The organism is Hymenobacter piscis (assembly GCF_018760735.1).
In the GTDB taxonomy this organism is placed as follows: domain Bacteria; phylum Bacteroidota; class Bacteroidia; order Cytophagales; family Hymenobacteraceae; genus Hymenobacter; species Hymenobacter piscis.
The window spans coordinates 1-57671 of the sequence record NZ_JAHHZN010000019.1 but is presented as its reverse complement, the minus strand read 5'-3'; the positions used below and the strand labels follow the sequence as shown (position 1 = coordinate 57671).

45 protein-coding genes and 2 pseudogenes (1 of these 47 running past the window's edge) are annotated in these 57671 nt (G+C 60.7%); 25 read left to right on the top strand and 22 right to left on the bottom strand.

Features of this window, described 5'->3' with window-relative positions; all coding sequences use genetic code 11:
• The 3 genes in view from thiD to KLP40_RS21670 are tightly spaced (each overlapping or abutting the next) and all read left to right on the top strand, a layout consistent with a single transcriptional unit that may run on beyond the window.
• Nucleotides 1-78, top strand: the 3' end of a protein-coding gene (gene thiD, locus KLP40_RS16885) for a bifunctional hydroxymethylpyrimidine kinase/phosphomethylpyrimidine kinase (protein ID WP_215595000.1). It extends 762 nt beyond the left edge of the window; 78 of the gene's 840 nt are visible here — the last part of the coding sequence; its start codon lies off the left edge, out of view; its stop codon occupies nucleotides 76-78.
• The gene (gene tenA / locus KLP40_RS16880) at nucleotides 62-730 is read left to right on the top strand and encodes a thiaminase II (RefSeq protein WP_215594999.1); all 669 of its coding nucleotides are present in this window, start codon (nucleotides 62-64) and stop codon (nucleotides 728-730) included. Before thiD ends, tenA begins: the two co-directional genes overlap by 17 nt.
• Complete coding sequence (locus tag KLP40_RS21670) at nucleotides 720-977, top strand: GrpB family protein (RefSeq protein WP_215594998.1); 258 nt, start codon at nucleotides 720-722, stop codon at nucleotides 975-977. Before tenA ends, KLP40_RS21670 begins: the two co-directional genes overlap by 11 nt.
• 43 nt (nucleotides 978-1020) lie before the next feature.
• Here the strand turns inward: KLP40_RS21670 and KLP40_RS21290 are convergent, their stop codons facing one another.
• Both KLP40_RS21290 and KLP40_RS21285 read right to left on the bottom strand, forming a co-directional pair.
• Nucleotides 1021-1395: a HipA domain-containing protein gene (locus tag KLP40_RS21290; protein WP_317196786.1), complete on the bottom strand. Its 375-nt coding sequence runs from the start codon at nucleotides 1393-1395 to the stop codon at nucleotides 1021-1023.
• Nucleotides 1396-1401: 6 nt separating this feature from the next.
• Nucleotides 1402-1518 carry a HipA domain-containing protein gene (locus KLP40_RS21285; protein ID WP_246558952.1) on the bottom strand — a complete coding sequence of 39 codons (117 nt, stop codon included), beginning with the start codon at nucleotides 1516-1518 and terminating at the stop codon, nucleotides 1402-1404.
• On the opposite strand from KLP40_RS21285, the gene KLP40_RS16865 reads away from it, so the two are divergent.
• From KLP40_RS16865 to KLP40_RS16810, 12 genes are all read left to right on the top strand, one after another.
• A complete protein-coding gene (locus KLP40_RS16865) occupies nucleotides 1517-1759 on the top strand; it encodes a hypothetical protein (protein WP_215595025.1) in 243 nt (80 codons plus the stop codon). The two genes, KLP40_RS21285 and KLP40_RS16865, sit on opposite strands and share 2 nt — an antisense overlap.
• 560 nt (nucleotides 1760-2319) lie before the next feature.
• The gene (locus KLP40_RS16860) at nucleotides 2320-5463 is read left to right on the top strand and encodes a SusC/RagA family TonB-linked outer membrane protein (protein ID WP_215594997.1); all 3144 of its coding nucleotides are present in this window, start codon (nucleotides 2320-2322) and stop codon (nucleotides 5461-5463) included.
• Nucleotides 5464-5508: 45 nt separating this feature from the next.
• The gene (locus KLP40_RS16855; protein ID WP_215594996.1) at nucleotides 5509-7023 is read left to right on the top strand and encodes a RagB/SusD family nutrient uptake outer membrane protein; all 1515 of its coding nucleotides are present in this window, start codon (nucleotides 5509-5511) and stop codon (nucleotides 7021-7023) included.
• A 79-nt stretch (nucleotides 7024-7102) separates the two neighbouring features.
• Nucleotides 7103-8179, top strand: a complete 1077-nt coding sequence (locus KLP40_RS16850) for a glycoside hydrolase family 43 protein (RefSeq protein ID WP_215594995.1) — start codon at nucleotides 7103-7105, stop codon at nucleotides 8177-8179.
• Between the two features lie 44 nt (nucleotides 8180-8223).
• Nucleotides 8224-9921: a family 43 glycosylhydrolase gene (locus KLP40_RS16845; RefSeq protein ID WP_215594994.1), complete on the top strand. Its 1698-nt coding sequence runs from the start codon at nucleotides 8224-8226 to the stop codon at nucleotides 9919-9921.
• A 246-nt stretch (nucleotides 9922-10167) separates the two neighbouring features.
• A complete protein-coding gene (locus tag KLP40_RS16840; RefSeq protein WP_246558951.1) occupies nucleotides 10168-11364 on the top strand; it encodes an aldose epimerase family protein in 1197 nt (398 codons plus the stop codon).
• Nucleotides 11365-11451: 87 nt separating this feature from the next.
• The gene (locus KLP40_RS16835; protein WP_215594993.1) at nucleotides 11452-13170 is read left to right on the top strand and encodes a ribulokinase; all 1719 of its coding nucleotides are present in this window, start codon (nucleotides 11452-11454) and stop codon (nucleotides 13168-13170) included.
• The gene (locus KLP40_RS16830; protein WP_215594992.1) at nucleotides 13167-13868 is read left to right on the top strand and encodes an L-ribulose-5-phosphate 4-epimerase; all 702 of its coding nucleotides are present in this window, start codon (nucleotides 13167-13169) and stop codon (nucleotides 13866-13868) included. The genes KLP40_RS16835 and KLP40_RS16830 overlap by 4 nt, the downstream gene beginning before the upstream one ends.
• A 70-nt stretch (nucleotides 13869-13938) precedes the next feature.
• Nucleotides 13939-15429 (top strand): L-arabinose isomerase, encoded by a 1491-nt coding sequence (araA, locus tag KLP40_RS16825; protein WP_215594991.1) that lies wholly within the window; start codon nucleotides 13939-13941, stop codon nucleotides 15427-15429.
• Nucleotides 15430-15567: 138 nt separating this feature from the next.
• Nucleotides 15568-17268 (top strand): sodium:solute symporter family transporter, encoded by a 1701-nt coding sequence (locus KLP40_RS16820; protein WP_215594990.1) that lies wholly within the window; start codon nucleotides 15568-15570, stop codon nucleotides 17266-17268.
• A 168-nt stretch (nucleotides 17269-17436) separates the two neighbouring features.
• A complete protein-coding gene (locus tag KLP40_RS16815) occupies nucleotides 17437-19191 on the top strand; it encodes a family 43 glycosylhydrolase (protein WP_215594989.1) in 1755 nt (584 codons plus the stop codon).
• 160 nt (nucleotides 19192-19351) lie between these two features.
• Nucleotides 19352-21409: a glycoside hydrolase family 127 protein gene (locus KLP40_RS16810; protein ID WP_215594988.1), complete on the top strand. Its 2058-nt coding sequence runs from the start codon at nucleotides 19352-19354 to the stop codon at nucleotides 21407-21409.
• Between the two features lie 10 nt (nucleotides 21410-21419).
• Here KLP40_RS16810 and KLP40_RS16805 read toward each other — a convergent pair whose 3' ends face one another.
• Nucleotides 21420-21884: an HAD family hydrolase gene (locus KLP40_RS16805; protein WP_215594987.1), complete on the bottom strand. Its 465-nt coding sequence runs from the start codon at nucleotides 21882-21884 to the stop codon at nucleotides 21420-21422.
• A 136-nt stretch (nucleotides 21885-22020) separates the two neighbouring features.
• Complete coding sequence (locus tag KLP40_RS16800) at nucleotides 22021-22344, bottom strand: hypothetical protein (RefSeq protein ID WP_215594986.1); 324 nt, start codon at nucleotides 22342-22344, stop codon at nucleotides 22021-22023.
• Nucleotides 22345-22508: 164 nt separating this feature from the next.
• On the opposite strand from KLP40_RS16800, the gene KLP40_RS16795 reads away from it, so the two are divergent.
• Nucleotides 22509-22991 carry a hypothetical protein gene (locus KLP40_RS16795; RefSeq protein WP_215594985.1) on the top strand — a complete coding sequence of 161 codons (483 nt, stop codon included), beginning with the start codon at nucleotides 22509-22511 and terminating at the stop codon, nucleotides 22989-22991.
• Between the two features lie 161 nt (nucleotides 22992-23152).
• Nucleotides 23153-23602, top strand: coding sequence for a helix-turn-helix domain-containing protein (locus KLP40_RS16790; protein WP_215594984.1), 450 nt, complete (start codon nucleotides 23153-23155; stop codon nucleotides 23600-23602).
• A 429-nt stretch (nucleotides 23603-24031) separates the two neighbouring features.
• Here the strand turns inward: KLP40_RS16790 and KLP40_RS16785 are convergent, their stop codons facing one another.
• The 6 genes from KLP40_RS16785 to KLP40_RS16760 form a co-directional block, all read right to left on the bottom strand.
• Nucleotides 24032-25168 (bottom strand): MFS transporter, encoded by a 1137-nt coding sequence (locus tag KLP40_RS16785; protein ID WP_262898961.1) that lies wholly within the window; start codon nucleotides 25166-25168, stop codon nucleotides 24032-24034.
• Nucleotides 25169-25267: 99 nt separating this feature from the next.
• A complete protein-coding gene (locus tag KLP40_RS16780) occupies nucleotides 25268-25732 on the bottom strand; it encodes a hypothetical protein (protein WP_215594982.1) in 465 nt (154 codons plus the stop codon).
• 47 nt (nucleotides 25733-25779) lie between these two features.
• A complete protein-coding gene (tkt, locus tag KLP40_RS16775; RefSeq protein ID WP_317196785.1) occupies nucleotides 25780-27831 on the bottom strand; it encodes a transketolase in 2052 nt (683 codons plus the stop codon).
• Between the two features lie 204 nt (nucleotides 27832-28035).
• On the bottom strand, nucleotides 28036-29025 hold the full coding sequence (locus KLP40_RS16770) for an arabinan endo-1,5-alpha-L-arabinosidase (RefSeq protein ID WP_215594980.1): 990 nt from the start codon (nucleotides 29023-29025) through the stop codon (nucleotides 28036-28038).
• Nucleotides 29026-29079: 54 nt separating this feature from the next.
• Nucleotides 29080-30084: a glycoside hydrolase family 43 protein gene (locus KLP40_RS16765; protein WP_215594979.1), complete on the bottom strand. Its 1005-nt coding sequence runs from the start codon at nucleotides 30082-30084 to the stop codon at nucleotides 29080-29082.
• Nucleotides 30085-30087: 3 nt separating this feature from the next.
• Nucleotides 30088-32172, bottom strand: coding sequence for an alpha-L-arabinofuranosidase C-terminal domain-containing protein (locus KLP40_RS16760; RefSeq protein WP_215594978.1), 2085 nt, complete (start codon nucleotides 32170-32172; stop codon nucleotides 30088-30090).
• Between the two features lie 389 nt (nucleotides 32173-32561).
• Between KLP40_RS16760 and KLP40_RS16755 the strand changes: the two genes are divergently transcribed.
• The 8 genes and pseudogenes from KLP40_RS16755 (at nucleotide 32562) to KLP40_RS16720 (ending at nucleotide 39508) form a co-directional block, all read left to right on the top strand.
• Nucleotides 32562-33665, top strand: a complete 1104-nt coding sequence (locus KLP40_RS16755; protein WP_215594977.1) for a LacI family DNA-binding transcriptional regulator — start codon at nucleotides 32562-32564, stop codon at nucleotides 33663-33665.
• Between the two features lie 140 nt (nucleotides 33666-33805).
• Nucleotides 33806-34922, top strand: a pseudogene (locus KLP40_RS16750) (IS3 family transposase).
• A 243-nt stretch (nucleotides 34923-35165) separates the two neighbouring features.
• Complete coding sequence (locus KLP40_RS16745) at nucleotides 35166-36128, top strand: site-specific integrase (protein ID WP_215594976.1); 963 nt, start codon at nucleotides 35166-35168, stop codon at nucleotides 36126-36128.
• Between the two features lie 157 nt (nucleotides 36129-36285).
• Nucleotides 36286-36876 (top strand): hypothetical protein, encoded by a 591-nt coding sequence (locus KLP40_RS16740; RefSeq protein ID WP_215594975.1) that lies wholly within the window; start codon nucleotides 36286-36288, stop codon nucleotides 36874-36876.
• A gap of 139 nt (nucleotides 36877-37015) precedes the next feature.
• The gene (locus tag KLP40_RS16735; RefSeq protein ID WP_215594974.1) at nucleotides 37016-37918 is read left to right on the top strand and encodes an RES family NAD+ phosphorylase; all 903 of its coding nucleotides are present in this window, start codon (nucleotides 37016-37018) and stop codon (nucleotides 37916-37918) included.
• A gap of 11 nt (nucleotides 37919-37929) precedes the next feature.
• Nucleotides 37930-38325 carry a M14 family metallopeptidase gene (locus KLP40_RS16730; protein WP_215594973.1) on the top strand — a complete coding sequence of 132 codons (396 nt, stop codon included), beginning with the start codon at nucleotides 37930-37932 and terminating at the stop codon, nucleotides 38323-38325.
• Between the two features lie 169 nt (nucleotides 38326-38494).
• Nucleotides 38495-38917, top strand: coding sequence for a hypothetical protein (locus KLP40_RS16725; RefSeq protein WP_215594972.1), 423 nt, complete (start codon nucleotides 38495-38497; stop codon nucleotides 38915-38917).
• 252 nt (nucleotides 38918-39169) lie between these two features.
• Nucleotides 39170-39508 carry a glycoside hydrolase family 78 protein gene (locus KLP40_RS16720; protein ID WP_215594971.1) on the top strand — a complete coding sequence of 113 codons (339 nt, stop codon included), beginning with the start codon at nucleotides 39170-39172 and terminating at the stop codon, nucleotides 39506-39508.
• 87 nt (nucleotides 39509-39595) lie between these two features.
• On the opposite strand, the gene KLP40_RS16715 is transcribed toward KLP40_RS16720, so the two are convergent.
• The 12 genes and pseudogenes from KLP40_RS16715 to KLP40_RS16660 all read right to left on the bottom strand — a co-directional run.
• Complete coding sequence (locus tag KLP40_RS16715) at nucleotides 39596-40747, bottom strand: cysteine desulfurase family protein (RefSeq protein ID WP_215594970.1); 1152 nt, start codon at nucleotides 40745-40747, stop codon at nucleotides 39596-39598.
• Nucleotides 40748-40756: 9 nt separating this feature from the next.
• Entirely contained in the window at nucleotides 40757-42199 is a 1443-nt protein-coding gene (brxL, locus tag KLP40_RS16710) for a BREX system Lon protease-like protein BrxL (protein WP_215594969.1), read from the bottom strand.
• Between the two features lie 24 nt (nucleotides 42200-42223).
• Nucleotides 42224-44467 carry a hypothetical protein gene (locus KLP40_RS16705; RefSeq protein WP_215594968.1) on the bottom strand — a complete coding sequence of 748 codons (2244 nt, stop codon included), beginning with the start codon at nucleotides 44465-44467 and terminating at the stop codon, nucleotides 42224-42226.
• 66 nt (nucleotides 44468-44533) lie between these two features.
• On the bottom strand, nucleotides 44534-48865 hold the full coding sequence (locus KLP40_RS16700; protein WP_215594967.1) for a hypothetical protein: 4332 nt from the start codon (nucleotides 48863-48865) through the stop codon (nucleotides 44534-44536).
• A 53-nt stretch (nucleotides 48866-48918) separates the two neighbouring features.
• Complete coding sequence (locus KLP40_RS16695) at nucleotides 48919-49410, bottom strand: hypothetical protein (protein WP_215594966.1); 492 nt, start codon at nucleotides 49408-49410, stop codon at nucleotides 48919-48921.
• A gap of 20 nt (nucleotides 49411-49430) precedes the next feature.
• Entirely contained in the window at nucleotides 49431-50246 is an 816-nt protein-coding gene (locus KLP40_RS16690) for a DUF4007 family protein (RefSeq protein ID WP_215594965.1), read from the bottom strand.
• Between the two features lie 6 nt (nucleotides 50247-50252).
• The gene (locus KLP40_RS16685; RefSeq protein ID WP_215594964.1) at nucleotides 50253-51083 is read right to left on the bottom strand and encodes a phosphoadenosine phosphosulfate reductase family protein; all 831 of its coding nucleotides are present in this window, start codon (nucleotides 51081-51083) and stop codon (nucleotides 50253-50255) included.
• Between the two features lie 11 nt (nucleotides 51084-51094).
• Nucleotides 51095-54454: a hypothetical protein gene (locus KLP40_RS16680; RefSeq protein ID WP_215594963.1), complete on the bottom strand. Its 3360-nt coding sequence runs from the start codon at nucleotides 54452-54454 to the stop codon at nucleotides 51095-51097.
• A gap of 5 nt (nucleotides 54455-54459) precedes the next feature.
• The gene (locus KLP40_RS16675) at nucleotides 54460-55458 is read right to left on the bottom strand and encodes a DUF4007 family protein (protein WP_215594962.1); all 999 of its coding nucleotides are present in this window, start codon (nucleotides 55456-55458) and stop codon (nucleotides 54460-54462) included.
• 177 nt (nucleotides 55459-55635) lie between these two features.
• Complete coding sequence (locus KLP40_RS16670) at nucleotides 55636-56496, bottom strand: DUF3037 domain-containing protein (protein WP_215594961.1); 861 nt, start codon at nucleotides 56494-56496, stop codon at nucleotides 55636-55638.
• Nucleotides 56493-57311 carry a HipA family kinase gene (locus KLP40_RS16665; protein ID WP_215594960.1) on the bottom strand — a complete coding sequence of 273 codons (819 nt, stop codon included), beginning with the start codon at nucleotides 57309-57311 and terminating at the stop codon, nucleotides 56493-56495. The genes KLP40_RS16670 and KLP40_RS16665 overlap by 4 nt, the downstream gene beginning before the upstream one ends.
• A 152-nt stretch (nucleotides 57312-57463) precedes the next feature.
• A pseudogene (locus KLP40_RS16660) lies at nucleotides 57464-57671 on the bottom strand (IS5/IS1182 family transposase); the annotation flags it as partial.

Here is a 57671-nt window from a genome sequence, read left to right as displayed (position 1 = left end):
CGCACCGGCCAGGGCAACGGCCCGCTTAACCATTTCTTCGCTCCCCTTCCCCTGCTTGCCCGTGAACTGGTCAACTGACGCCTGGGCCGCCGCCGCCCCCATTTACCAACAGATTCTGCAGCTGCCCTTTATTGAGGAGCTATGCGCCGGCACCCTGGACCGGGGCCGGTTTCAGTTCTACCTGGCGCAGGACTCGCACTACCTGGCCCACTTCGGCCGCACGCTGGCCCTGCTGGGCGCCCGGGCCCCGCTGCTGGACGATGCGCTGGCCTTCGTGCGCTTCGCCGAAGGAGCCGTGGTCGTCGAAAATGCCCTCCACCAGTCCTACTTCCGCACCTATGGCGTGACGACCACGGGCCAGGCAGAGCCCGCCTGCCATCATTACCTGCATTTTCTGCGGAGCACAGCCGCTCTGGAAGCCGTGGAAACGGGCATGGCCGCAGTGCTGCCCTGCTTCTGGATTTACCAGGAAGTGGGCCGCCATATTTACCGCACCCAGCACCACCCGGCCAATCCCTACCAGCAGTGGATCGATACGTACGCCGGGGAGGAGTTCGGGCGGCTCGTTACCAGCGCCATTGCCATCTGCGACCGGGCCGCGGCCCAGGCCACAGCTGCTCAGCGGGCCGCCATGACTTCGGCCTTTGTAACGGCCAGCCGGCTGGAATGGCAGTTCTGGGAGGCCGCCTACCGGGGCCGGACGTGGTCGGGAGATACGGGTGGCGCCTGAATGCCGGCCAGCATTCAAAAAGAAGACCCAGCAGGGCATCCGGAGCCATCACGTCCATATATATAACGCGGGGGCCGACCACATCGAGCGCCACCTCGCCTTTCGGGATTTCCTCCTGGCGCATCCTGCCGCTGCCGCCGAGTACTCGGCCTTAAAGCAGCAGGCCCCGGCCAGCCGCCCGCTTACCCGGCAAGCCTACCAAGACCGTAAGGAGCCCTTGATCGCGTCGCCATCCAAGCCACGGTAATTCGCTGGTACCGCCTCCATCACTGGTAAGGGCCACCCGGCTCCTATCCCAGGTCCAGTTGCGCAAACCGCTGCGCCAGCAGGGCGTGGAACTGCTCCTGCAGGTCCGCGGGCAGAAAGCTCCGGGCAATGAACGACTCCCAGGCCGGCCGGGCCCGGGCCAGGCGCGTGAGCATGCCCGTAATCACCTTGTCGTCATTGCCGGCCCGCCCGGCGGCCTGCCGAAAGTCCGCCTGCCGCAGCCGCTTCTTTCTGCCGTTGAGCGTGAGGGCCAGCGCCTCGGTATCGGCGGGGTTCACCAGAGCCATGGCCACCAGGGCGTAGGCCGGGGCCAAGCCGTAGCCCAGGCCGGGCGTCTGCAGCAGGGAGAAATTTTTCAGGTGCATGTCGGCGTTGCCGGTCAGGAAGCTGAAGAGCACCAGCTCTTAGTAGTTGACCGCGTCCAGGCCAGGGTTAGCCGAGTAGCGCAGAATGGGCTTGGCTACCTGCTCGTGGGAGCCGTCGTACTTGTTTTCCGTCAGGCACTCGGTGAGTTGGCACATGTCCCCCACGCCGTTATTGTATGCCACGCGCCTCATTCAGCAGGGCACCCCTATCAACGAACAAGTGGATTGGGGCCTGCACAACCCCGAGCCGGCGGAAGAACATGCCTGTTTGGAAGACCCCGAGATTGAAGAGTACGGCAACTGGCACCTGGGCATCGCCATGAGCAAAGACGAAAAGACCAAGAGCCGCTACAAATTCGGAGAGCATCACAAAGTGTGGAGTAACCGCATCTTATGACTAGCTCAAGGGGAAAACGGAGCGAAGCGCGGCTTCTCTAAAAACCCGCTGCCCCACACTTTTTATGCTCTCATTACTATAGCCATGTGATAAGAGGTCGAAAGGTCAGAAACAGGAGTAGGAGGGAGGGCAAAAGGTATGGCTGGCCCCGCGCTTTATCAGGCGGCGGCCGTAGCGGGAACTCCGACCGCAGTGAAGCATGCTCGCAACGCCCCCCGGTGGCCCAGCTTGGCTGACTGAGCCGAAAGGCCCGCTTTTGCGCCCGCCTTCGCGCGGTTGACTGGCGGCGTAAGCAGCTTCGGCAGAGGGTAGTGAGGCAGTGGACACTAACCCGGCAGACAAATATTTATTTGGTATTAAGCACAATTTTAGCAACCTTACCCTCCGTTTCCTGCCAGCCTTCGGGCTAAAGCCGGAATCCGGCACGCCTTGCAGGGTTACGCCACCAAACGCTCCCGGGATAAGCCCTTTTTTTTTGAATTATTACACAATCGTTTGTGTGTTTAAATTAACACACAAACGATTGTGTAAACCCCACTAATTCCCACACATCCTGACTTATGAAAAAGTCTGTACCCAAAATGCCCCGGCTGACCCTGCCGGCGCTGTTTTGTTGCCTGCCCCTGCAGGCGGCCCTGGCTCACTCCTCGGCGGTGTCCACCACCACCCGCCCCAGTTTCGAACGACTGGCCGACATTACCATTTCCGGTCGGGTGCTGGATGCCAAAGGGGAAGCCCTGCCCGGCGTAACGGTGGTAGCCAAAGGCACCTCAATCGGAACTTCCACTACTTCCGATGGCACTTTTCTGCTGAACGTGCCGGAGGGCAGTACGTTGGTTTTCAGCTACGTGGGCTACGTGCGCCAGGAGGCCGTGGTGCTGGCGGCCACAACGGCGTTGCGCATTACGCTGCTTGAAGATACCAACGCACTGAGTGAGGTAATGGTGGTGGGCTACCTGCAACAGGATCGTCAGAACCTGACCAGCGCCGTGAGCAGTATAGATACCCAGGAGGCCACCAAAGTGCCGGTGCCCACGGTGGTACAGGCCATTCAGGGCCGGGTGGCGGGCGTGCAGATCGAAGGCGCGGGTAACCCCGGGGCCGTGCCGAATATCGTCATTCGAGGCGTCGGGACGACCGGATCGGGAAGCAATCCGCTGTATGTGATTGACGGGCTCTGGTCGGACAACATCCGTAACCTGAGTCCCACCGATATTGAGTCGGCCACGGTGCTTAAGGATGCTTCCTCGACGGCCGTATACGGTTCCCGCGGGGCCAACGGCGTAATTCTGATTACTACCAAGCGCGGGCAGGCGGGCGAGCCGAAAATCAGCTTCAACGGCTACAAGGGCGTGGAAAGCGTATACCGCACCTTCGATCTGACCAACCACAGCGAATGGGCCGACCGGGCCGCGGTGGCCTACCGCAACGCCGACCTCGACCCGACCGTGCGCATGCCGGGCGCGGTGAAGGGCACGGCCGCCTACTCCGACGCCATCGATACCGACTGGCAGAAGGAGTTTTTTCAGACCGGCAAAATTGAAGACTACAACCTGACCTTCTCGGGGGGCAGCAACAGCGGCAAAAGCGCCACCAACTTCCTGATTTCGGGGGGGTACTTCCGCCAGGACGGTATCGTGAAGGGCCCTTCGTTTGAGCGCTACAACGTGCGCCTGAACTCGGGCATGACCCGGGGGCGTCTCAAAATCGGGCAGAGTGCTCTGCTGACCCATATCAATACCACACTCCTTAATGAGGTGCCGTTTGTGGATGTGCTGGCGGAGCTGCCGGGTATTCCGGTGTACGACCCTAACAACTTCGGGGGCTACGGCTACGGCAGCGCCAACCTGTTCAACTACTCGGTGAACCCCATCGGGGCCCAGCAGATTCTGAACCGCACCCAGAAAAACAACCTCTTGCAGGGCAATGTCACGGGGGAGTTTCGCCTGTTCGATTTCCTGTCCTACCGCCTCAACCTGGGCATTGAGGCGCAGGACTATAACGACAAGAACGCGCGGCGGGAAGGCTATATCCGCCTAGGCGAATCGAGCCCTAACACCACCTACCTGTTTGAGAACCGGGGCAATTCGGTGTTTACGCTGGTGGAAAACACGCTCAACCTGACCAAGCAGCTCGGCGACCACAACATCACTGCGGTGCTGGGCTACTCCGAGCAGCAAACCCACGTGAGTAACGCTACGGCCAACGCCACGGGTTACTCGTCGGTGCCGCGGTACTTTTTTGTGCTGAGTCAGGGAACGAACACGGCCACGCCACCCACCGTGGGCGGGGGCCTCGATAACTACACCAAGCGTTCCTATTTCAGCCAGGTTAACTACGACTTCCGCAACCGCTACCTGATTACCGGAAGTTTCCGGCGCGACGGTTCCTCGCGCTTCGATGCCTCGCGGCGCTACGCCAACTTCGGGGCCGGCTCGGTGGGCTGGCGCATCAGCGAGGAAGATTTCTTCAAGAATGCGCTGCCGATGGTGAACAGCCTCAAGCTGCGGGCCAGCTACGGCGTAAACGGCAACGACCTGCTGCCGGGCTCCTACCTGTACCAGCCCGTCATCAATCCCACCATTTTCTACCCCCTGGGTGGCGGCCAGGTGTTGCAGCCGGGCGCTATCCAGACGGGCCTGGAAAGCAGGGATATCCGCTGGGAGTCGCGTTATACCACCAACTTTGGCCTCGACCTGGCCGTGCTCGACAGCCGCGTGACCCTGTCGGCCGACTACTACATTTCGACCACCAAGGATGCGCTGGTGAGTCCGCCGCTGCCGGGCTACCTGGGCACGGCCGGCTTCGCGCAGCCCTTCACCAACCTGGGCGAGATTCAGAACAAGGGGCTGGAACTGGCCCTGGGCTATCACACCGGCAAATCGGCCTTCACCTTCGGGGCCGACCTGACGCTGACCACCACGCGCAATGAGGTGCGCAAGCTCTCCGACATCCAGCCCGTCATTCCGGGCGACTTCGGGGCCACCCGCACCGAGGTGGGCCAGCCCATCAGCCGGCTCTACGTGCTGAACATGATCGGCATTTTCCAGAGCGATGCTGAAATTCAGAACTACAGAAGTGCCGATGGCAAGGTGATTCAGCCCCTGGCCAAGCCCGGCGACGTGAAGTTCGAGGACGTAAACGGGGACGGCGCCATTACCTACTCCGGCGACCGGAAGTACGTGGGCAGCCCCTTCCCCACGCTGCAGGGCGGCCTGAACCTGACGGCCACCTACAAAGGATTCGACCTGAGCGTATTCTGGCAGGGCGTTACGGGCAACGACGTGCTGAACGTGACCCGCACGGCCGTGGATGGCCTGAACGGCGACACCAACTTCCGCCGCGACCTGCAACCCTGGACGCCCGATAACCCTTCGACGACCACGCCGCGGCTGGTGTACGGCGGGGGTGCCGAGGCCGTGAAAAACTTCGAAGTCGCCAGCACCCGCTGGGTGGAAGACGGCAGCTACCTGCGCCTGAAAAATGTGCAGCTGGGCTACACCCTGCCGGCCGGCCTGCTCAGCAAAGTGCAGGGCCTGGGCACGGTGCGTGTGTACGTGACTGGCCGCAACCTGGTCACGTTCACCAAATACACCGGCTTCGATCCGGAAACGCCCGGCGTGGGCGTGTTCGGCCGGGGCATTGATAACGGCACCTACCCCAACGTGCGCACCATCACGGGCGGGCTGCAAGTGAATTTCTAGCGCTTTCACCGCCGCCGTACCTCCTCCTCTTTCGACGCAATTCCCATGACTATTTCCCGATTTTCCCGCGCCGCCCTGGCCTCCCTGCTGCTACTGAGCACCGGCTGCGATAAGGACCTGCTGGACCAGGTGAACCCCAACGTGCCGAGCAGCAACCAGTTCTGGAAAACCCAGGATGACGCCAACCGCGGCGTGCTGGCTGTGTACTCGAGCCAGCAGATTTTCTCGACCTACAGCCTCTACTGGCACTTTGCCACCACCGGCCGCACCGACGAATCGTTCACCAGTACGCCCGACCCGGGCCTGAACCAGTACCTGGTGTTCCGGCAGGTGAGCACTACCGATGGGCGCTCGGCCTTTATGTGGAACGACCTGTACCGCATGGTGTACCGGGCCAACCAGGTGCTGGCCAACGTGCCGGGCATCAGCATGGACGAAACACTGAAAAAGCAGATTCTGGCCGAGGCCCTGTTCCTGCGCTCCTCATGCTACTACGACCTGGGCCTGCTATTCGGCAACATTCCGCTGGTGCTGGAGCAGGCCGATGCCAATACCCGCGCCCCGCAGGCGACCCAGGAGCAGGTATACGCCCAGATTATCAGCGACCTGGAAAAGGCCAAGGTCGACCTGCCGCTTTCCTACGATGCCGCCAACAAGGGCCGCGCCACCCGTGGGGCCGCCACGGCTCTCATGGGCAAGGCGTACATGCAGCTGCGTAAGTGGTCCGACGCCTCGGCTCAGTTTGCCGAAGTCATCAGCTCGGGCCAGTATTCCTTGGTGGCCAACTACGCCGATAACTTCACCGAGTCTAATGAGAACAACAGCGAATCCATTTACGAAATCCAGTTTTCGGGCGTAAACAAAACCTTCGGGCAGGACTTCGTGGGCGCCGCCGAGGGTAACGAGCGGGCGCAGTTTTTCGGCCCTCCCGGCGTGGGCTTTACCGACGTGGAAGTTCGCCGCTGGCTGTTCGAGGAGTTCGATGACAAAACCCTGGCCGGCGACGTGGACCCGCGCCGCGACGCCACCTTGTTCAGCGCCGTGGGCACGCCGGTGCTCTACGGCAAAAACTTCGTGGGCGTAGGGCCCAACAGCCTCAACATCAACCCCAGCCGCCTGCTGTGGCGCAAGTACCAGAACGACCGGACGCGCAACTTCGAGGACTTTTTCTCCGGCATCAATATTCGCCTGATTCGCTACGCCGATGTGCTGCTGATGCAGGCCGAGGCCCTCAACGAGCAGGGCCAGACGGCCGCCGCCGTGCCCCTCATCAACCAGGTGCGGGCCCGCGTGCAGCTCACGCCCCTGGCCACCGGCCTGAGTCAGGATGCCCTGCGCGCCCAGCTGCGCCACGAGCGGATTACGGAGCTGGCCGGGGAAGGCAGCCGCTGGGGCGACCTGGTCCGCTACGGCCTCTTCGACTCGCCCGCCGGTCTGAACGAGCTCAAAGCCCGCGACGCGGACTTCAACAACTTTGTAGCGCCCCGCAACAAGCTGCTGCCCATTCCGCAGACCGACATCGACATTGACCGGCGCCTGGTGCAGAATCCCGGCTACTAAGCCGCCCGCCGAAAAGCCCGGAAGTCAGGTCGCCTGATTTTCGGGCTTTAGTGCTTCTCCCGCGAAAATTTCCCTGCTGATGAACCTCGTTTCCCGTTTGCTCTACCCGATCCTAATCGGGGTGCTGACGCTGGGCGGCGCGGCCTGCCAGAAAACCCGGCCCGCGCCCTTCATTCCGCCGGTGCTGACGCCCACCCCCACGGCCCCCACCTTCCAGAACCCGCTGCTCAGCTCCGGGCCCGACCCGTGGGTGTACCAGAAGGACGGGTTTTACTACTACATGCACACGCTCAACGACCGGCTGAGCATCTGGAAAACGGCGAAAATGTCGGAGCTGAACGTGGCCGCCAGTCAGGTTGTCTGGAAGGCGCCGGCCAGCGGCAACGCCGCGGGCAACCTCTGGGCCCCGGAGCTGTACTTTCTGGATGGCAAATGGTATATCTACTACTCGGCCGGGCCGGCGGGCCCCAACCTGGGCCTGCAGCGGACCTGGGTGCTGGAAAACGCCAGCGCCGACCCCACCACCGGCACCTGGGTGGATAAAGGCCGCATCTTCAGCCCCACGGCCGATTTCTGGGCCATCGACGGGACGGTCCTGGAGCAGAACAACCGGCGCTACTTCATCTGGTCGGGCCACAACGGGCAGGATGCCATTCAGAGGCTCTACATCTCCGAGATGAGCAACCCCTGGACCCTGGCCGGGCCGCGGGTGGAGCTCTCGCACCCCGAGTTCAGCTGGGAGCTGGTGGGCCCGCCCTACGTAAACGAGGGCCCGGAAATTCTGAAGCACGGCAACAAAACCTTCCTGGTGTACTCGGCCAGCTTCTGCGGCACCGACCAGTACTCGCTGGGCATGCTCACGGCCGGCAGCACCGCCGACCCCATGCTGCCCGCGTCCTGGACGAAATCGACCCAGCCGGTATTCTCGCCCAGCCCGGCCAACCGGGCCTACGCCACCGGCCACAACTCCTTTTTCACCTCCCGCGATGGGCAGGAAAACTGGCTGCTGTACCACGCCAACTCCAACCCCAACGAAGGCTGCGTAGAGCGGCGCAACCCGCGCATGCAGCAATTCAGCTGGAACACCGATGGAACTCCCAACTTTGGGGTGCCGGTGGCCATTAACACGCCTCTCGCCAAACCCGGCGGGGAATAAACCCTACTGCCCCTCCGGGAGGGTCCACCCGAATTTCTACTCTGATGATGACGTATTTCCCCGAGCTTATTCGTCGCCCCGGCCGGGTTATCGGCCGGTTGCTGCTGGTGTTGGTGCTGCTGGGCGGCCTGACGCCCCGGGCCCACGCTCTCCAGGGCGTGCTGGGCGCCCACGACCCGTCTACTATCGTGAAGGATGGTAACAAGTACTGGGTATTTACCACCGGCCAGGGCGTCGGCAGCCTGTATTCCACTGATTTGATCAACTGGCAGCCGGGGCCGCGGCCAGTGTTCGTCAACAACGGCTACCCCGCCTGGATTAACCCCAAAGTGCCCGGGTTCCAGGGGAATTTCTGGGCTCCGGAGTGTGTATTTATGAACGGCAAGTACTACCTGTACTACTCCTGCTCCACGTTCGGCTCCAACGTATCGGCCATTGGGCTGGCCACCAACGTCACCCTCGACCCGAGCAGCCCCAACTACAACTGGGTGGATGAGGGTGAGGTTATTTCGACCAACAGCGGCAGCAACGTGAACGCCATCGACCCGGCCATTTTCCGGGATACCAATGATGAAGTGTGGCTTAGTTACGGGTCGTTTTTCGGCGGCATCCGCATCACCCAGTTGAGCGCCACCACCGGTAAGGTGCTCAACGCCGGTAACCAGGCGGCCGTCGTCAGCAACGACCCCGAGGCCGCCTACCTGACCAAGCATGGGGGATATTACTATATGTTTTTCAACCGCGGGTCCTGCTGCCGCGGCGTCAACAGCACCTACTACATCATGGTGGGCCGCTCTACTTCGCCCACCGGTCCGTACCTGGATCAGAACGGCGTGAGCCTCAACAACGGGGGCGGTACACTGGTACTCAACGTGTCGGGCCGCTACGTGGGGCCCGGCCACGCGGGCACTTACGAGGAAAACGGCACCACTTACTTCTCGCACCACTACTACGACGGCGACGACAACGGCGCGCCGAAGCTGGGCCTGACCCGCCTCACCTGGGATGCCGCCGCCTGGCCCGTGGTCAGCCGCGACTGGGTGACGTCCGGGCGCTATGAAATCCGGAATCAGAACAGCAAGCTGGTGTGGGAAGCCCGGGGCTGCACTGGCGCGGCGGGCCAGGCCATTGCCCAGGCCACGCCCACCGGCCTCGACTGCCAGCGCTGGGACTTTGCCGCCCTCGGCGACGGCGAATACCGCCTAACCAGCGCCGTGGGCGGCCTCACCGCCTCGGTGGCCGGCTGCTCCCCCGACAACGGCGCCCTGCTCCAGCTCGACCCCTACGTGCGGCTGAACTGCCAGCGCTTCGTCGTCGACCGGGCCAACGATGGCACTTTGGTGCTGGCATCGTCGTTTGGCAACCGGGTGGTGGATGTGCCCGTCGCCTCCACCGCGCCGGGCCGGCAGCTTGGCCTGTTCGATTACAACGGCTGCCCCTGTCAGCGGTGGGTGCTGGGCGGCAACGCGGTGCTGGCCGCCTCGGCCGCCCGGCCGCTGGCCGGCGTGCGGGTGTACCCGGTGCCGGCCAGCCGCAGCGGATTCACGGTGGAGCTCGGGGCATTGCCAACGGCCGGGGCCACCCGGGTGGAGGTGTATGATTTGCGGGGCCGGCGCGTGTACCAGGGCCAATTTCCGGCGCGGCCGGTGCTCACGGTAGAAGTCGCCCTGCTGCCGGGGGTATATCTGGTGCGGGTGCAGCGGCCGGAGGGAGTATTTACACAAAAAATCAGTGTGATCTAAAGGGTCAGGAGCCGTAGGAGAGAGGTTTTCTGGTCCTTCTCCGACGCTTTTTTGCGCGCATGAAACACAAACGATTGTGTAAATTGAAAAGCTTTTTTTACTTTCGACACCGCGTAGTCGTCTTTGCGCAGGGCCCCGCCCCGCCCTCCGCCGCGCCTGCAAACCCAACGCTGAAGTGCGTACTTACGCCCGCAAACGGGGCTGCGCCCTCCAGCTTCTTCCGCCCAATTCCCCCAATCCCGGTTCATGACAGATTTCTCCCGCCCCCGATTCTGGTTCCGGAATGCGGCCGGCCTGGCCGGCTGGCTGCTGCTGGTAGGCTGCAACTCCCCATCTTCCTCCGCTGACCAGACGCCCGGCGCTGTCGCCTCCATGACTGACTCCACCCAAACCATGCCCGCCGCTTCATTCGGCCAGACTTCTGACGGCGCCGCCGTTCAGCTCCATACCCTCGCCAATGCCCACGGCCTGAAGGCCACCATCAGCACCTACGGCGGCACGCTCACCAGCCTGCTCGTGCCCGATAAAACCGGCCAGCTCGGCGACGTAGTACTGGGCTTCGATAACGTGAGCGGCTACCAGAGCCCGGAGTTCCGGAAGGCCAATCCCTACTTCGGAGCTTTGATTGGGCGCTACGGCAACCGCATTGCCAAGGGTCGGTTCAGCCTCGAGGGGCAGGAGTACAAGCTGGCCCAGAACAACGGGCCCAACTCCCTGCACGGCGGTAAAATGGGCTTTGATAAAGTGCTGTGGGAGGCCGTGCCCGGCACTTCGGCCGAAGGCCAGACCCTCACGATGACCTACCTGAGCAAAGACGGGGAGGAAGGCTACCCCGGCAACCTGCAAGTGACGGTGGTGTACACGCTCACGGCCGATGACGCCCTTAAAATCGACTACTCCGCTACCACCGACCAGGCCACGCCCGTCAATCTCACCAACCACGCCTACTTTAATCTGGCCCTGGGGCAGCAGCCCGACGTGCTGGCCCACGTGGTAACCATTCCGGCCGAGCGCTACACCGTGGTGGACGACGGCCTGATTCCGACCGGGGAGCTGCGCCCGGTGCAGGGAACGCCCTTCGATTTCCGCGGGCCCCACGCCATCGGAGAGCGGATTGCCCAGGTGCCCGGCGGCTACGACCACAACTGGGTGCTCAACAACGAAACCGGCTCCCACCTGGCCGCCACCGTGTTTGAGCCCACCTCGGGCCGCACCCTGGAAGTAACCACCACCGAGCCCGGCGTGCAGTTCTACACCGGCAACTTCCTCGACGGCACCCTGACGGGCAAAAGCGGCGTCCGCTACGGTAAGCACGCCGGTTTCTGCCTCGAAACCCAGCACTTTCCCGACTCACCCAACCAGGCCAACTTCCCGAGCACAGTGCTCCGGCCCGGCCAGACCCTGCACTCCACGACGACCTACCGCTTTGGCGTGCGCAGGTAGGGGAGAAGCGCAACGGCTTTGGTCGGCCGCGCCGCTGCTACTGACCGGCCATCGGCGGCCGTTGTTCCCATTTTAAGTCCTTATCCCGTGGAAAATCATACCCCCTCTGACGCCTACGTTATCGGCATCGACTACGGCTCCGACTCCGTGCGGGCCGTGCTGGTCAGTGCCCATACCGGCCAGGAAGTAGCCCAGGCGGTGCACCCGTACGCCCGCTGGAAAACGAAGCGCTACTGCAACGCCGCCCGCAACCAGTTCCGCCAGCACCCCCTCGACCACATCGAGGGCCTGGAAGCCACCGTGCGCCGGGTGGCCCAGCATGTGCCAGCCGCCCAGATTAAGGGTCTGGCCGTGGACACCACTGGCTCGACGCCCGGGCCCGTGAACGAGCAGGGCGTGGCCCTGGCCCTACTGCCCGAGTTTGCCGAGAACCCGAACGCCATGTTCGTGCTCTGGAAGGACCACACGGCCCTGGCCGAGGCCGCCGAAATCAACCATAAGGCCCGCACCTGGGGCGGCGAGGACTACACCCGCTTTTCGGGCGGCATCTACTCCTCGGAGTGGTTCTGGGCCAAGATTATGCACGTGGTGCGCGAGGACGAGGCCGTGGCCCGCGCCGCCTACTCCTGGATGGAGCACTGCGACTGGCTCACGCTGCTGCTCACCGGCGGCGAGTTGAAAACCTGCAAGCGCAGCCGCTGTGCTGCCGGCCACAAGGCCATGTGGCACGAAAGCTGGGGCGGCCTGCCTTCCGAGGAGTTCCTGACCCTGCTGGAGCCCCGGCTGGGCGGCCTGCGCGAGCGGCTGTTCGAGCAAACCTACACCGCCGACGAAGTAGCCGGCCACCTCTCCGAGGAGTGGGCCCAACGCTTGGGCCTGACCACCGACACGGTGGTAGCCGTGGGCTCCTTCGATGCCCACGCCGGGGCCGTGGCGGGCGAAATCGAGGCCTACTCGATGGTAAAGGTGATGGGCACCAGCACCTGCGACATTGTGGTGGCACCCATGCACGAAGTAGGAGGGAAGCTGGTGCCCGGCATCTGCGGGCAGGTAGATGGCTCCGTAATTCCCGGTATGCTGGGTCTGGAAGCCGGCCAATCGGCCGTGGGCGATTTGCTGGCCTGGTTCCGGGGCGTGCTGGAGTGGCCGCTGCGCACCTTGCTGCCGCAGTCGGCCCTGCTGACGCCGGAACAGCAGCAGGCGCTGCGCGAGGAGCTGAGCGACAAGATGATGGCCGAGCTGAACCGGGCCGCCGCCGCCGTGCATCCCGACGACTCGCAGGTGCTGGCCCTGGACTGGGTGAACGGCCGCCGCACCCCCGACGCCAACCAGGCCCTGAAAGGTGCCCTCATGAACCTCACGATGGGCACCGACGCCCCGCAGATTTTCCGGGCCCTGGTGGAGTCCATCTGCTACGGCTCGCGCCTGATTGTGGAGCGCTTCGAGCAGGAAGGCATTCCCATCCAGCAGGTTATCGGGCTGGGCGGGGTGGCCAAGAAATCGGGCTTCCTGATGCAGACCCTGGCCGACGTGCTCAACCGTCCCATCAAAGTGGCTGAATCGGACCAGGCGCCGGCCCTGGGCTCGGCTATGTACGCAGCCGTGGCCGCCGGTATTCACCCCAGCGTGGAGGCGGCCCAGCGGGCCATGGGTAACGGCTTCGCCCAAACCTACCAGCCCAACCCGGCCCGCGTGGCCGACTACCAGCGCCGCTACGAGCAGTACCAGACCTTCGGGCAGTTTGTGGAGCAGGCCACCGCTCCGGTTGAAGTAGAATCCGAACCCGAAACCGCCGCCCACGCATGAGCCAGTACCAGGAGTTGAAACAGGCCTGCTACGAGGCCAATATGCAGCTGCCGGCCCTGGGGCTGGTACTCTTCACCTTCGGCAACGCCAGCGTGGTGGACCGGGCGCGGGGGGTGTTTGCCATCAAGCCCAGCGGCATACCCTACGCCACGCTCCGGCCCGAGGACATGGTGGTGGTGGACTTTCAGAATAACGTGGTAGAAGGAGAGAAGCGGCCGTCGTCGGATACCAAAACCCACGCCGTACTCTACGGCCACTGGGAGCATATCGGCGGCATTGTGCACACGCACAGCACCTACGCCACGGCCTGGGCCCAGGCCCAGCTGGATATCCCCATTCTGGGCACCACCCACGCCGACCACCTCACGGTGGACATTCCCTGCGCTCCGCCCATGGACGACCAGATGATTGCCGGCGACTACGAGCACCAGACCGGCTGGCAAATCATCCACGAGTTTGAGCGCCGCGGGCTCTCGCCCCAGGAAGTGCAGATGGTACTGCTCAGCAACCACGCGCCCTTCACCTGGGGCAAAACCGTGGAAAAAGCCGTGTACCACAGCGCCGTGCTGGAAGAAGTAGCCCGCATGGCCTATCTCAGCTGTACCCTCCGCCCCGACGTGCCCCGTCTGAAAGAAGCCCTGGTTCAGAAGCACTACGAGCGCAAGCACGGTGCGCATTCCTACTACGGCCAGAGCTAGTTTTCTTTCTTCTTGCCTCTTAACACAATCGATTAACTAAAACCACCCCGGTTTCATTCGCCTTTCACCCATGCTCGACATTTCCCACTACGAAGCCTGGTTTATCACCGGCAGCCAGCACCTCTACGGCCCCGAAACTCTGGAGGAAGTAGCCCGGCACTCCCAGCAGATTGCCGAAGCCCTCGGCTCGGCGCTGCCCATTAAGGTGGTATACAAGCCCGTGCTGACGGGACCAGCCGAAATATACCAGCTGATCCAGGAAGCCAATACCACCCCCAACTGCGTGGGCCTGATTGCCTGGATGCACACCTTCTCGCCGGCCAAAATGTGGATCAACGGCCTGAAGATTCTGCAGAAGCCGCTGGCCCACCTGCACACCCAGTTCAACCGCGACATTCCCTGGGCCGACATCGACATGGACTTCATGAACACCAACCAATCGGCGCACGGCGACCGGGAGTTTGGCTTCATCACGTCGCGCATGCGGGTGAAGCGCAAGGTGGTGGTGGGCCACTGGCAGAGTGCCGACGCCCAGGAGCGCCTCCGCATCTGGGCCCGCGCGGCCTGCGCCTGGGCCGACTGGCAGGGCGGCCGCATCGTGCGCTTCGGCGACAACATGCGCTACGTGGCCGTAACCGAGGGCGACAAGGTGCAGGCCGAGCTGCAGTTTGGCTACGAGGTGAACACCTACGGCATTGGCGATTTGGTAGCCGTGATTAATGAGGTGACCGAGGAGCAGGTAAATGCCCTGCTGGCCACCTACGAGCAGGAATACGAGCTGGCCGACTCGCTGCGGGACGGCGGCAGCCAGCGCGAAGGCCTGCGCGACGCGGCCCGCATAGAGGCCGGCATGCGCCGGTTTCTGCAGGACAAAAAGGCCATCGGCTTCACCGATACCTTCGAGGATTTGCACGGCATGGTGCAGCTGCCCGGCATTGCTACCCAACGCCTGATGGCCGAGGGCTACGGCTTTGGGGGGGAAGGCGACTGGAAAACGGCGGCCCTGGTGCGCGCCCTGAAGGTGATGGGCGCGGGCCTGCCCGGCGGCAACTCCTTCATGGAAGACTACACCTACCACTTCCAGCCCGGCAACGAGCTGGTGCTGGGCTCCCACATGCTGGAAATCTGCCCCACTATTTCCGAGGGCAACGTGAAGGTGGAAGTGCACCCGCTAGGCATTGGTGGTAAAGCCGACCCGGCCCGCCTGGTGTTCAACTGCCCCGCCGGCCCGGCCCTCAACGCCACCATCGTGGACCTGGGGCACCGCTTCCGCCTGATTGTGAATGAGGTGGAAGCCGTGGCACCCGAGCACGACCTGCCCAAGCTGCCCGTAGCCCGCGTGCTCTGGAAGGTGAAGCCCGACCTGAAAACCGGCGTTGCGGCCTGGATTCTGGCCGGTGGCGCCCACCACACCGGCTACAGCCAGAACCTCACGGCCGAGTACCTCGAAGACTTCGCCGAAATGGCCGGCATCGAGTACCTCATCATCGACGATGAAACCCGCCTGCGCACCTTCAAAAACGAGCTGCGCTACAACGAAGTGGCCTTCGGCAGCCGGTAGGTTTTTAGTTGTCAGGGAAAAAGAACTATCAATCCGCCCCCTGACTTGGTGGTAATTCTTTTTCCATAGCCAATGCCAACCGGCAACTAGCACCTCATCATCTCCCACCATTCCCACCAAACTCTCCCACCGATTCTGATGCGTAATAACCTTACTACGCTGGACCTACTGGTCTTTTTTGTGTACTTAATCGGGGTATCGGCCTACGGTTTTTACATCTATAAGAGCAAGCAGAAAGCCGAACAAAGCACTAAAGACTACTTCCTGGCCGAGGGTTCTCTCACCTGGTGGGCCATTGGGGCGAGTATGATTGCCTCCAACATCTCGGCCGAGCAGTTCATCGGCATGTCGGGCTCGGGCTTTAAGGTGGGCGTGGCCGTGGCCGCCTACGAGTGGGTGGCGGCCGTGGTGCTGATTCTGGTGGCCGTGTTCTTTATGCCGGTGTACCTAAAAAACAAAATCTTCACGATGCCGCAGTTTCTGGAGCAGCGCTACAACGCCACGCTGAGCCTGATTATGAGCATTTTCTGGCTCTTCCTGTACGTGCTGGTCAACCTGACCTCCATCCTGTACCTGGGGGCGCTGGCCCTGAGCAACCTCGTCGGCGGCGACAGTTTCCACACCATCATCATTCTGCTGGCCCTGTTTGCCCTGCTGATTTCCATTGGCGGCATGAAGGTGGTCGGCTACACCGACGTGGTGCAGGTAGTGGTGCTGGTAGTGGGCGGCCTCGTGACGACCTACATTGCCCTGAGCCTGGTGAGTGAGAAGTTCGGCCTCGGGGGCGGGGCTATTTCGGGTTTCAACGCCCTCATGGACAAGGCACCCGACCACTTCCACATGATTTTTGCCAAGCCCACGGCCGGCACGCCCCAGCCCCAGGTGGATAATTACCTGGCTCTGCCCGGCATTGCCATGTACTTGGCCGGCCAGTGGATTGTGAACCTCAACTACTGGGGCTGCAACCAGTACATCACCCAGCGCGCCCTCGGCGCCGATTTGCCCACCGCCCGCACCGGCATCCTGTTCGCCGGTTTGCTCAAGCTGATGATGCCCGTGATTGTAATGCTGCCCGGCATTGCGGCTTACGTGCTCTACCAAAACGGCAGCCTCCAGGCCGAAATGTCGAGCACCGGCGCCTTCAACTCCGATAATGCGTACTCGGCCATTCTCACCTTCCTGCCCAACGGCCTCAAGGGCCTGAGCATGGCGGCCCTCACGGCGGCCATCGTGGCCTCGCTGGCAGGCAAGGTGAACTCGATTTCGACCATTTTTACCCTCGATATCTACAAGCGCTACCTGGCGCCCGAGGCTTCGGAGAAGAAGCAGGTGTGGGTGGGCCGGCTGACCATTCTGGCCGCCATTGTGCTGAGCGTGGGCTTTACCTGGCAGGATTTGCTGGGCATCGGAGGCGAAGGTGGCTTCCAGTTCATTCAAAAGTACACGGGCTTCATTTCGCCTGGCATTCTGGCGGTGTTCCTGCTGGGCATGTTCTGGAAGCGCACCACGGCCACAGCTGGCATCGTGGGCATTCTAGCAGGCTTTGCGCTGTCGGTGTTCTTCAACAATTATGCCCCCGAAACGCTGGGCCACGAAACGCTGCTTTACACGGCTTTCCCCAATGGCCGGGGCACGTTCGAAATCCCCTTTCTGATCTGCATGGGCCTCTCTTTCGCCATCACCATGCTGCTGATGATTGGCACCAGCCTGGCCGGACCGGTGGTGAATGCCCGCGCCATCCAGCTCAATGCCTCCATGTTCCGTGTCAGCCGCCAGACGATGGCGCTCATTGCCATCATTATGCTGCTGCTGATGGCGCTGTACGTGAAGTTCTGGTAACCGCCTGCCTTTGCTGTTCTTTTTGAGCTATTACTGAAAGCAAGTTGCCGCGCCCACCGCCCACGCGGTGGCTGCCAGTGCCAAACCGGGGGCGTGAAGCTTTTTCACGTCCCCGGTTCAATTTTCCGAATACCCGTTCCGTGTTTTCCATCCCTAATTTCCACAACCTTGAACACTACCTTGCTCCCCGCGCCGCGCCCTGACCGGGCCGGCCGCCCCGTCCTCTTCCGCGCCCTGCGCCTGCTGACCCTGCTAGCAGGGTTACTGAGTGCTGTCCCGGCCGCCTTCGCCCTCCAGGGCAACGACAACTGTCACGATCCGTCGAGCATTGTGAAAGACGGCAACCGATATTGGGTGTTCACCACCGGCATCGGTATCTACGGCATGTATTCCGACGACCTTGTGACGTGGCAGTCGGGCACCCGGCCGGTGTTCAACCGCAACGAGTATCCGAGCTGGATTAGCGGCAAGGTGCCGGGCTTCTCGGGCGACTTCTGGGCCCCGGAGTGCGTGTACCGCAACGGCAAGTTCTATCTTTACTACTCCGTTTCCACGTTCGGCTCGCGGGTATCCACCATTGGGCTGGCCACCAACGTCACCCTCGACCCCACCAGCCCCAACTACCGCTGGGTGGACCAGGGCGAAATCGTATCGACCACCAACAGCAGCGCCATCAACGCCATCGACCCGGCCGTGACTACCGATGCCAGCGGCGGGCTCTGGATGAGCTATGGCTCGTTTTCCAAGGGCATCGGCCTGCTGAAGCTCGATGGCAGCACCGGCAAACGCTCGGGCAGCAGCTTCTACTGGCTGGCTGGCAACCTGGCCGCCGACGGCGTGACGCGCAATAACAGCGGCAGCGAGGCGCCCTACATCGTGCGCAACGGCAGCTATTACTACCTGTTCATCAACAAGGGTGCCTGCTGCCAGGGCGCCAGTAGCACCTACTATATTCAGGTGGGCCGCGCCACCAGCATCACCGGCCCCTATTACGACCGCAACGGGGTGGACCTGAACCGCAACGGCGGCACCACGCTGCTGGCCACCAGCGGCAACTACGTGGGGCCGGGCCACGTGGGCCTGTTTCAGGAGGGCGGGGCCAACTACCTCACCCACCACTACTACGACCGCAACCAGAACGGCCGCGCCCGCCTGAGTGTGGGCAACTTGGGCTGGGACGGGGCCGCCTGGCCCTTCATCACCCGCGACTGGGTGGCCGCCGGCCGCTACACCCTGCGCAACCTAAGCAACGGCCTGGTCTGGGATTCCTGGGGCTGCACCGGGGCTCAGAACCAGGCCATTGCCCAGGGCACCGCTGCCGGCCTCAACTGCCAGCAATGGAACCTAACGCCGGTGGGCAACGGGGAATATAAGATTACCTCGGCCGTAGGGGCGGGCCTGGCGGCCGATGTGTTGGGCAATAACCCCAACAACGGCGCGAAACTAAACCTCTATCCCTACAGCGGAGCGGCCAACCAGCGCTTCAAAGTGGAGCGGGCCAGCGGCGGCAGCTACGTGCTGGCTTCCATGAATGGCAACCGCGTGGTGGAAGTGCCCGCCTGCTCCGGCACAGCCGGCGTGCAACTGGCCCTCTACGACTACCTCGGCAACAACTGCCAGAAGTGGACCATTGCCCCGGCTACCGCCGCCCGCGTGCTGGCCGCACAGGCCCCCAAAGCCGCCCTGTTCAACGCCTTTCCAAACCCCGTCACCCAGGGTCGCTTCGTGGTGGCGCTGGCCGCTGAGCTGACCACCGGCCCCGTCCGGCTTACTCTCACCGACGGGCAGGGCCGGGTGGTGTACACTGCCACCAGCACTGGCCGCTCCACGCTGCCCGTGCAGGCAAACCTGCGCGCCGGCCTCTACTTGCTGCACGTGCAGGGCGCCCAAGGTAGCTACTCCCAGAAACTGGTGGTGCAGTAAGGCACAACGTGCGGCCAGCTTCCATACCGGATGCTGGCAACCAACTGCCGGTTGGGACCCGATGCTGGACGCCCCGGTGCCGCCCGTCACGTACACTGCCCCGTGCTCACCCCCGACCGTCGGTCGGCCACTTTTCTTGTTGCTTTAGCGCATTATTGCCATGAAAAAGATACTGCTTCCCCTGGGCTTTGCGGCCCTGCTGCACCTGGCCGGGCCCGCCCGGGGCCAGGCCCTGCCCCGCTCCGATTACCCCATCCGGGCCGTGTCGTTTACGCGGGTGCAGCTGGCCGATAACTTCTGGCTGCCGCGCCTCAAAACCAACACCGAAGTGACCATTCCGGCCTCATTTCAGCGGTGCGAAGCCACCAATCGGGTCAAAAACTTTGAGATGGCGGCGGCCCGCACGGGGAAATTCGCCACCATCTTCCCCTTTGACGACACCGACATCTACAAAACGATTGAGGGAGCCTCGTATTCGCTCCGGCTTTACCCCGACGAGCAGCTGGACCAGTACCTGGACGCGCTCATTGCCAAGGTGGCCGCCGCCCAGGAACCCGACGGCTACCTTTACACGGCCCGGACCATCGACCCCGCGCATCCGCACGCCTGGGCCGGACCGGAGCGCTGGGTAAAGGAGCGCGAGCTGAGCCACGAGCTCTACAACGCCGGCCACCTCTACGAGGCCGCCGTGGCCCATTACGAGGCCACCGGCAAGCGCAGCCTGCTCACTATCGCCCTCCAAAACGCCGACTTGGTGTGCGCCGTGTTCGGCCCCGGCAAGCGCAACGTAGCGCCCGGCCACGAAATCGTGGAGATGGGCCTCGTGAAGCTCTACCGCGTGACCGGCGAAGCCAAGTACCTGACTACGGCCAAGTTCTTTCTCGACCAGCGCGGCCAGTACGACGGCTACGACCCCCAAAGTCCGGACCCCTGGCGCAACGGCTCCTACTGGCAGGACGATAAGCCCGTGGTGGCCCAGCGCGAAGCCGAGGGCCACGCCGTGCGCGCCGAGTACCTCTACTCGGCTATGGCCGACGTGGCTGCCCTCACCGGCAACCAGGCCCTGCTGCTGGCCGTGGACAGCATCTGGCAGAACATGGTGAGCCGGAAAATGTACGTGACGGGCGGCACCGGCGCGGTACCAGGCGGGGAACGATTCGGGGCCAATTACGAGCTGCCCAACACCACGGCCTACAACGAAACCTGCGCCGCCGTGGCCAACGTGTACTGGAACCAGCGCATGTTTCAGCTCCACGGCGACGCCAAATACGTGGACGTGCTGGAGAAAGTGCTCTACAACGGGTTGATTTCGGGCGTGGGTCTCGATGGAAAATCATTCTTCTACTCCAACGCCATGCAGATCAGAAGCAGCACGAGCTTCCCCCAGACCGAGCCCCAGCGCGCCGGCTGGTTCGACTGCTCGTGCTGCCCCACCAACCTGGCCCGCCTGATGCCCTCCTTGCCCGGCTACGTATACGCCCAGAACGGCCGCGACGTGTACGCCAATCTGTTCATCAGCGGCACCACCAACCTGATGGTGAATCGCACGGCCGTACGCATCATCCAGCAAAACAACTATCCCTGGGAAGGCCAGCTGAAATTCACCGTCAGCCCGGCTTCTCCCACCGATTTCAACCTGCTGGTGCGCCTGCCGGGTTGGGCGCAGGATGAGGCTATACCCTCCGATCTATACCGCTTCGCCGCGCCAGCCCAGGCAAACATCAGCGTAAGCATCAACAGCCGGCCCGTCAGCTACGTTACCCGCCGCGGCTACGCCGTGCTCAGTCGCAAGTGGCGCCCGGGCGATGTGGTAGAAGTGCTGCTGCCGATGGAAGTGCGCCAGGTAGTAGCCAGCTCCCAGGTGCCGGCCGACCAGGGCAAAATAGCCCTGCAACGCGGTCCGCTCGTGTACTGCGCCGAGTGGAAGGACAACGGCGGCAAAGCCAGCAACCTCATCGTGCCGGCCGTTACCACCTTCGCGGCCCGCTGGCAGCCCGATATGCTCAACGGCATCATGCAACTCACTGCCCCCGTGCCCGCCGTGCAGATCGATGCCGCCAATTATAGCATCAGCACCACCCGCCAGACGCTCACGGCCATTCCGTACTATGCCTGGGCCAACCGCGGTAAGGGCGAAATGACCGTCTGGTTTCCCCAGCACCTCACCGACGTGGAGCTGATTTCCCGGCGTCCGGCGGAGGTAACGGTGGGCAAATAAGGGGGTGCCGTTAGAAGGCCGCTGGCAGCAGGGTGGTCATGAATGGGGCGGTGAAGTCTGGGGCACAGTGCAGCACGTTGGGCAAGTCGGCAAATTCGAGGGCGATGTGGGGGTGGTGAGCACCACGGCCGACATACCCGCGTTGCGGGCGGCTTCCACGCCCTTGGGCACGTCCTCGAATGAGGCAATCGGAGGCGGGGATGCCCAGTTGGGCAGCGGCTTTCAGGAACGTTTCGGGGTGGGGCTTGCTTCGCGTCACGTCATCGGCCGAGATGACCACCGGGAAGTAGGGGCGCAGGTTGAGGTTGTTGAGCACAAAATCAATATTGAACGGAATGGCCGCCGAGCCAATGCCCATCGGTACGCCGCGCTGGTGGCCCCGGGGCAGGAAATTGGCCAGGCCTGGCAGCAGCTGCAGGTGGGGTCGGAAGGCATCCTGGTAGCGCTGATCCTTCTGCACGGCCAGCGCACCCATCTCGGCGGCCGTAAACCGGTCGGCCTTTTTACAGCAGCGGGGGGGGGAAAAATTACGTTAAGCCTTCCCCAGCCTTTTGCATACGTAGCTGCAAGTCACTACCTACCCAAATCACCGTTTTCCTGAACTAGGGTCTTTACAGGTAGCCTATAATTTCCGTGATGGCAGGGTCCTTCAAAACGGCAAAATCAGCTCCCGACCCGAGGGTTAACGTGCTCAGCCGCACCTGGTGCGCCTCCAGGCGGGCCAGGTTTTTCACCAGCTCAGGTAACCCCTCATAAAACGCGCCGGTCTCCTGCGCCTGTTCCAGTCGGAAGCGGTAGAGCCCGTGGATATAAGCCCTTGCTTCGAGCCCGGAAGTGAAGGAATGCGGGTGTTGAGTAACGAGCGAGAGCCCCGCGCTTGCCAACGGATGCGGGGTCTGTTCCAAGAGCTGTAGCACCGATTCTTTCGCTGTCATTCAAGTAAAGTACGGACCCTGTTGCGCGCCGCCAACGCTGCCTAAATAACGCTCTGAACATAGCGCATTTAGCTTTCGACCGTTTCGCTGAACGAGTAGCCTGTTCAACCTGAGTGGGAGCGTAAGGAACAGGTCACCATTCAGCTCCCGTGTACCTTAGTAAGATGAAGCTTCTCTGTGCTGCCCTATTCTTCTCAGCTAGTTACTGGATGCAAGTCCAAGGGAAGGGAGCTGCTCCCAAGCCTCAACGTGTTACCCAGCTATGTGTGCGCGAAACGATATACTTGGGCCAGCACCGTCAGTACATCATCACCTCCGATTCGATCAAGGTTCATGTAGCAGATCTATTGGTGGAGGGCTGTGCTGATACAGCTTTTGCCCGACGAATAAGTTCACAGGAGCGTGATTGGCTCCTTTCTTCAATGGATAAGACTTATCTGTCGGCTATCCGCCCTACCTATAACCGCCCCTCAAGCATAGGGCATCATGCTGAGTATGACGTCAGTCTTGTAAAAGGCCGCCATACGAAGGCAACTAAAGTTGGTAACGCAAAGGTCGGGTTCTTCTTCTCCTTCTGTGTGCGGCTCAATAGCTTGCTTCCACCTGCCTATCACATAGCATATCCAAAAACGAACTTCAAACACTAGCCTTGTCCCTGGATTTCATGTATTTGGAAACCCTTCTTCGCCCGAACAGGCCTCGTTTACCTTCCGCCCTCTTCATAGATGTATCATTTACTAATTGACCGGTTTGGGAAATCTTTATTTCGTTTATTTCGATTAGCGTTGTGAACGCTAATCGACCTGTTATGGAAGCTATTCTCGAGAAACCATCCCTACGGGACCAAAAAGTGGCGGGGGCCTCGCTCGCCCCTTTTGCCCAAGCCATCAAGAAGAGGCGGTCGGAAGCAGTCACCATTCGGTTGCAGGAAAGTGAGGTAGCCATTGCCATCCCCCGCAAGGCGTTAGAATTACTGGAGTTTATCCTCTCCAGTATGGCCCAGGGCAAGGCCTTGTCGTTGATTCCCTCCGATTCGGAACTCAGCACCCAGCAAGCGGCCGATATGCTCAACGTCTCCCGCCCCCACCTGGTCAAGCTCATGGAACACGGCGCCCTGCCGTTTAAAAAAGTGGGGAGCCACCGCCGGATTCAACTGGCTGACTTGCTCGCCTACGAAGCCCGCCAAGCGGCCCATCAGGCCCAGCACCTGCACTTCCTGGCCCAACAAGCCCAAGAGCTTAACCTGGGCTACGAATGATTCATTCGGCCCGGTTCGTTGCCGTCTTGGACGCCTGTGTGCTCTATCCTGCGCCGATCCGGGACTTGCTGCTGCACTTGGCCGCGGCGCACCTCTACACGCCGAAGTGGACGTCGACCATATCGTGAATCAACGTACCGTTCAAATAGAAAATAAATGTCTTCATAGGTTCAGTTTAAAGTGTTGATTCGCCATTCTTGACGCTCACGCCTCTGTTGGGTAAAAGCGGGCACGAGCGGAGGGGTAGCGAGCGGAGGGTTAGCAAGTAGTAACAAGCAAAACGTTATTCCGAGCTGACCGAGGACTCTCGCGGGCTGCCGTTGTCAACATAATCCTGCTGTGACGTTATCATGGCAACATCAGCCCGCGGGATTCCTCGGCCCTTGGCTTGAGGCACCACATGCGCGGAATGATGTTTCTCTCTAAGCTCTAAACCCGTTGCAGTCGAGCCACCGGGTCGGGAAGGGCAGCCAGCAGGCCGATGAGCGCGCCCACGCCTGCCACCACGGCCAGGGCCTGGCGCAGGCTGAACGCCTGCGCCAGCAGCCCAATCAGGGGCGGACCCAGCAGAAAGCCGGTGAAGCCGATGGTAGACACCAGCGCCAGGGCCGGGCCGGGGGCCACGCTGCCCACCCGCCCCGCCGCGCTGTACGACAGAGGTACCACCGAGGCGATACCAAAGCCCACCAGCAGAAATCCCACCAGAGCCGGCCCCAGGTAGGGTAGCGCCACCGCCAGCGCCAGCCCCCCGCTAATGAGGGCGCTGCTGAGCTGCAACACCCGCTTGGGCCCGAAGCGGTAGGTGAGGGCATCGGCCAGAAACCGGCCCAGGGCCATGGTGCTCATGCAGGCCACGTAGCCGCTGGTAACCAGGGCCGGGCTGGGCTGAATCACGCGCTGGAAGTAAATGCCGGCCCAGTCGAACATGGCTCCCTCGCAGAGCATACCGCAGAAGGCAATGAGCCCGATGCGGAGTAGAACAGGGTCGGGGCGGCGCAGGCGCCGGCCGCCGGCTTCGCGACCCGTGTCGTGGCGTAGGGTATAGCGGTGGGCTACCGCGGCTACCAGCAGGCCCAGGCCCATTACCAGCATAAAATGGGGCAGCGGGGCCACCCGCCGGCTAATGAGCAGGGTGGCCAGCAATCCGCTCAGAAATCCTGCCAGGCTCCATAGCCCGTGAAACGAGCCCATGATGGGCTTGCCGTAGTGCGTCTGCGCGCCCAGGGCCTGGGTGTTCACAGCAATATTGACGAGGTTGCTGGCAAAGCCGAACAAGGCCAGGGCGGGCGCCAGGGTCCAGAATTGCCCGGCCAGGCCCAGCAGCGGCAGACTCAGCGAGTACAGCCCGGCGCCCAGCAGCACCACATGCCGGCTGCCCCAGCGCTGCACCAGCCAGCCGGCCAGGGGCAGGGCCACTAGGCAGCCCACCGGCACAGCCAGCAGCAGCCGACCCAACTGCCCTTCATTCAGCCCCAGCTTCAGACTGATATCGGGAATGCGCGCGGCCCAGCTGGCAAAGCACATGCCCGCCAAAAAAAACAGGGCACTGATAGCCCTGCGGCTCATCTGAATCGGACTCGGCATAGGAAAACAACCGGCCCGGCCGTGCGTACGACCGGGCCGGTTTCAGAAGTGGAAAAGAGGGAAAAGGGAAGATGGCGCAGTCTAAGCCAGGGCTTCCTGGCGTTTCTGTTCCAGCACGGCCAGCAGCTTACCGAAGGGCTCGGTGAATTTCTGCTCGCCTTCGCGCTTCAGCTGGTCGGTGAGGGATTCCAGATCGAGGTCCAGCTCGGGCAGACTGCTCAGGACATCCACGGCCACAGGCTCGGCGAAGCAGCCCCCGGGCCAGCGCAGGTTGGGCACCCGGATCTTTTGCAGGGCCCGCACCACATCCAGCCGCAGCCGGCCCTGCCGGGGCACGTTCAGGGCCGAATCAACCCAGAAACCGTCGTAGATGCAGCGGCCCAGGTGCTCGGCAAAGTGCCCGTAGATGTGCTTGCTGACCACCACGGCCGGCGTGGCGGCGGGCCGCATGGTTACGGCCACGGGCGTTTGGGCGCGGGCACCGAAGCCCGGCAGAAGCAGGCCGGCCGCCAGCCACAGGGGAGCAGACCACAAAGCACGTTTCATCAGCACACGGGGAAAAGGGTGGGGGGGAGAAGGAAAGCGGGGAGAGGCTAAGATACCAGCTGCTGGGGCTCGTCGGCGGCGGGCCGGCCGGCCAGCACCCAGCGGGCCTGCTGCACCACGTTTTCCACTGAGAAGCCGAACAGGGCCAGCACCTGCTCACCCGGCCCCGACTCGCCGAAGCGGTTCAGGCCGATGACGGTGCCCTCGTCGGTGACGTACTTGTGCCAGCCCAGGGGCGAGCCGGCCTCGATGGAAACGCGCTTACGCACGGCCGGCAGCAGCACCTGCTGCTGGTAGGCCCTGGGCTGGCGCTCGAACAACTCCCAGCTGGGCATACTCACCACCCGGGTGGGCACGCCCCCGGCCTGCAGCACTTCCTGAGCCTGCAGGGCCAGGGTCACTTCCGAGCCGGTAGCCAGCAGCATCAGCGCGGGCGCGCCGCCTTCGGCCTCGCTCAGAATGTAGGCGCCTCGGGCCACGCCTTCCCGGGCCGGGCCGAAGCGGCGCTGGTCGAGCACGGGCAGCTTCTGGCGGGAGAGGATGAGCACCACCGGCGACTTGGGCGTGGTCAGGGCCAGGCGCCAGGCTTCCACGGTTTCGTTGGCGTCGGCGGGGCGCAGCACGATAATATTGGGAATGGTGCGCAGGGCGGCCACCTGCTCCACCGGCTGGTGGGTGGGGCCGTCCTCGCCCAGCCCGATACTGTCGTGGGTGAATACGAACGTGGCCCGCGACTCGGCCAGGGCCGTGAGCCGGATGGCTCCGCGCATGTAGTCGGAGAAGGTGAGGAAGGTGCCGCCGTAGGGCAGCACGCCGCCGTGGTGGGCCATGCCATTCAGGGCCCCGCCCATGGCGTGCTCGCGCACCCCGAACCAGATGTTGGGGTGCGCGTAGCTGCCGGGCTGGAAGCTCACGCTGCCGCTGGTGGGCATGTCGTTGGAGCTGGCCAGGTCGGCGGAGCCCCCGAACAGGAAGGGCACGCGCTGCTTGAGCGCGGTGAACGCCTGGCCGGAGGCCTGGCGGGTGGCCAGGGGCCCATCGGCGGGCGTGAAAACGGGCAGCGAGGCGTCCCAGTCCGCGGGGAGCTCTCCCGCGAAAGAGGCCCGGAACAGTTCCCACGCTGCGCCGAACGCCTGCTGGTACGCCTCGGTTTGCTGCTGCCATTCGGCCTGGAGCCGGGCCCCGCGCCGGCCCGCTTCGGCCAGGTGGGTGCGCACGGCGTCGGGCACGCTGAACGTGGCCTCGGGGTCGAAGCCAAAAAACGCCTTGGCCTTTTTCAGATTCTCGGTCCCGAGTGGCGAGCCGTGTACCTTGCTGGTGCCCTGCCGGGGGCTGCCGAAGCCGATAATGGTCTTGACCGAAATCAGGGACGGGCGCGTGGTTTCCGCCTGCGCCGCCCGGATGGCGGCCTCAATGGCGTCGAGGTCGTTGCCGTCGGGCACGCGCTGGGTGTGCCAGCCGTAGGCCTCGAAACGGGCCAGCGCATCCTCGGTGTAGGAGAGGTGGGTGGGCCCGTCGAGGCAGATGTCGTTGTCGTCGTAGAGGTAGATGAGCTTGCCCAGGCGCAGGTGGCCGGCCAGGGAGGCGGCCTCGGCGGCAATGCCTTCCATCAGGTCCCCGTCGCTCACGATGGCGTAGGTGAAGTGGTCCTGGAGCACGTGGCCGGGCCGGTTGTAGACGGCCGCCAGGTGGGCCTCGGCCATGGCCATGCCCACGCCGTTGGCGAAGCCCTGGCCCAGGGGCCCGGTAGTCACCTCCACGCCCGGCGTCAGGTGCGACTCGGGGTGGCCCGGGGTGCGGGAGTGCAGCTGGCGGAACGCCTTCAGGTCGTCGAGCGACAAATCGTAGCCGTAGAGGTGCAGCAGGCTATAGAGCAGCGCCGAGCCGTGGCCCGCCGACAGCACGAACCGGTCGCGGTTGGGCCATTGGGGATCCCGGGGGTTGAAGCGCAGAAACCGCGAGAACAGCACGTAGGCCATGGGGGCCGCGCCCAGCGGCAGGCCGGGGTGGCCGGAGTTGGCGGCCTGCACCATATCCACCGACAGCAGCCGGAGGGTGTTCACACTTTGCTGGGCAAGAGAATCGGTGGAGTCGGGCACGGCAGAAGGAAGCGAAATGAAGCGAAGAAGGTAGAAAGTGCAGGAGTGAAATAGGGGCTTTCGGCGATGGGCCGCAAGCCGCCGGCCCGAAAGAAAGGACCGGAATCGGTGCCGGTAGCCAGTGGGGGCGGGGTGTTTCCAAAAATAGCGAATCATTTATTTTTACACAAACGATTGTGTTAGCTTATTGGAAATATTAGCGCTTCAGGGCTGCACTACGGGCCATCCTTTGTCGTCCCAGGCTAGCTTCTCAATCCGAAGCTTGGAGCGGCCTTGATCGGCCGCATCGTAGCCGTGGAAGACGAGGTAGTCGGTACCGTCGAAGGTGTACACCGAGTTGTGACCCAGCCCGAACCAGTGCTGGTCGCCGGCCAGGACGGTGGTGCCGCCGCCCTGTTCCAGCGGCAATCCGGTGCGGTCGAGGTAAGGGCCGGTCAGGGTTTGGGCGCGGCCCACTACAATCTTATAGGTACTCTGGGGCCCGCGGCAGCAGTAATCGAAAGAGGTGAACAGGTAGTAGTCGCCGCCGTGGCGGAAGATAAACGGGGCTTCAATGGCCCCGTCGCCGGGCATGGAATCGTTGAGCCGGGGGTTGCGGGGGCGCCGGGCCAGGGTGCGCCACTGCTCCGGCCGGGCCGGGGCCGTCAGGTCGGGGCGCAGCTGCACCAGCTTGATACCCTGCCAGAACGAGCCGAACGTGAGCCAGGGTGTGCCGGCCTCGTCGCGGATAAGGTTCGGGTCGATGGCGTTCCACAAATCCCGGCCCGGTACCGACTGCACCACCAGGCCGTGGTCCTGCCAGCGGAATTCGGGCGAGTTTGGGTCCAGGGTTTTGTTGGTAGCCAGCCCGATGCAGGAGGTGTTTTTGCCAAAGGCGGAAACCGAATAAAACAGAGAATACACCCCGTCGTGATAGGAAATATCGGGGGCCCAGATGTGGTTTTTAAAGCCCGGTACCGCCCGCACGGCCCAGGCCGGCGCCTGGGCAAACACCGGCGGCTCGGGCCGCCACTGCTTCCGGTCCTTCGACGACCAGACGGCAATGCCGGGGCCGGTGCAGAACATGTAATAGGTATCCTTCTGCCGAATCAGCACCGGGTCGTGGGCCGGAATAAGGGACGACGCGGGCTGCGCCCGCAGGGGCACCGCCAGGCCGAACAGCAGCAGCGGCACAAGAAGCAAAAAGGTCTTCATCGGCGTGAGGGAATTAACGGGTGGGGAGGGTTGGGTTCGGACAGAAACGGACTGCTACTGCGCCGCCGGCACGCCTTCTGTGGTCATCTGCACGCGCTGCATCGTGCCGTCCTTATTATAGTACAGGTAGTCCACGCACACCGCGCGACGGAAAGAGCCCCCGTCGGTGGGCAGGCTGCCGTTGTGGTAGAGGAAGTAGGAGCGGCCCTTGAAGTCGATGATGGCCTGGTGGTTGGTGTTGGAATTGCCGGCCACCTCATTGAGCAGCCCTTTGAACACCCACGGCCCCTCGGGGCTGCGGCTCATGGCGTAGGCAATTTTCTCGGGGAACTGGTAGGCGTAGCTCAGGTAGTACCAGCCGTTGCGGTAGTGCAGCCAGGGAGCCTCGGTGTAGTGGGGCAGAGTGGTCAGCTGGTGAATCGGGCCGTCGAGCTCCGTCATGTTGGACTTGAGCTTGGCCCAGTAGCAGATGGTGTTGCCCCAGTACAGGTAGGCCTGCCCCCGCTCGTCCACGAACACGGTGGGGTCGATATCGTCCCAGCTGATTTTAGCCTCCGTGGTCATGTCGTTGGTAATCAGGGCCGAGCCGCGGGCGTCCCGGAACGGGCCGGTGGGGCGGTCGGCCACCGCCACCCCAATGGCCTTGCCCGGAATAGTGCCGTGCTCCACGGCCGCGTACCAGTAGAACTTGCCGTCCCGCTCAATCACCTGCGAGGCCCAGGCGTCGTCTTTGGCCCAGGCAAAGGCCCGCACGTTCAACGGCGAGGGGTGTTCCTGCCAGTGCACCAGGTCGGTGGAGGAGTAGCACAGCCACTCGTGCATCACATAACGCTCCTGCCGGGCCGGGGCCTCATCGTGGCCGGCGTAGAGGTACACCGTGCCGTTGTAAACCAGGGCGGCCGGGTCGGCGGTGTACTTGTCCTTGATGATGGGGTTACCCGCCACCGGTTCCGGGGCGGCAGCCGGGCCGGGTTGCTGGGCCGCGGCGCAGCCGGCCTGGATCAGGAGCCCGGCCGCCAGCAGGGGGCGCAGGGCAGTTTGCAAAGTTGATGCTGCCATAACCTACCGCTTACCAGGAATGCGCAGCACCGTGAACGAGTACGGAGCCAGCGTGTAGGTTACTTTCGACGACGACACCTTGAAGGTGGCATCCTGGGGGGACAGGTTCTGGGGCTGGTCGAGGCTGTTAACGGCTTCCAGGTCGGCGGAGGCCAGCACCGTGGCGCGGCCGGTTTTGCCGGGCTTCTTCACGCCGGCCAGGTTGATGGCGACCGGCCGGGCCTGGGCCGAGTAGTTCACCAGCTTCAGGATGATTTCGCCGGTTTTGTCGTCGGCCACAGCGCTGCTGAACAGGTTGTCGGCCCCGTTCGCCGCACCCCCGTCGCGCTGCACCGGCAGCATGGTGGTGCCGGGGTTGGTGGAATACATTTTCTGCACGTAGTAGTTGGGCGTGCCGTACGATTTCAGGTTGTCGAACCAGATCATGTCGGGCGTCCACTGCCAGGCATCCACGTGGGCAAACAGCGGGGCGTAGGAAGCCATAATCACTTTGTCGGCGTTGCGCTCCAGGCCTGTCATGAAGGCCGCTTCGGAGAGGGCGCAGTTCCAGTTGTTCTTGTTGTCGGGGCTGCCGATGGCCACGCTCTGGGCGGCATACTCACCCGCGAAAATCTTGGTGCCGGTGGTGGGGTAGTTGTCGTAGCGGTGCACGTTGTCGCGAAACCACTCGGGCTTGGCGTAGTAGTGCTCGTCGATGACCTCGGCCTTGAGCTCGCGCAGGCGCTGGCTGGCCTTGTCGAACAGGTCGCCGTCGGGCGCGGGTCCGGCGCTCGATACGATGTTGATGTTGGGATATTTGGCCTTCACGGCCTTGGCAAACGGCTCGTAGCGCTCCAGGTACTGGGGCCCCCACTGCTCGTTGCCGATGCCGATAAACTTCAGATTGAAGGGCTGGGCGTGGCCCATGGCCACCCGGCGGGCGCCCCAGGGGCTGCTGGCCGGCCCGTTGGCAAACTCAATCAGGTCCAGCGCATCCTGAATAAAGGTGTCGAGGGTCGGGTCGGCGGCGTGGTTGTGGTCGGCGGGGGCGCTGGGGCCCCCGGCCCGGCTGATGGGGGCCAGCTCGGCTGAGTTGAACTGGCAGGCCATGCCCACGTTCAGAATCGGCACCGGCTCGGCTCCAATATCTTCCGACAGCTGGAAGTACTCGTAGAAGCCCAGCCCGAAGGACTGGTAGTAATCGGGGGTGAATTTGTGCAGGAACTCCGTGTTCCAGCGGTTGACGAGCGGGACGCGGGCGGCCACGTCGCCGATGGTTTCCTTCCACTGGTAGCGCTGGGCCAGGGTTCGCCCTTCCACAATGCAGCCACCGGGAAAGCGCAAAAAGCCGGGGTTCATATCCTTGAGCAGCTGTACCAGATCGGGGCGCAATCCGTTCTGGCGGTTCTGCCAAGTGTCCTGCGGATACAGCGACACCACGTCGAGGTCCAGGGTGCCGGCCCCGTCCAGGGTCAGCTTGAGGCGGGCCTTGGCGGCCGTGGCAGTGGGCTTGAGCACCACTTCGTACTTCTGCCAGCTGCCGGTCAGGCCGCTGATGCGGGCCTGGGCCAGGGTGCGGCCCGAAGCCGGCGCTTCGGGGCCGGGGCCTCCCTGGCCGGGCTCTTCCAGCGTCACGTTCAGGCCTTGCACGTTGCCGGGGCCGCGGCGCAGGTACACTGAAAACGTATACTGGGCGCCGGCTTTCACGCCCATGCCCCGGAAGCCTTCGTTGAGCAGGCCGGCGTCGGGGCTGGCGGTGGCGGCCGTCAGGCGCAGGAAGTTGCGGTTAGTGGCGCTGATGGGATTCTGAGTGATAATGGAGTAATCCGTTAGGGCCGCTGCTCCGCGGATGGCCTTCCAGCCCAGCAGCCGGTCGTCGGTTTCAAACGACTTGTTCTTGACCAGTTCCGGGTACAACCCGCCGTCGGCGGCGAAGTTAATGTCCTCGAAAAAGAGGCCGTACATGGTTTTGGCGATGGGCGCGCCCGGCTGGTTGACCTGCACGGTGAAGGTGGCGACCGGATTCTGGGCCCGGGCACCCGTTCCGAGCAGACTGCCGCTTAGGGCGAAGCTTAGGGCCAGGGAGCGGGCAGGAAGAGAAATAGGCATACGGTGGGAATTGAAGTGAAGGTAGCAGCAGCGAAGGCCCCTGAAACGCCGGCTGCTCAGCGTCGGTGGGTGCGCGTCATTAGCTAGTTAGCACAAACGATTGTGTAAAGTAATAATATTTATTCGTTCCCTGCCCCAGCGGGGAGTAAATTTGCTCGGATCCTGTGGTCAGCCGGGCTGTAAACAATTGCTTTACGGCGGTGAATGGGAGTGTTAAGATGATTCTGGCGAAATAACTCTATCTTCAACCAAACAACTACCTGGGCTTTCGGGCCCCTCAGCAACGACAACGCCGCCAGTGTACTACCCGCCTCAATCCTGCGAAATTCCATCCTTGCCGCAGCCCTGAATACTTTCTTTACACAAAGCATTGTGTAACGCTCTTTCACATGGCCCCTCGTAAAAAGAACACCGCCGCACCCGCTACCAACACCCCCGTTTCCATGGCCGACCTGGCCCGGGAGCTGGGCGTATCCATGACCACCATTTCCCGGGCCCTGAGCGACCATTACAGCATCGGACCAGAAATGAAGTCGAAGGTGCTCAAGCTGGCTAAGAAGTACAACTACCAGCCCAACCGCCTGGCGTCGGCCCTGCGCAAGGGTAAAAGCAAGTTGCTGGGCATTATCGTGCCTTACATTGAGGGGCGCTTCTTCCCGTCGGTGGTGCACGGCATCGAAACGGCCGCCAGCCGGGCCGGCTACAACGTCATCATCTGCCAGTCGAACGAAGATGCGGCCCAGGAGCGGCGCAATGTGGAGGCCCTGCTCAGCGCCCAGGTGGCCGGTATTATGGTCTCGTTGTCGCGCACCACCACTACCTATAAGCACTTTGATAAGGTCCGCAGCCGGGGCCTGCCGCTGGTGTTTTTCGACCGCAGCATGGAGGGCGAGGACGTGAATGCCGTGGTGCTCAACGACCACGAAGGGGCCCTGATTTCGACCCGTCACCTGCTCAGCCAGGGCTGCCAGCGAGTGGCTCACCTGGCCGGCCCCCAGCACATGAGCATCTACAAAAACCGCTACCAGGGCTACTTGGCAGCCCTGCGCGAAGCCGGGCTGTCCCTCGACGAGGAACTGGTAGCCTATACCGACATGACTCAGCCGGATGGGGTGGAGGTGATGCGCCGGTGGCTGGCCCTGCCCAACCCGCCCGACGCCGTGTTTTCGGCCGGCGACTACTGCGCCCTCGGGGCCCAGCAGGAGGCGCGGCGGCAGGGCCGCCGGGTGCCCGAGGATATTGCCATCAGTGGTTTCAGCAACGAGGCTTTCACGCTCATTACCGAACCTACCATTACCACCATCGACCAGCGCTGCGAGGAAATGGGCCAGGCCACCGTGCGCCTGCTGCTGGAGCAAATTGAGGCCGACGCCACTCCGTTCACGCCCCGTCAGACCATTTTGCGTCCCGAGCTACTGATTCGCGGCTCCTCACTGCGCCAGGCGGAATCGGCTCCCGCCCCGCGTCGGGCGGCCAAGGTATTCCGGCCTTAGCGGAGCATGAGTGAGCAGTACCTGCTGTTTCTGGATACTGAAACCACCGGCCTGACCACTGACCTCCTCCCACAAAACTGGTCCGCGCTAAAGTAGAGAAATCAGGCCCTTGTCGTATCTTAAACCAAGAGACATGTGCCATGAAAAAGACGAAGTTTACCGAGGCCCAGATCGTGTTTGCCCTGCGCCAAGCCGACACGGGCGTGGCCGTCGCCGAGGTCTGCCGGAAGATGGGCATCAGCGAGGCCACCCACTACAATTGGAAGAAGAAATACGGTGGGCTAGGGGTGCCCGAGCTGCGCCGCCTGAAGCAGTTGGAAGAGGAGAATCTACACCTCCAACAGCTCGTGGCCGACCGGAGCCTGGACAAGCAAATGCTGCAGGACGTGCTCAAACAACCTTCTGAAGCCCCAAGCAGCGTCGCCACGCGGCTTAACACGTACGCGACGCCGACGCCTATCGCATCTCGACCCGCCGGGCCTGCCAGCTCGTGTTGCTGCAGCGCTCGAGCTGGCACTACCGACCGCACGGGCGGCAGGATACGGTCCTGCGCCGACGGTTGCGGGAACTGGCCCAGATCCCAAGTGCGCTACGGCTGCCAGCGCCTGTTTACGCTGCTGCGGCGGGAAGGCCGGCCCGACAACCACAAGCGCGTCCACCGTCTCTACTGCCTGGAAGGGCTGCATCTACGTAGCAAACGGCCCAGGCGCAGCCGGGCCGCGGCACACCGCCTGGAGCGGGCCGGGTTGCAGCGGCCGCACCAGAGCTCGAGCATGGATTTCGTAGCTGATCAGCTCTTCGATGGGCGCAAGATTCGCGCCTTAACGATAGTGGATAAGTTGTAGTCGCCAGTGCCTGGCCCTTCAGGTTGGACAGTCGCTAAAAGGCGACGACGTGGTGGCCGTGATGAGCCACTTGCAGCAAACGCGGGGCGTCGTACCTGAGCGCATCCAGGTAGATGACGGCAGCGAGTTTATCAGCAAAGCGCTGGACAAATGGGCCCATGAGCAGCGGGTCACGTTGGACTTCTCGCGCCCGGGCAAACCGACGGACAACCCGTATATTGAGTCATTCGACGGCAGCTTCCGAGACGAGTGTCTGCATGTGCATTGGTTCCTCTCGTTGTCCGATGCGCAGGAGAAAATCGAGCAGTGGCGGCAGGAGTACAACGGCTTCCGACCGCATAGCTCGCTGCCGAAGTTAACGCCCGATCAGGTCATGGCAGCCGCCAGTACTGCCGAGCTTCAAACCGCCTGATTCACTATATCAGACCGGTCCAGCAATTGGGAGGAGGTCATCCGCTGGTGGACGACTATTATCAATGCTAATGCAAAATCATAAGGACTGATAAGGTTTACTTGATGTTCCCTATCGCCGAACCACTAGGTTCCGATAACTTTTAATTATCGGAACCTAGCAGTATATTCGCTTTTCGGGCCGTTTTTTCACGGCTATACCTTATTATATAGGTTACATGAAAAACGACATTATATAGGTTACATGAAAAACGACGCGCGACTGACCACTGCCGCTAAGACGACCGACTCGCTCGCTAGCCTCTCGGAGCAGACGGCGCGCTACGTCGAAGCCGGGTTGCAGGGCGCGCCCAACACGGCCCGGGCTTACGCCTCCGACCTGCGACACTTCACGCATTGGTGTCAGGCCAACCAAGTCGAGCCGGTGCCGGCGACGGTGGACACGCTTGCCGGCTACGTGACCTATCTGGCCGACGCGGGCAAAAAAGTCGCGACCATTCATCGTCACCTGTCGGCAATCAGCAAGGTGCACGTGCTGCGCGGGCTGGACTGCCCCACGGACAATAAACAGTTTCAGGTGCTGCTTGACGGCATCCGCCGCGTACACGGCGTGCGGCAAAAGCAGGCCCCGGCATTTACGCTTGTTCAGCTCAAACGACTGGTGCGCGCCATCGACACGCAGGCGGTAACTGGGCTACGGGACCGGGCAATTTTACTGTTGGGATTCACTGGCGCATTTCGCCGCTCGGAGTTGTCCGCACTGAATGTTGAGGATCTGGAGTTTTCGGAGGAAGGGTTGATCGTGCGCATGCACCGCAGTAAAACCAACCAACTGGGCGAGCACGAGGAAAAGGCCATTTTCTATTCGCCGGAAGCCAAGGTCTGCCCTATCCGTTCTCTACAGGCTTGGCTACGCGCGCTCAAGCGGGAAACCGGGCCGGTGTTTGTCGGGTTGCGTATGGGCCAGCGATTGACGCAGGCGCGGCTGACAGATAAAAGCATCAATACGGTAGTACAGAAATATCTTGGGCCAACATATTCCGCGCATTCACTTAGGGCTTCATTTGTGACAGTGGCTAAGTTGGCCGGGGCTGATGATAGTGAGATTATGAATCAGACTAAGCATAAGACTTCCACAATGATTCGGCGCTATACTCGGCTGGACGACGTGCGGCAACACAATGCAGCGCAGAAGTTAGGATTGTAATAAGGAGAACAAGTTACTCATCCTGCTCACCAACGGCCCCTTGCTGGCCGAGGGCGAAACCGCCTTCGAGGGCCTGAGCCAGCGCCAGGACGGCCCGCACGTGGTCATCGAAGCCAATTTCGGCAAGCAGAGCCGCTACCAGTTCTTGCAGTAGACGGTGTACCCCTCGGGCTGGGTGCGCCTCACGGCCAAGTACTTCCCCAAAGACTACGACTTCGCCCTGGCCGGTCTGAGCTTCAGCTACCCCGAAAAGGAAGTGCGCGGCGCCCAGTGGCGCGGCGACGGGCCCTACCGCGTGTGGAAAGACCGCCTGAAGGGTACCAACCTGGGCGTGTGGACCAAAGGCTACAACGACACCAGCACCGGCGAAATGAACGGCACCCGCGGCCCCGAGTACCCCGAGTTCAAGGGCTACTACTCCAACTTCTACTGGCTCACCCTGCAGACCACCGGCCAGCCCTTCACAGTCGTCTGCGACCAGGAAGACGTGTACCTGCGCCTGTTCACGCCGCGCTTCTCGGCCACGCCCTACAACACGGCCCCGGCCTTCCCCAGCGGCCAGCTCTCCTTCATGCACGGCATCACGCCCATCGGCACCAAGTCGCAGAAAGCCGAGAACATAGGCCCGATGGGCAAAACCAACATGTACTACGACTACGGCAAAGACCCCTCGTACGCCAAGGAAATGACCCTGTACTTCGATTTCTCCGGCCAGCAGGCGCAGGAGAAGTCGGTCGGGCAGCGGTAGATGCTTAGGGCTTGAATGCAGCAGCGGGCAGTGAACCGAGGAGGTTTGCTACCCGCTGTTTGTTTATTGAGTGTAGAAGCTTGTTATTTGAAGTACACTGTTATAGGACCATATTTTTCAGTAGGCAACAGCCATTCTTATGGAAATCAACACATTAATTGAGCAGTTCAAGAGCTTAGATCTTTCGAAATATCCAAAGGATGAAATATTGTCCCTATTTAGACAGGCGGGTGATATAGGTTATGTCATTGTGACATTCCATAGAGGAAAATCAGTGATGAGAGCGAGACCAAATAGTAATGGAGAAAGGTTTGAAAAAAGGAGTAATTATTCTTATAAGCCTCAGCAATATAACAAGACGTACCAGAGAGCTAGCACACCTAACCAAACAATGTTTTATGCTACTACTATTCCTGAAAATTTGCAACCAGGAGAATTGAATAACATGAGGGTTATTGGTGTAGCCGAAACTGTGCCTATGCTAAGGGATGCCACGAAATCAGGTATTCAAAAGATTTCTTTTGGACGTTGGTACGTTCATGAAGATATACATATGCTCGCAATAGTTCAAAAAGACAAGTATTATCAAGAGAGTAGTTATACGAGAGAACTGGCAGATGCTTATAGTCGATTTATTAAATCAAATTCTGCAGAGGTAGTAGAAAGGTCGTTAGCTTTTACATCATTTTTGGCTGATGAATTTGCAAAAGAAAAAATAAGGGATGATTATGATTACATGATTTCAGCTCTTTTTACTGAGTTGGTTATTAACAAAGGTTTGGACGGGGTACTATACCCTAGTGTTAGGGTTGGTGGAAGAGGCTTTAATATTGCTATTACTCCTGAAGCAACAAGTAAGCTTGGGCTGTACGTAGCTGGCGAATGTTCAATTTATAAGAACAAGGGCCGTGCTGCTATTGACAATGACGCTATAGTGGAACTTGGAGGAACGGAGGACGAATTCAAGCTTGTAGAGCTAGAGAAACATGAGCAGGAGTGCTTAAGGATAATTGGAGTTAATTCGATTGATGATTTGAAATAATATTTCTATTCATGGACACAAAAAGTATTTTAAATCAGTTGGAGTTGGCTTATAGCCCTTTGTCAAATTTTGATTTTACAGCTTTAAAGAAGGATATTGATATTCAGAAATTAATTGAAAGAAGTAGTTTGTACATAATAGCTCAAAGGCCTGAGCTAAGATTTGATAATATTATGCATGATGAGGAAGCAAGATGTGTTTCTTTTGACATCGTGCAGAATGGTAATGATGATGTGTTGAATTGTGTGCTGCCGATATTTCAAGAAAATATTGCGACAGATGAATCGAAAGAAGTTTTTATGTATATGGGTTCAAATGACTTAAGCAATGATTTTTCTCGTCGTTCCATTATGAATATTCAGAGTATCAAATTTTATGAGAGTGAAGTTTCTGATGAAAATTTCTAGTGTGGCTTTCTCCTGAAAAATTTATTCTTAATTACTGGAAAGGGTACGTAGAGGCTGAAATTAAGGGTGATTTGAGAAATTTTACTAGTTATAAAGTTCATTTGTAGGTCAAGCGACTAAGCAAGATGTATGAAAGCGTCTCACTGGTCATGATAAATTGCAGGAAATTTTGTCACTCGAATATCCATTCAATTATGGTAGTTTGCCAACTAATGAAATAGCATTACTGCTTTTTGGTTTTTTTGATAATTTTGAAATGCATTCATATGGCAGTGACTCGGTTATTGAAGATGTAGTTCATAGTTTTATGGGAAAATATCGTCCTGAGCAAAGAACAATATTTCTTGATGCGGAGAAGGCTCTGATTCATGCAATGCAGCCTAAGTACAATGATGAGCTATTTAAAAATTACCCTAGAAGCGCTGATGGTTTATATAAATATAGTTATGATAGAATAGCTTATACATTCATGGATCCTATAAAGCTAGTATATGATAAAGGTGATATTGAGGGCGGGCTAACCGCCTTTGGAGGGGACATTATTGGAATAAAAAACAATAAGGAGGTTGAGCTAATAAAGCACAAACGCTAGACTAATATGTTTGGCTGGTGCATAAAAGAAAGTCCATGTGTAGTAGTCAGCAAAAAGGATACGAGGTTTCTTTACCCCACTATGCCCAAATCCTAAAGCTTTATGCTAAGATCGTAGAATGTTGGCACGGGAAAAATTATGAACTAGTAGACGCCAAAAGTGCCTAGCACCGCCCCACGGCGCCGGCCCGTGTAGCGGCCGGCTTCCCCGCTGCTGTCGTAGCGGGGCCGCGGGGTGCGGCTGCCCGTCCCGATGAACCTGCGCATTGTACTTTCTTCGCTTCTCACCGCCCTGCTGCTGACGGCCTTCCGCGCCGATAAGCCCGCCCCCGTGCAGCTGCTGCGCCTGCGCTGCGAGCTGCTCACCAACCCCGAAGGCATCGACGCCACCGCCCCGCGCCTGAGCTGGGAGCTGAGCGGCCCCGCCCGCGGCCTGGAGCAAACCGCCTACCAGGTGCTAGTGGCCTCCACTCCCGAAAAGCTAGCCGCCGACGAGGGCGACCTGTGGAACTCCGGCCAGATAACCTTGATCCAATCGGTGCACGTGGCCTACGCCGGCGTCCCGCTGCGCAGCCGCACCCGCCGGTACTGAAAGGTGCGCACCTGGATCACCCAGGGCCCCACGGCCTGGAGCCCGCCCGCTGGAGCATGGGCCTGCTCACCTACCTCAAGTTGTTTTTTAGTGCGATAACAACTTGTAAAGAACATTTACTTGACTTATCAAGTGTATTGAAGCGTTTCTCACTTCATCAAACTCATTTAGCCGCCCCAACCCAACTCGCACCGTAGCACGGGCGTCGTCGCGGGAAAGACCAAGGGTGATCAGCGTAGCGGAGGGTTCCACAGTACCCGCGTCGCAGGCGGAGCCGGTGCTGAGAGCCAGGCTGGGTAAGCGGGCTAACAGAGCGTCGGCTTCGAGGCTGGGGAAGGTAAGGCTGGAGTTGTGGGGCAGGCGTTGCTGCGGGTTGCCATTGCGACGAGCGTCGGGAAGGGCAGCAAGGATATTGCCCTCAAACTCGTCGCGCAGAGCGGCGAGGCGCGGTGCTTCACTGGGCAGTAGTTCGGCGCAGCGGGCGCAGGCGGCGCCGAGGCCCACGATGCCGGGCACGTTGAGCGTGCCCGGGCGCCAATTGCGCTCCTGGCCACCACCGTAGCTAAGAGGCTCGAGCTGAGTGCGGCGCGGATGGCGTATTATCAGGGCACCAATGCCTTGGGGGCCATATAGTTTGTGGCCGCTGATAGAGAGCATATCGGCTCCCCAAGCCAGCATGTCCACAGGTATTTTGCCAACGGCCTGGGCCGCGTCGGTATGCAGTAAGGCGCCAGCATTATGCGCTAATTCGGCTAGCTTGGCTATGGGTTGGATTGTACCTATTTCGCCGTTAGCAGCGTGGATTGACACTAGGAGCGTGTCAGGAGTAATGGCCTCAGCAGCGGCGGCCAGATCTACGGTGCCTTGGGCATCTACCGGCAGCACAACTATTTCGAATCCTTCGCGGGCGAGTTGCTTGGCGGGATTGGTAACGGCTTTATGCTCAATAGCCGAAATGATGATGCGGCGACGGGAGCTGGTAATGCGAGCAGCCCGGGCGTAACCTAGGAGAGCTAGGTTGTTGGCTTCGGTAGCGCCGCTGGTAAAAATAACCTCGCCGGGCTGTGCTCCCACTAGTCCTGCTACCTGTTCGCGGGCTAGCTGCACGGCGTCGGCAGTGCGCGTGCCGGCGGCGTGGGCCGAGGACGGGTTGCCGAACTGCGCCGTGAAGTAGGGCAGCATGGCTTCCAGCACGAGCGGGTCGCAGGGGGTAGTAGCGTGGTGGTCGAGGTAAATCATGCTGTTTGCTTAGCCAAGAATGAGTACTATCTCCCGGTCGAACTGACGGTATTCCGCATCCAGATTGTATAGCTGATTCCAGATGCCTTGTCGAAGTTTCACGGCCGGGCGTATGCAGTGTTCGTAGAACTCGGCCTGAGTGGCCTTTTGGTCGGGGAACAACAACTTGAAATAGCCACTAGTTAGCGCACGGACGCTTTCTTGGTTACGCTGGTAGGCTTTGCCACTCAGATTTACGTGTTGGGCACAATAGGCATCGGCTTCAAGATTGTGACGCAGCTCAATGAGAATGTCACCGAAGTAGTCGGCTTTGAGGCCGGTACCTTGGGCAAAGTTGGCAGCGGTTAGTTTCGGAATTTGCCAGCCAGGAATAAGGCCCCGCATACGGTCCAGAAACGCTGTTTCTTGTAGGAAACTAGGTAGCTCAAGCATTAAGGGGTCAGCAACGGGGCGCTGCTGCGCATCTAGCTTGATATTGGCCAGCATGACGAAACCACAATCGGAAGCTAGTTGGTGCAGGCCGCCTCGGGTAATGAGGCCGTTGGCCAAGTAGCCTTTCAAACCACCCACTATCTCGGCGGGGCTTTCGAATTTCAGCGTTTGAATTTCGTCTAGCACCACTACTGAGTAGCGGGCCAGCAGCCCAGGCAGGGCGTTGCTGTTGTTTACAAACAGCACTGCCGGCGACACGTTGCCCCCGCTAACGAGGCGTACCATCGGCGAAATGTTTTCATACACGTAGCTCTTACCCGTGCCTTTAGGAGCCAGCTCCATCAGATGCAAGTTTTTTTGCACAAGTGGTAATAAGCGGGCCAACACAAGCATCTGTTGGTCGGGAGTATAGGCGGTGGGGTTGTACCCCATCGACGTAAGCAGCAAGGCCCGCCACTCTTCGAGGGTGAAATGCCCCCGTGCCTCGCGCCAAGCCTCCAAGTTGACGGTGGCCTGCATAGGTCGGAAGCCCGTAATGGCTACGCCTTGCTCCGGAATGTACAGTAGCTCGGCTACCCCCCACATACCTTGTTTGAGCAAGGCCGGGTGTTTGTTGACCAGCTCATCGGTGATGTGCGCGTCGTGAATTCCCAATTGCGGCAGACGCGCAATGCGGTCGGCGCGTTTCTGAGAAAGCAGCACATCAACCTGCACTGGCGTCAGTACTTTCAACGACTGACCGGCATAGAGTTGGTTGCGCAGGATATTGCCTTCGTCTGGTTTGGGCACAACCCGTGCCGCCCATTCATTCACTTTTGTAGCTTCCTCTATGCTCAACGGCCCCGCCCCGGGCACAACCGTATCGAGTACCCACTCGGCGACATAGCCGGGGATGCCGCGGTCTTTTAAGGCGGAAGCCCGCAGCCGCCGTTTGTCGATGGCGACGTTGCCGAAGACGCGGTTGATTTTGGCCTCCAACGTTTCGGCGGTGGCTTGTGTGGTATCGGTGGAGTCTAGCATAGCAAGCTGGTGGGGAGCAACTGTTTAAAAAAGGTCCGCGAGGATGTCGTCGGTGCGGTCTTGGAGGCCGGTGTTGCGTAGGTTAAGGCCTACGGAGCAGGTGTGTTCCTGCAGGTCTGTCGTTTGCAGTAGCACTTTGGCTTGGGCCGTTTGGAGTTGGGCTGAATCGGGCCAATCCGGTAGCTGAACACTCACCGACAGCGTCTGCAAACCCGGGCAGCTGCCCGCTAATGGCAATATTTGTGTTTGCTTATTTCCTAAGCGCACATGCAGCTCGCGCAGGGTAAGCGTTCGGACGCTGGGATTAAGAAGCTCCAACGTAGCAATACCTGATCTGCCAGCGGGGGCGGCACCACTCAGCGTAGCTGTAATGAGCGGCGCTTCGGCTTCGGCCCGTCCAAACTCAAACCACGGTACCACTACCTCTTCTGGCCACACGCCGCCGTGCGGGAACAGCTCGGTACCGCCACGGGCAGAGCCCTCTTTCTTGAGCGGTACTTTGAAAGCGGCGTCGCTAAGCGCAACGCCTACCCAACCGGGAAGCGAATAGAGGTCGGGAGCCAGCCAACGGATGTCGTCGGAATCGGGCGCGGGGCGGGGTGCCCCCGGAGCGGCATAGGCTGCTCGGCCACTGGCACTGCAGCCGGCTGGCACTGGCAAGGTTCGTTCACTTGCGCCTAGCATCCGGCCGTGGTCGGTAGTAAGGAGCAGACGCAGTGGTACGTCGGGAGATATTGCTCGCACGGCATTGGCAATATTGGAAGCTAGCCCGCGGAGGGCGTGGTCGGCGCCGTTGCGGACGAATGCTTCGTCGCCGGAGACGTGGTAGGCGTGGTCGGGGTCGATGGGCCGCCATACCAATAGGTCGCCGGGCTGGGCAAATTCGGTTATTGCGGAAAAATCACGATTGGCCCCTACGTCTGGGTGCTTTGGCTCGGGCAGCGCCTCGCTCAGGGCCAGGGCCGGGGACAGTCCCCAACGTACACTGTTCTTGGTGAAATGCGTGATTGAGGGCACTAGGCCAAAGCAAGGCGTAGCAGCGTTCAACACCAACTCTTCCTGGCATTCCTGCAGCAAATATGTTTGCAGCCGGTGGGCATCGAGCCAGCCTAGTCCATCAGCAATTACCCAAAGGGTGACCGTCTGCGGGTCAGGCTCGTTGGCATGTTGGGCCCAATGCAGCTGCTGGTAGGGGTACGAGGTTCCTAGTAACTCGTGGTAATGATCGAGGAACCAGTTGCCAAACGCTCGCGCAGCATTATCGACGTGCACAGCGGCGGTGGTTTCCTTTGCGAGTGCCTGCCACCGCCGGTACGGCAAATAATGTTTAGTTGTCCACTGCAACACCTCCGCAGGAGTAGTGGGCATAGGTGGGGGCACGGGAGCCGGAACCAGGGGACGCAGACGATCAAGCGCCGTCCTGGATGCTTGGCGGACGAGCAGTTCGAGTATGCGCTCGGATAATGCCTGCGGATGCTGGGGCAGAAACTTAAGTAAGACATTGACCGACGCCTGCTGGATAGCAGCGGGTTGTGGGTGGTCCTGTTGTGCCTGCCACCAAGCCAGAACTGAGGGAGCCAAGTCACTTGCAAGACCAGCAGCTAGGGCCAACAGCTGCTTCCCGAATTCTTGGTTAGCCACGTTGAGCCAAGCCGTAGGTACCGCGAGAGGAAACTCCGGAGCCACTGCTAACGCCTGCTGCACGGGCAAATCCATGGTAGCCAACGGCTGAATTCCTAGCCATGCTGCCAGCACTTGTTGAGCACCCGTTTCATCTACAGGCAGAAGCGCCGCTTGACTTCCGGTTGTCCAGCTGCCTATTGCTTTTTCGACTAGTGCCCGATGACTAGCGGACCAATTGAAAGAATGGTTGCTACGCCATAGCAGCCATTTTGCCGCAAAGCCAAACCAACTTGCAGCGCCTCCCTCCTCGTTTGGTCCTTCCCATGCTGGAAAGCTCGGGTATAGCACTCCCAAAACAGTGGTCACCGTTAGCTCAACCGGAAGCGTTGACAGCGCAGTCAGCTCAGCCATCAGTTCCTTGCCCTGCTCAGGCGTAAGTGCTGGGCAGATACGATGCAGCGCTTTCCGGGGCGACTCACACAGCTGTACGTCGCCACCGTGGGCTTTCCAGTACGTTGATGCCCAGTCGCATAGCTGGGTGGTACCGCGTACGTGCAGCGCCAGGGAGGGCAAACCACTTACCGGCGCCACCATATGCGCCAGCCACTCAGCCTCGGTGGTAACCAACGTGTAGTTGGGCTGCACGGGGGCGTCGCCGTCGCGGTCGAGCCGTAGGGTGGGTAACGAAGCAGGAATGGGCACGGACGATGCTTAGTTAGAAGTTGGGGCGGGCACTTCCCTAGCACTACTGCTGGGTAGGGCGAGCAAGTCGCGCAGCTTCTCGTAGCACTGCCGGCGTTGCTGGAGATTGGTGATGCACAGAAACAAATCCTGGATTTTTTCGGTCGCGTCTTCGCCAATGCGGTTGTTGAGCGTACCCTCTACCGCTTTAAGCCGGCTTTGGTGGTCGGTCGGCAGGAAGCGTAGACCATTGTGGCGGCCCTGGCGCAAGGCATCCATTACCAGCGCTGGTGATTCGTCGCTGGTGCTGCGGGCTTCGAGCTTTATTAATTCCTCCACAGCCTTTTGCACGCGAGCATTGAACTTGGCCTCTTTCTTATTGCGCAGTTCCAGCACGAACTGGCGCTGCGTCTCGGATAAACAAGCATCGGCAGCTAGAGTGTCGTAATTTTTCAGCAACGTGGCTAGTTCCTTGCCATCCATTGCCTTCTTATTTTTCAGGTCCTCTAGCTCTTTAAGCACCTTGTCGAACGACTCGCAACGCTCGATAAGGATTGTCAGCTCGCTCTGTTCAGGCTCGGCTTCCTGGTAGTCGGCTTGGGCGCTGTAAAGGGACTTGAGCAGGCTGGCCACCGACGTGCGAGTTGTCAGTTCAGCGGCTTTGGCCTGGGCATTGGCCAGAAACGTTTTGTGTGTTTGAATGCCTTTCTGAATCTTCTCTACAATTTTCTGGCGACGCTCTTCCGTGGATTCGGCAAAGACCTGCTGCAACTCCAGCACCGGTAGCCAGAAGCGTAATTCACTCAGCCGGCGCTGTTTCTCGGCTTTTTCGGCAGCTTCCAGCTTTTCAATAAAATCCAGATCCTGGGCTTCTTCGGTGCGCTTTCGATGTTCACTGGCCAAGTTGTCGGTGGCCTGTTTCACCAGGGCCATACTTGGTGCGTGACCGGTGCCGTTCACTGCTATCCGCAAGTACGTCAGGTTCTCTAGCTGCGCGCTGTGTTTTTCCAGGGAAGTTAGCCGGGCCAGAATATTGCTGGCCTGCATGACGGTAGAGCCGAGTTTCGACAGGATGGCCTGTTCAATTTCGGCAACCAGCTCTGGTTGGTCGAATTTGAGACAGCCCAGGTCGGGCTTTTGGCGTACTTGCTCCAATAACGTTGCCAGTGACTTCACCCCGCTTAGGTTGGCGGGGAAGTTGTTGGTCAACTGCTTTTGTAGCTCGAGCAGGTGGTTGTGATAGTCAGTGGCTAGAGCACGGTCTTTATCGAGCAGCACAATGGCCTCTTGGACTTGGCTAAGCCGCGACTCGTCTGCAGCGGGGTCGGAGAGGTAGCTCGTGAGTTTACCGGTGGCGTTGTCCGCTTCGACCTGGCTAAACTCTTTCCCGTCATTGATTGCCTCTACGAGTTGGGCTACTTCGCTTTCAACCTTGCCCTTGTCGATGCGCGTTACGCACACGTCGTAATAGCCAAGCAAAGAGCTAATCAGGTTCTGAAAGTTGTTTTCATCGCCAAGCCATTCATCGGGCGTAAAGCTGGGCCCGGTAGCGCCGCGGTACAGCTTTACTTCGTGGCGGTGGCAGCCGTACCAGGCACAGAAGAGCAGGCCCAGAGAGTAGTAATCGTAGCCGTACGGAACATTCAGCAACGTCAGCAGCGTGCTGCGGAGCGACGCTCGCTCGGCACCGGCAGGTACCGCCTGATCGAGCAAATCCCATGCTTGTTTGACTAGCTCATCGGAAGGCTCGCGCACTTTCTCGCGGTTGTCGATGACGCCCCAAGACGTTTTGGGTCCGTTTTTCAGGTAGTTGTTATACAGGTCACGGGCACGGCCCTCCGCTCTCGGTGCAACAGCTTCGGCCCAACCGTTAAAAGTCCCACGTACTAGAAACTGACATGCTCTCGCAACTCCACGTTTGAAGTTGACTTTCTGGTCTTCTGTCGTGAAAGGTGCTGCCCGGTTGTAGGCCACTTCATACGTGGACTTCAACGCATTTTGCAAGGAAGGATGAATGCTTCCCCCCAAACGAGCCATAACACCAGATTGGTAAACTGCCGGGCAATACCAGGATGACAGTCGGTTTTCCTCCTGCCAAAGCAATTCCCAGTTGCTGGCTACTTCTTCATCTACTTTGTTTTCAAGCTGCTGTAGTGCTTGTTCGCCTAGAGCAGTCCGGGTTTCGTGCCCCCACCCCTCCAGCAGATGTTTTTTCAATAACGCCTTTACTAAACCATCTTGAGGCATGGTTGGCAACACCAATACCACCGGTGGCGGTGAGTTAGGTTCTACCCTGAGCAACGCTTGTTGAAAAACTTGGTCGGCATGCTCCTGGAACCAGTTTACATCTGCATCGTCGATAGCAATTGCGCGGAGTACGTAGCCCCGTGGAGCGGCAAGCAGGCTTTGGTGCCTAGAATCGTACTTAAAGCGCGCTATTTTATCAGCAAGAGTAGCGGCAGTCCACTCAAAACGACTGAGGGGCAGTACTTCTGCTCGCCAAGCTTCTGGGTTGCCAACGTGTCCTTCATCCGTAAATACATTGTCTGATAAGATACTAGCTAACTTCTCTTCTACCAACGAAGCATTACTAAGTAGCCCATTCAGCTCGTCGTTAAGGGCTTTGGTGGCATCGGCACCGCTCTGACCTACTGCCCAGAACAGGTACTTACGCTGGCCTGCATCGTATTCGATGTGGGCATCGGCGGCCAGGGTTTGCAAAGCGGCGGTAGCTTCGGCGGCGGACAGGCCCGTTAGTGCGCCAATCAGGCTGGGGTACTCGTCGGCGGGGGTGCTGCCCGGCTGCAGGCCGACGGTTTCGAAGAGAAACATGGCGGCCAGCACGGCGCGGTTGGTGGGCGTGTCGGGGGATTTGCGGCGGGCTTCGTCGTAGCGGAGCCAGGCGGTTTCGGACGGGGCCAGGGCTTCACCAAAATAGGCGACCAGCTCAATGGGATACACCCAGTTGAGGTGGCCGTCGGGTGTAAGCGCGGGCAGCGGGGCCCAGGCCCGGATTCGGTCTTCGACGAAGCCTAGCACCGAGCGGGCAGTGTCGCCGCGGAGGCTGGCGCCGCACAGCAGGGCCGTGGTGAGCGGGTGCAGCGGGAAGCAGCCTTTGCCGATGGCTTCGCGCAGCTTCTCGTCGGTCCAGCCGTTGGCTTCGGTGTAGCGCACCGGAAACAGCAGCTTCACCAGATCGATGGCGTTGACTACTTCGTCCCAGATGGCGTCATCGGCGGTCAGGTCGTTCCACTGGTCATCTTGCTGCTGGAGGTAACCATCGAGTACGGCTTCGAGGGGCGAAGCCAGGGCGTGGTGTTGGTTGGCGGGCAGGCGGTTCAGCTCCTGCACGATGTTGGCCATCGTTTCGGCGCCGGCGCCCCGGGCCTGGAGCTTGCGTCGGGCTATTTCTTCGGGCTTGTACTGCGTGAAGCTGACGAAAGCGGCCCGGTTGCGCAGGGTTTCCATGGCATCGAGCAGGCTTTGCAGCGGCAGGTTTTCGCCCTGGGTGTCGTAGTTGCCGGCGTAGGACTCCACGAAACGGCCGAACTCATCGAACAGGATGAGAATACCCGAACAGGGTTTGCCCGAATCAGGGTCGCCGCAATAGTCCTTGACAACCTGCTCGAGCATTTCTTTTGGATTCAGCTCGCCTTTCAGGTCGGGCTTGAAGCCAAATAAGTGCTTCCAGACGTTGCGCGTCAGATCATAAAGGCCCGTTTTGTGCGCTTTGATGTCGGCTTTCAGCTGGGCCAGGTCGATTCCCTTTTTGTCGAGCAGGTAGGTGCTGGCCTCCTCCTGCTTCTTGTCATCCAGGGTATCCAGCATCTTGAGGGCCGCATCGAACCACAGGCCTAGCTCGGCGCCTTGCGTGCCGGGGTGCTCGGACAGGGCCTCTTCGAGGCCCGCAATGAGGGATTGGGTGAGCGACAAAGGTCGGTCGCCGCGCAGGCGCACGACCAGGTGCGGGGCACCCTTCTGCTTGAAAGCGCGCAGGCGCTGGGCAATGTCGTCGTTAGCGTGCTCGATGCCGGCCAGTAGGTCCTGGACAATGGGCGACTCGTAGGGCTGACCGAAGAAATTGGCCAGCGCCAGCGCCAAGTGCGACTTGCCATGCCCGTAGGTAGCCAGCCAGGTATGCCGGTTTTTGTTGGGCTTATAGAACTCGAAGTTGTCGCAGAGCAGCCGCAGGGCTTGCACGGAGGGCAGCTCTTTGCTGATGCGCTGGTCGGTCCAGAGGTAGGAGGCCGCTAGCGGGGCATTGTGCTCGTCGCGGGGATACCAGGATAACTGTACGTCGCTGACAAACGCAGCTTGGGCATTTTCGACAACGATGTCGCGGATAAGGTAGTGATGGGCCATAGCCTAAAACGGAAGAACGGCGGGCTAGCGCAGGGTGAGAAAGACGAAATGAATTACAAGGCAGGCAGGGACAAGTAGCGCCCGCCCCAACTTTCGGGCTGGGGTGGGCCAAAGCGGGCCAAGTGTTGGGGAAGCGCCAGCACTAGCGGCGGCCGGTGGGGCATGTTGGTGCGCATTTCTTCCCAGAAGATGAGGCGCTGGGTATCGTCGAGCTTGGTGAGCAAGGCCTCGGCGCCCCATAGCCAGACGCCGCCCGAGGGCAACGCGCCCAGCTGCTGGGTGGGTAATTGGGCGTCGACATATTCGCGCAGGCGCTCGGCCGACAGAGCTACCACGCGGGTACCCACAGCTTGCACGCTGGCCAGCACGGCGCGGCCCAGGTGCTGGGCCTCGAGCTGCAACTCGGTGGCCCAGGCCGTGGCGGCGGGGGCTACGTGCGCCGCATCGAGCAGCACCGTGGCCGTGCGGACGAGGGTGCCGGGTCGGCGTAGGGCGCTGACTAGCTCACGCAGGGCGGGGGCAGGCGGCGGAGTACTGATAGACATAGGCGCAAGAGCAATTCATCCTATTGATACAACTTTTCCCATACCTCCCCTATCGAGTGCCAGCGCCGCGTAATGGTGTAGGGCGGCGTGCGCTCTTGCCGTTGCACCAAGGCTACGCTGGGGGCCGCTAGGGCCGCCAGGAAGGCCTTAAACTGCGCTTCCGACAACAGCAAAATCCGACCTAGCTCACTGCGCAGCAGGTCGGTCAGGAAAATGGTATCGTCGTTGGGGTAATGCGCCTGCCAGAAGTCCGCCAGCATGCAGGCAAAAGCCGGCAGTGGGATGGGTTGGGGCTGGGTGACGGTGTATTGATTTGAGTTTTGGCTTTTTAGCAGCCCTAGTTTTTCCAGGTTCTCTGGTTTGGAGTAACTACCAAGCATTGCTGTCGAAACACTTTCCAAGGTTCTTTCTGAGAAAGTAGCATTTGCTGTCTTTAGAGCAAATGCAGCAACAGCATCGGTGATAATAGTTCTGTTCAGTGTTTTTCCTAATACAAAACAATTACTCACAATAAAAGACCAGAAATTCGGAGCACTACGATGAGGCGCAGACAAAAAATAATGTATTAGCCACAGCGTTTCTACACGAGTTATATTTAAATCATTTTCTAACACAAAATCCCCGAATTCAGTTGGTTTTTTATTAGAATTCACCAACCCTGCACGTTCACAGTACCGGGGCATAGCTTCTAATTGAACACTACCTAAATCAGTGTGTAACTGAATATCATTTCCTGCGGCAAATGCTTTTAGAACAGATACCACACCAGTTCTTGAGAACGTGAATCCTCTGTGGAAAGACAAGCCGAGGCGTTCGGATGAAATCTCTTGTTGCATATTTTCCTACAAGTGACAAATCAGACAACCAGTTTCGCTATCGTCGTCATCTCCGAGAATATCGAGTAGATCAGCCGATACAAAATTCTTTTGTCGCTCCAAACGCAGCTGATGATCAGCCTTTATTTGAGCCATACGTTCTGGTTGCTCTAATTCGCTCAGGCTTTCCCGCTGATTCCAGGTGAAACGCGTACCCGTTTCATCATCAAATCTTTCAAATGTTTTTGCCTTCTCGAATAGATCTGGGTGACGTTCTTTCAAACCAACCCACTCATTCCGTTGCTGATAAAAGCAGAAGTAGCATCCAGAGCGTGACCTCCACTCATAATACTTAGGCAGGCCTAATCCGCTGTCATCTAGCAGTTGCATCACATCCTTATATTCCAAACCATCATCCTTGAAAGGCAGCACAGGAATAATATTGGCTTTGCTGGAGATGTATCCAGAGCGATTTTCGTCAGCCCTAATACCGACATACGAATACACAAAATCGTCCCCAATAAAATCTTCAAAGGGCTTTATTTTGAGTAATTCAGTACACCAACGCTGACGCCCGGAGGGCAGAAATCCTTTTCTAATGTCTAAATGATGTTTGAATAACCGGTCTGGATTTAGGCGAACAATCGGCTTACCCAAATACGCCTCTAACATTGCCAGATAATCATACGTTTCCGGCAATTCCTCTCCCGTATCGGCAAAGGCATATTCCATTTCCGGGACTTTGTCCCGCATGTACAGCGCCAGGGCCGTAGAATCTTTGCCGCCGGAGAGGCAGAGAATGTGCCGCACCTTTTGGCCTTCGGGGTGGAGTGGGCCGGTATAGTTGGGTAGGTTCATGTCGCGGCAGGTTACTGAGCTTGTTCTTCTTGTTCGAGGGCATCGAGCCAGCGCAGCACGGCGGCCCGGAGCAGGTGCACGGGCGGGCGCGTGGCCGGGGCGGGCAGCAGCTCTCCGAGCTGGGTGACGAAGTGGTCGACTTGCTTGCGCTGCGTCTTGGTGGCGGGGCGGGCGGCGGGCGGCGGCGGAGCCACACTGGCCGCCAGCGTTTGCAGGGCATTGCCGAGGGGCGCGGCGTGGCTGGGGAAGGCCGCCAGGTCCACGTCGCGCCAGAGCTGGGGCGGGCGGTTGGCTACCAGGGCCAGCACCCGGTCAAGGTCATCGTCGGGGCTGCTGCTGGTGCAGCGGCCAGCCAGGGGCACCAGGATTGGCGGCAACTGGGGCGCCCCAACCAAGGAGCGGAGGTAGTGGTGGAGCTGGGCCCAGCCCTCGGCGCCGGCCGGGTAGGCGCAGGCCTTGAGCAGCAGGTCGCGGCCTTCTTCCCGCACGGCGGGGTAGGCGGCATTCCACACCTGCAGGGCCGCGTTGAGCCGGGTGAAAAACAGCTCGATGTGGGGTGCGTCGGCGGGGGCGTCGGCGGGCCAGGGCGGCAGACCCAGGGCGACGGGCGCGGCGTAGAACAGCAGGTTTTCGGGCGAACGGGCTTGCTGGAACGCGTCGCGCAGCTCCAGGGCGGCGGGCTCGAGGCGGCCGGTTTGGCGGGTGTATTCGGGTAGGCCGGCCTGCATTTTGAGCAGGCGCCGCACGACGGGCACCAGCTGCGGCGCCACGCCCGTGGCCTCGGCAATGCGCTCGACTACGGCCAAGCGGGCACCCTGCACGCGGCTGTCGCCGAGGGCGAACATATCGGGGCGGCGGAGCAGCAACTCCCAGTCGGCATCCTTTTCTTCGGCCAGGAAGTTGCCTTCGCGGTATAGGGAAGTGTCGCCCTGGTGCACGCGGCGGAAGATGGCCAGCAGCACCGGCAGCACCCCTTCGGACACACCGTAGGGCGCGGCGCGCAGGTGCTCGTAGAGGTCGGGCAGCGGCACGGGGCGCGGCGAGCTGTACACCAGCCGCTCGATGGCCTGCCACACCGGTCCGAGTTCGGCGTGGTCGGTGGGCGTGGTGAGGGGGCTGCGCCACTCCCAGGTGCCATCGGGCAGCTCGTGGTGCAAGCCGGTGGCCTGCAGCACCGAGGCGTACATGGCGTACTCGGGCGGGAAGCCGGTGAAGCCCAGCCGCGCCTGCTCGCCGTGGTTGAGCATGGCCTTGACGAGGGCCCCGCGGGCGGCGGCCCCGGCGGAAGAAAGCTGGCGGCGGTTGAGCAGCTCGTTGCGCAGCACGGGGGTGCTGTGGAAGGTGTTGTCGGCCAGGTCGGACAGGGCTTGGCTGAACGCACGGGCGTTGGGCAGCTCCACTTCCCGGCCGGCACGGTACCAGGTGGCCGTAGTGGCGGCAGTGGCAGCGGCGGCCCTCCCTTCGGCCCCGAGGGCAGGCCCGAACAGGCGGGCCCACTCGGCGCGGAAAATGGTATCGGCCTCGTGGCGGCGCAGGGCCAGCTCGCGGCGGGCGGCCCGGTCGCCAAGCATGGCCGGTACGGTATCGAGCACTAGGCGGGCAGCGGCCAGGTCGTGGGCGGCTTCGCGCAGGGCCTCGGTTTCGAGGGCTACGGCAATCAGCAGGTTGGGCTGGGCCAGGCGTTGCACATCGGCCAGGGCCTGGGCTTCGGCGGCGGCGTTGGGCGCCAGGCACAGCAGTACCGCCAGCTCGGCCGGGTTCTGGCTAGCCCGGGCCATCAACGCCTCGGGGCGGAGCACCTCCACCGATACCGGACGCAGCGTGCCGGTGCGGAAGGCGTGGCGCCGCGCAATCAGGCGGGGCAGCGGAAACAGGGCCGGGTCGGTGGCGGCGGAGAGCAGCACGTCGCCGGCCAGGGTGGCGCGGGCGGTGGTCAGCTCAGCCTCCACGTCGACGTCGCCGCCCTCCCAGAGGCGGTAGCTGTGGCGGGCCCGGCTCCAGACGATGAGGGAACGGCCTACCAGCTCTTCGATGGCCTCAGCGGCCTCGGGACCAAGGGCGGCCGTCAGCACGGCATCGGAAGCGGGCAGGCGCTGCTCGCGCAGCCAGTTGAGCAGGGCAATGCACTTGAGCACCCGCGCCGCCAGGGGGCTGAGGGGCGGGTTCACGGCCAGGTCGCTTTCCACCAGCTCCACGGCTTCGAGCCAGGGCCGGGCGCTGGGGCCGGTGTAGTGGGCCAGTAGCACGTCGCGGCTGTAGTCGAAGAGGCCGTCGAGGGTGAAGAAAGCGGGGCTGGCCGGATCGTAGGGCTGCTCTACTAGGAAGCGGCCGAGGGCACCGTTTTCCTGGCCTTCGAGGAAGCTGAAGATGCTGCGGTGGCTTTGGCCGGCCCGGCGAAACAGGGCGGGTACTACCAACAGCGCCAGTGGGTGCAGCGGGTAGGCGGCGCGGGCGAGGTCGGGAAACCGGGCTTCGAGGCCGCTGGGCAGCATCCGCGCCTGGGGGTCGAGTACGGGGGCCAGCTGGCTCGTGAGGGTGCCGTTGAGGTGCAGCTCGGGGCCGTGCCGCAGGGCCCGGCCAATCAAGTCCATGCGCTCTACGTCGGACGGGAAGAGCGGCAGCTGGCGGAAGCGTTGGGCTACTTTGGCCCACTCGCCCTGCTGGGTGCGGCCGAGGCGGTGCGCGTAGGCTTCGGCGTTTTGGTGCAGGACGGTAAGCACCCATAGAGCAGCCTCCTGCGGGGCGCGGGCAGCGGCTTCGGCCAGCTCCTGCAGCACGAATATGTCGCCGGCCTGGGGGTGGGTGGCGGCGTACTCCAGAAACTTGCCGGCTTCATCGACCAGCAGCAACAAGCCGGTGTGCTGGCCCGCAGCGGCTACGGCCTGGGCGGCGGCCACGTACGCGTTGGCAATGGCGCGGGGGCTGGGCTTGGCCTCAGCTTTTGTCAAAGCCCCAGGAATAGTCGGCGCGCCAGGGGCCGTGCTCAGCGTGTGCCGCAGCGCCGCCAGCAGAGCCGGGCCGATAGCGGTGCGGGAGCCCACGATGGGCACGGGCAGCAGCCGGGGCACGGCCGGCAAGTCGGCCGGTAATTGGGCGGCTTGGGCGAAACCCGGCTCGGAGACGAGGCGGGCCAGGAAGGTGGCAAAGGCGCTTTTGCCGGCCCCATACGGGCCGATTAGCGACAGGGCGCGGTCGGTGGGCGTAGCGTGGGCGCGGAGCACCCCCTGCAGGGCTTCCACGGCCGACGTGGTGAGGAAGTAGCCGTCGGTAGCCGTACCAGCCGCGAGGTCACGCTCTAGGTGTACTGAACGGCCGAAACGGGGCTGGACCGAAACAATATCAGCAAGCGTTTGAGTGGAGGTAGCAGACATGAAAGCTAGGCAAGCAACTGCTCAATGGTAGGAGCAGCGTAATGAAAATAAAGCAGCGTGTCGGGGTTGAGGGCCGTGGCCGTGGTGCGAACTACCTGCCGAACCAGGGGTGTATCTTCGAAGCGTAGCAGGCCACTGGTGAGGGTTTCGAGCTGATCTAGGTACACCAGCGTAGAATCCTCGTCTAGCTTGAATACCATGCCGGGCGAACCTTCCGAATAGGCAACGTCGCGGGCGGCAATGGTGGTAGCGTCCGGGTATTTCCAGTCCCAGAACTTCAAGAGGGCCCAGGCAAAAATGGCGGTTGGTAAACTGGGCTTGGGGCCCACGGCGAAGGTGTATTGCTGCTGATTGCCCAGGGCAGGACGCAGCAAGCCCAATTCTCGTAGCGGGCAGTCGAGACCATCTTCGGCGTTCTGGCCGCGGTCGGTGGGCGCCAAGTAGGTTTGGATGAACACGCCAACGTCGCGCTTGACCGTTTCGAACGATGACGTTTTGTTACTGTTGGCCTGGGCAGAGCTGAGAATAGCATCGGCTAGCGCCGCCTCGCTCCATTCCCACTCGCGCCACACATTGAAGGCGTACACCCAGGTGTAGGCCTGGCTGCCGGGTCCGCATAGGTTCCAGTGGAGCAGCCACAGGGTGGCGGGGTCTTCGAGGTACTGGTCGAGCCCGTTATCGGCAAATAGAAACGCGCCCAGCCCGCTGGCCTGAAATTCTCCGTTGCGTTCAGCCGTCGTGACCAATTGAGTGGCTATCAGCCAGTGGCGGATGGCACTCACCATGTTTTTGCCCACACCCAAGGTTACCAGGGCATCGTCGGCGCTAAAGACCCGGGCATCGTCGCGCAAGGCATCGAGACCTTTTTTCAGCCAAGCCGAACGCAGGGCAAACGTTTGATGCCCGGCAAAGCTGGGCGGGCTAGGTAGTAGGGGCTGGGTGGTCACTTGGTCCGCAAACATGTCGGGACCGGTAGCAGCAGTAGGACGTGCGGGCGGTTGCATAGCAAATAAAGTAGAATAGCGGAACAGTAAGCGCAATCTACTTTGAAAGGTCGGCAATGAATCTGGAAATTGCTAACCTGGCTAGCGGGGTTGCCGCTGAGGAGCGGACGCACAGACGCAAAACGGGCGGCCTTCCGAAGAAAGCCGCCCGTTGGTTGAGGCGTGAGAAACAGTTGATTACTCGTGGCCAGCCGTTTGCATCTTCCGCTCGATCTGCCGCGCAAAATTTTCGGCTTCGTTCTCGTGGATGATATCGACCTGCACCATGGGGCTGCTGGCCGCCGTAATGATTTGCTCGATGGTTTCCTGCAGGGCGGGGTCGTTGGGAGAAGCCGTGAGCAAGTACACATGCAGGGGCACATCGCCCGTACCGAGCTCGGTGAGGCGGCCTACCCATTTATATGCTTTGTCTTTGATTTTGGCGGGCTGTTTCAGCTGGAAGGTAACGGCCTCGAAGCAGTTGAGCACGCCGTTTTGCCAGGTGTGTTCAAATTTGATTTCGTCGTTGGCGGTCGGAATCTGCCGGGGCTCCAGCTTCTCGGTGAGGTGGTGCCGGTCGAAATACCGCTTGTAGGACTGCCGCCATACCTGCTCATCGGCGGTACGAGGGGGCGGGGTTTCCTGCTGGTACTCGCCAATCAGGCGCTGATACAGGTCGGCGAACGTACGGTCGGGGTTTAGCGTCAAGCCTTGCTCAACGGCCGTTAGCTGCCAAGCGGCATCGTTTTGGCGCACCAGGGTCAGCGTAAATTGACGCAGGTCGAATGCTTCGTTGCCTTGAGCAAACAGCGTTGCCTGCTCCTGGGTAGCCAACGCTTGTCCTTTGCGGTTTACGGCCGCCGCAAAGTGTTTGAGAACAGCCAGAATATGGCGACCTACCAGGCCGGGGAAAAAGTCCGTTAGGCGCTGGGCTTTCGAAATGACTTGGGCACGGAGAAAACGGGTCTGGGGTTCGTAAAAAACCAGGCCCACGTTCACGAACTCGCCCGTCACGTGGTCGTGCAGGTAACGCAGGACCTGATATTGGTAGGTTTTCATGCGGTTACGCGGTTAAGTTCCTGAGTAAATTCTGATACGTGAGCCAGCACTTGGCAGATGTACGCCTCAATATCGTTTGCTTGGCCGGTTTGCCAAGCACCTGGGGTGTGCCGACGGGCGGCTTGCCAAAAGTCGGCATCCAGGCGGGAGAGTTGCGGGGCCAGTGTAGCGAAGTCGAACCGACGGCCCCGCAGTTGGGGAAAGAAGTAATGCTTTTGAATCCACTCCCGCACATCAACATCTTCCAAGAGCCAAGGTTGACGGGGCCGGAGAAACGGTAGCACTTTGGTAAAGGAAAAAGCCAGCTCGTGGTCGAGCAGCACGATACGCTCCCCGTCGGTGAGCATGTTCTGTTTGAGCGCGTTGCGGTCGACGTTGTTGATCAGTACATCAAACGCAAAAACCAATCGGGCTTGTTCCAGCTCTGCGGCCTTAAGCGGCTGGCCGGCAACAAATTCGCGCAGGCCGCTTTGGTATTCGGAGCCGAAGTTGCGCCCCAGCGAGCGGCTTACCAGACCGTATTCGTCTCGGCCACGCATAAGTGCCACAAACTCAGGGCTAACGTCTATCTGCACTGGCTTTACGGCCTGCAGTCCTACTTGCCACGCCGCAAAACAGCCGAGCAACTCCCGCTCGAACGCTTCGACGGACATTCGTTCGGCGCCGCTGCCTTTCAGCACGTAGTCGCCTTCTTCCTCGGTTTCGGCATCGACGCCGCGAATCAGCAGCGGGCGGTTAGCGCCGGAAGTAAGGGTCTGAAGTGGGTTAAGTGCGTAGACGAGAGGCAGTAGATAGGCAGGATCGGTAATCAGCACAGGGATTGGTTTTGGAGGCTGCGAAAATGAGAAGTTTTTTCGACTCAGCGGACTCGGGCAGAAAGTATAGGTTGATTATAAAAGGCCTTCAACGTAGCAAGACGTTGTCTCAGCTGTATCTCAAATACCATACTCGAATACATTGAAGCTGTTTAGAAAGTCGGTTTCAGGTTGATTTTTCGTGAAAAGAAAACGAGGAAGGCCAGATAGTGCCAGGCTAACCAGTTGCCGACGCTGGTGTCGTAGCGCACGCGCAAGGTCTTGAAGCCGTCGAGCCAGGCGTTGGCGTGCTCGCCGACGGCGCGGCGGCGGTAGAGTTCGGGGGCAAAGAAGGGGTCATCGTCCGTCTGCCAGTCGGCC

What these genes read in the sequence shown, in the direction of transcription:
- KLP40_RS16745 (WP_215594976.1), top strand. Translation starts at nt 35,166, where the DNA reads ATGAAAAACGACGCGCGACTGACCACTGCCGCTAAGACGACCGACTCG.
- KLP40_RS16795 (WP_215594985.1), top strand. Translation starts at nt 22,509, where the DNA reads ATGAAGCTTCTCTGTGCTGCCCTATTCTTCTCAGCTAGTTACTGGATG.
- KLP40_RS16685 (WP_215594964.1), bottom strand. Translation starts at nt 51,083, where the DNA reads ATGAACCTACCCAACTATACCGGCCCACTCCACCCCGAAGGCCAAAAG.
- araA (WP_215594991.1), top strand. Translation starts at nt 13,939, where the DNA reads ATGCTCGACATTTCCCACTACGAAGCCTGGTTTATCACCGGCAGCCAG.
- KLP40_RS16800 (WP_215594986.1), bottom strand. Translation starts at nt 22,344, where the DNA reads ATGACAGCGAAAGAATCGGTGCTACAGCTCTTGGAACAGACCCCGCAT.
- KLP40_RS16760 (WP_215594978.1), bottom strand. Translation starts at nt 32,172, where the DNA reads ATGCCTATTTCTCTTCCTGCCCGCTCCCTGGCCCTAAGCTTCGCCCTA.
- KLP40_RS16780 (WP_215594982.1), bottom strand. Translation starts at nt 25,732, where the DNA reads ATGAAACGTGCTTTGTGGTCTGCTCCCCTGTGGCTGGCGGCCGGCCTG.
- KLP40_RS16770 (WP_215594980.1), bottom strand. Translation starts at nt 29,025, where the DNA reads ATGAAGACCTTTTTGCTTCTTGTGCCGCTGCTGCTGTTCGGCCTGGCG.
- KLP40_RS16855 (WP_215594996.1), top strand. Translation starts at nt 5,509, where the DNA reads ATGACTATTTCCCGATTTTCCCGCGCCGCCCTGGCCTCCCTGCTGCTA.
- KLP40_RS16730 (WP_215594973.1), top strand. Translation starts at nt 37,930, where the DNA reads ATGGACACAAAAAGTATTTTAAATCAGTTGGAGTTGGCTTATAGCCCT.
- brxL (WP_215594969.1), bottom strand. Translation starts at nt 42,199, where the DNA reads ATGCTAGACTCCACCGATACCACACAAGCCACCGCCGAAACGTTGGAG.
- KLP40_RS16785 (WP_262898961.1), bottom strand. Translation starts at nt 25,168, where the DNA reads ATGAGCCGCAGGGCTATCAGTGCCCTGTTTTTTTTGGCGGGCATGTGC.
- KLP40_RS16690 (WP_215594965.1), bottom strand. Translation starts at nt 50,246, where the DNA reads ATGCAACAAGAGATTTCATCCGAACGCCTCGGCTTGTCTTTCCACAGA.
- KLP40_RS16860 (WP_215594997.1), top strand. Translation starts at nt 2,320, where the DNA reads ATGAAAAAGTCTGTACCCAAAATGCCCCGGCTGACCCTGCCGGCGCTG.
- KLP40_RS16715 (WP_215594970.1), bottom strand. Translation starts at nt 40,747, where the DNA reads ATGATTTACCTCGACCACCACGCTACTACCCCCTGCGACCCGCTCGTG.
- KLP40_RS16670 (WP_215594961.1), bottom strand. Translation starts at nt 56,496, where the DNA reads ATGAAAACCTACCAATATCAGGTCCTGCGTTACCTGCACGACCACGTG.
- KLP40_RS16810 (WP_215594988.1), top strand. Translation starts at nt 19,352, where the DNA reads ATGAAAAAGATACTGCTTCCCCTGGGCTTTGCGGCCCTGCTGCACCTG.
- KLP40_RS16820 (WP_215594990.1), top strand. Translation starts at nt 15,568, where the DNA reads ATGCGTAATAACCTTACTACGCTGGACCTACTGGTCTTTTTTGTGTAC.
- KLP40_RS16845 (WP_215594994.1), top strand. Translation starts at nt 8,224, where the DNA reads ATGATGACGTATTTCCCCGAGCTTATTCGTCGCCCCGGCCGGGTTATC.
- KLP40_RS16840 (WP_246558951.1), top strand. Translation starts at nt 10,168, where the DNA reads ATGACAGATTTCTCCCGCCCCCGATTCTGGTTCCGGAATGCGGCCGGC.
- KLP40_RS16675 (WP_215594962.1), bottom strand. Translation starts at nt 55,458, where the DNA reads ATGCAACCGCCCGCACGTCCTACTGCTGCTACCGGTCCCGACATGTTT.
- KLP40_RS16790 (WP_215594984.1), top strand. Translation starts at nt 23,153, where the DNA reads ATGGAAGCTATTCTCGAGAAACCATCCCTACGGGACCAAAAAGTGGCG.
- KLP40_RS16850 (WP_215594995.1), top strand. Translation starts at nt 7,103, where the DNA reads ATGAACCTCGTTTCCCGTTTGCTCTACCCGATCCTAATCGGGGTGCTG.
- KLP40_RS16765 (WP_215594979.1), bottom strand. Translation starts at nt 30,084, where the DNA reads ATGGCAGCATCAACTTTGCAAACTGCCCTGCGCCCCCTGCTGGCGGCC.
- KLP40_RS16865 (WP_215595025.1), top strand. Translation starts at nt 1,517, where the DNA reads ATGTCCCCCACGCCGTTATTGTATGCCACGCGCCTCATTCAGCAGGGC.
- KLP40_RS16735 (WP_215594974.1), top strand. Translation starts at nt 37,016, where the DNA reads ATGGAAATCAACACATTAATTGAGCAGTTCAAGAGCTTAGATCTTTCG.
- KLP40_RS16680 (WP_215594963.1), bottom strand. Translation starts at nt 54,454, where the DNA reads ATGTCTGCTACCTCCACTCAAACGCTTGCTGATATTGTTTCGGTCCAG.
- KLP40_RS16805 (WP_215594987.1), bottom strand. Translation starts at nt 21,884, where the DNA reads ATGGGTGCGCTGGCCGTGCAGAAGGATCAGCGCTACCAGGATGCCTTC.
- KLP40_RS16695 (WP_215594966.1), bottom strand. Translation starts at nt 49,410, where the DNA reads ATGTCTATCAGTACTCCGCCGCCTGCCCCCGCCCTGCGTGAGCTAGTC.
- KLP40_RS16700 (WP_215594967.1), bottom strand. Translation starts at nt 48,865, where the DNA reads ATGGCCCATCACTACCTTATCCGCGACATCGTTGTCGAAAATGCCCAA.
- KLP40_RS16755 (WP_215594977.1), top strand. Translation starts at nt 32,562, where the DNA reads ATGGCCCCTCGTAAAAAGAACACCGCCGCACCCGCTACCAACACCCCC.
- KLP40_RS16830 (WP_215594992.1), top strand. Translation starts at nt 13,167, where the DNA reads ATGAGCCAGTACCAGGAGTTGAAACAGGCCTGCTACGAGGCCAATATG.
- KLP40_RS21285 (WP_246558952.1), bottom strand. Translation starts at nt 1,518, where the DNA reads ATGTGCCAACTCACCGAGTGCCTGACGGAAAACAAGTACGACGGCTCC.
- KLP40_RS16720 (WP_215594971.1), top strand. Translation starts at nt 39,170, where the DNA reads ATGAACCTGCGCATTGTACTTTCTTCGCTTCTCACCGCCCTGCTGCTG.